The sequence below is a fragment of the Rhodobacter capsulatus genome, assembly GCF_005144475.1.
Classification (GTDB): Bacteria; Pseudomonadota; Alphaproteobacteria; order Rhodobacterales; family Rhodobacteraceae; genus Rhodobacter; species Rhodobacter capsulatus_C.
Genome location: NZ_SWJZ01000008.1, coordinates 165267 through 222654 on the forward strand (window position 1 = coordinate 165267; position 57388 = coordinate 222654).

51 protein-coding genes (2 of these 51 only partly in view) are annotated in these 57388 nt (G+C 65.5%); 24 read left to right on the top strand and 27 right to left on the bottom strand.

Features of this window, described 5'->3' with window-relative positions; genetic code table 11:
• The 8 genes from FBT96_RS02025 to FBT96_RS02060 form a co-directional block, all read left to right on the top strand.
• On the top strand, window positions 1-1177 hold the 3' portion of the coding sequence (locus FBT96_RS02025; RefSeq protein ID WP_136904723.1) for a flagellar hook protein FlgE. The gene continues 182 nt to the left of window position 1, outside the view; the window shows 1177 of its 1359 coding nt (coding positions 183-1359); its start codon lies off the left edge, out of view; its stop codon occupies window positions 1175-1177.
• A gap of 31 nt (window positions 1178-1208) precedes the next feature.
• Entirely contained in the window at window positions 1209-2663 is a 1455-nt protein-coding gene (gene flgK, locus FBT96_RS02030) for a flagellar hook-associated protein FlgK (protein ID WP_136904724.1), read from the top strand.
• Between the two features lies 1 nt (window position 2664).
• Window positions 2665-3678 carry a flagellin gene (locus tag FBT96_RS02035; RefSeq protein WP_169583120.1) on the top strand — a complete coding sequence of 338 codons (1014 nt, stop codon included), beginning with the start codon at window positions 2665-2667 and terminating at the stop codon, window positions 3676-3678.
• Complete coding sequence (locus FBT96_RS02040; RefSeq protein WP_169583122.1) at window positions 3678-4775, top strand: flagellar basal body P-ring protein FlgI; 1098 nt, start codon at window positions 3678-3680, stop codon at window positions 4773-4775. The genes FBT96_RS02035 and FBT96_RS02040 overlap by 1 nt, the downstream gene beginning before the upstream one ends.
• A 127-nt stretch (window positions 4776-4902) precedes the next feature.
• A complete protein-coding gene (locus tag FBT96_RS02045) occupies window positions 4903-5571 on the top strand; it encodes a CerR family C-terminal domain-containing protein (protein WP_136904727.1) in 669 nt (222 codons plus the stop codon).
• A complete protein-coding gene (locus tag FBT96_RS02050) occupies window positions 5568-6515 on the top strand; it encodes an HlyD family secretion protein (RefSeq protein ID WP_136904728.1) in 948 nt (315 codons plus the stop codon). Before FBT96_RS02045 ends, FBT96_RS02050 begins: the two co-directional genes overlap by 4 nt.
• Complete coding sequence (locus FBT96_RS02055; protein ID WP_136904729.1) at window positions 6512-7429, top strand: ABC transporter ATP-binding protein; 918 nt, start codon at window positions 6512-6514, stop codon at window positions 7427-7429. The genes FBT96_RS02050 and FBT96_RS02055 overlap by 4 nt, the downstream gene beginning before the upstream one ends.
• Window positions 7426-8562 carry an ABC transporter permease gene (locus tag FBT96_RS02060; protein WP_136904730.1) on the top strand — a complete coding sequence of 379 codons (1137 nt, stop codon included), beginning with the start codon at window positions 7426-7428 and terminating at the stop codon, window positions 8560-8562. The genes FBT96_RS02055 and FBT96_RS02060 overlap by 4 nt, the downstream gene beginning before the upstream one ends.
• 30 nt (window positions 8563-8592) lie before the next feature.
• Here the strand turns inward: FBT96_RS02060 and xylA are convergent, their stop codons facing one another.
• From xylA to xylF, 5 genes are all read right to left on the bottom strand, one after another.
• Complete coding sequence (xylA, locus tag FBT96_RS02065) at window positions 8593-9894, bottom strand: xylose isomerase (protein ID WP_136904731.1); 1302 nt, start codon at window positions 9892-9894, stop codon at window positions 8593-8595.
• The gene (gene xylB, locus FBT96_RS02070; protein WP_136904732.1) at window positions 9891-11327 is read right to left on the bottom strand and encodes a xylulokinase; all 1437 of its coding nucleotides are present in this window, start codon (window positions 11325-11327) and stop codon (window positions 9891-9893) included. Before xylB ends, xylA begins: the two co-directional genes overlap by 4 nt.
• Window positions 11327-12088, bottom strand: a complete 762-nt coding sequence (locus FBT96_RS02075; RefSeq protein WP_136904733.1) for an ATP-binding cassette domain-containing protein — start codon at window positions 12086-12088, stop codon at window positions 11327-11329. Before FBT96_RS02075 ends, xylB begins: the two co-directional genes overlap by 1 nt.
• Window positions 12085-13374: a sugar ABC transporter permease gene (locus FBT96_RS02080; RefSeq protein ID WP_136904734.1), complete on the bottom strand. Its 1290-nt coding sequence runs from the start codon at window positions 13372-13374 to the stop codon at window positions 12085-12087. The genes FBT96_RS02075 and FBT96_RS02080 overlap by 4 nt, the downstream gene beginning before the upstream one ends.
• An 84-nt stretch (window positions 13375-13458) precedes the next feature.
• On the bottom strand, window positions 13459-14478 hold the full coding sequence (gene xylF / locus FBT96_RS02085) for a D-xylose ABC transporter substrate-binding protein (protein WP_055210314.1): 1020 nt from the start codon (window positions 14476-14478) through the stop codon (window positions 13459-13461).
• Window positions 14479-14697: 219 nt separating this feature from the next.
• Between xylF and FBT96_RS02090 the strand changes: the two genes are divergently transcribed.
• Both FBT96_RS02090 and FBT96_RS02095 read left to right on the top strand, forming a co-directional pair.
• Window positions 14698-15966: an ROK family transcriptional regulator gene (locus FBT96_RS02090; RefSeq protein ID WP_136904735.1), complete on the top strand. Its 1269-nt coding sequence runs from the start codon at window positions 14698-14700 to the stop codon at window positions 15964-15966.
• Window positions 15967-16023: 57 nt separating this feature from the next.
• On the top strand, window positions 16024-16629 hold the full coding sequence (locus FBT96_RS02095; RefSeq protein ID WP_346655931.1) for a CRTAC1 family protein: 606 nt from the start codon (window positions 16024-16026) through the stop codon (window positions 16627-16629).
• Here FBT96_RS02095 and FBT96_RS02100 read toward each other — a convergent pair.
• Together FBT96_RS02100 and mgrA are read right to left on the bottom strand one after the other, a co-directional pair.
• Window positions 16626-17978: a cytochrome-c peroxidase gene (locus FBT96_RS02100; protein WP_136904736.1), complete on the bottom strand. Its 1353-nt coding sequence runs from the start codon at window positions 17976-17978 to the stop codon at window positions 16626-16628. The two genes, FBT96_RS02095 and FBT96_RS02100, sit on opposite strands and share 4 nt — an antisense overlap.
• Window positions 17935-18963, bottom strand: a complete 1029-nt coding sequence (gene mgrA, locus FBT96_RS02105; protein ID WP_136904737.1) for an L-glyceraldehyde 3-phosphate reductase — start codon at window positions 18961-18963, stop codon at window positions 17935-17937. Before mgrA ends, FBT96_RS02100 begins: the two co-directional genes overlap by 44 nt.
• A gap of 97 nt (window positions 18964-19060) precedes the next feature.
• On the opposite strand from mgrA, the gene FBT96_RS02110 reads away from it, so the two are divergent.
• The gene (locus FBT96_RS02110) at window positions 19061-19870 is read left to right on the top strand and encodes a YihY/virulence factor BrkB family protein (RefSeq protein ID WP_283234914.1); all 810 of its coding nucleotides are present in this window, start codon (window positions 19061-19063) and stop codon (window positions 19868-19870) included.
• Here the strand turns inward: FBT96_RS02110 and FBT96_RS02115 are convergent.
• Window positions 19867-21087, bottom strand: coding sequence for an acyl-CoA dehydrogenase (locus FBT96_RS02115; RefSeq protein ID WP_136904739.1), 1221 nt, complete (start codon window positions 21085-21087; stop codon window positions 19867-19869). The two genes, FBT96_RS02110 and FBT96_RS02115, sit on opposite strands and share 4 nt — an antisense overlap.
• A 78-nt stretch (window positions 21088-21165) precedes the next feature.
• Between FBT96_RS02115 and FBT96_RS02120 the strand changes: the two genes are divergently transcribed.
• Window positions 21166-22056 (top strand): LysR family transcriptional regulator, encoded by an 891-nt coding sequence (locus FBT96_RS02120; RefSeq protein WP_136904740.1) that lies wholly within the window; start codon window positions 21166-21168, stop codon window positions 22054-22056.
• Here the strand turns inward: FBT96_RS02120 and FBT96_RS02125 are convergent.
• From FBT96_RS02125 to FBT96_RS02145, 5 genes are all read right to left on the bottom strand, one after another.
• The gene (locus tag FBT96_RS02125; protein ID WP_136904741.1) at window positions 22050-25550 is read right to left on the bottom strand and encodes a translocation/assembly module TamB domain-containing protein; all 3501 of its coding nucleotides are present in this window, start codon (window positions 25548-25550) and stop codon (window positions 22050-22052) included. The two genes, FBT96_RS02120 and FBT96_RS02125, sit on opposite strands and share 7 nt — an antisense overlap.
• Window positions 25550-27346: an autotransporter assembly complex protein TamA gene (locus FBT96_RS02130; RefSeq protein WP_249306197.1), complete on the bottom strand. Its 1797-nt coding sequence runs from the start codon at window positions 27344-27346 to the stop codon at window positions 25550-25552. The genes FBT96_RS02125 and FBT96_RS02130 overlap by 1 nt, the downstream gene beginning before the upstream one ends.
• Window positions 27347-27453: 107 nt before the next feature.
• Complete coding sequence (locus FBT96_RS02135) at window positions 27454-27984, bottom strand: isopentenyl-diphosphate Delta-isomerase (protein WP_136904743.1); 531 nt, start codon at window positions 27982-27984, stop codon at window positions 27454-27456.
• Window positions 27985-28099: 115 nt separating this feature from the next.
• The gene (gene secB, locus FBT96_RS02140) at window positions 28100-28594 is read right to left on the bottom strand and encodes a protein-export chaperone SecB (protein ID WP_136904744.1); all 495 of its coding nucleotides are present in this window, start codon (window positions 28592-28594) and stop codon (window positions 28100-28102) included.
• A gap of 49 nt (window positions 28595-28643) precedes the next feature.
• On the bottom strand, window positions 28644-29135 hold the full coding sequence (locus FBT96_RS02145) for an FxsA family protein (protein ID WP_136904745.1): 492 nt from the start codon (window positions 29133-29135) through the stop codon (window positions 28644-28646).
• A 110-nt stretch (window positions 29136-29245) separates the two neighbouring features.
• Here FBT96_RS02145 and FBT96_RS02150 point away from each other — a divergent pair, with 110 nt between their 5' ends.
• Window positions 29246-29905: a Tim44/TimA family putative adaptor protein gene (locus tag FBT96_RS02150; protein WP_136904746.1), complete on the top strand. Its 660-nt coding sequence runs from the start codon at window positions 29246-29248 to the stop codon at window positions 29903-29905.
• A gap of 6 nt (window positions 29906-29911) precedes the next feature.
• Window positions 29912-30511, top strand: a complete 600-nt coding sequence (locus tag FBT96_RS02155) for a Smr/MutS family protein (RefSeq protein WP_136904747.1) — start codon at window positions 29912-29914, stop codon at window positions 30509-30511.
• Here FBT96_RS02155 and FBT96_RS02160 read toward each other — a convergent pair.
• From FBT96_RS02160 to regB, 11 genes are all read right to left on the bottom strand, one after another.
• Window positions 30508-31605: an alpha/beta hydrolase gene (locus tag FBT96_RS02160; RefSeq protein ID WP_169583126.1), complete on the bottom strand. Its 1098-nt coding sequence runs from the start codon at window positions 31603-31605 to the stop codon at window positions 30508-30510. The genes FBT96_RS02155 and FBT96_RS02160 overlap by 4 nt on opposite strands.
• 45 nt (window positions 31606-31650) lie before the next feature.
• Window positions 31651-32952 carry an ATP-dependent protease ATPase subunit HslU gene (hslU, locus tag FBT96_RS02165; RefSeq protein WP_136904749.1) on the bottom strand — a complete coding sequence of 434 codons (1302 nt, stop codon included), beginning with the start codon at window positions 32950-32952 and terminating at the stop codon, window positions 31651-31653.
• Window positions 32949-33506: an ATP-dependent protease subunit HslV gene (gene hslV, locus FBT96_RS02170; RefSeq protein ID WP_136904750.1), complete on the bottom strand. Its 558-nt coding sequence runs from the start codon at window positions 33504-33506 to the stop codon at window positions 32949-32951. Before hslV ends, hslU begins: the two co-directional genes overlap by 4 nt.
• Before the next feature lie 111 nt (window positions 33507-33617).
• The gene (gene trxA / locus FBT96_RS02175; protein WP_013065783.1) at window positions 33618-33938 is read right to left on the bottom strand and encodes a thioredoxin; all 321 of its coding nucleotides are present in this window, start codon (window positions 33936-33938) and stop codon (window positions 33618-33620) included.
• A gap of 52 nt (window positions 33939-33990) precedes the next feature.
• On the bottom strand, window positions 33991-37356 hold the full coding sequence (gene addA / locus FBT96_RS02180; RefSeq protein ID WP_136904751.1) for a double-strand break repair helicase AddA: 3366 nt from the start codon (window positions 37354-37356) through the stop codon (window positions 33991-33993).
• Complete coding sequence (gene addB, locus FBT96_RS02185) at window positions 37353-40286, bottom strand: double-strand break repair protein AddB (RefSeq protein WP_136904752.1); 2934 nt, start codon at window positions 40284-40286, stop codon at window positions 37353-37355. Before addB ends, addA begins: the two co-directional genes overlap by 4 nt.
• Window positions 40273-40965: a nucleotidyltransferase family protein gene (locus tag FBT96_RS02190; RefSeq protein WP_136904753.1), complete on the bottom strand. Its 693-nt coding sequence runs from the start codon at window positions 40963-40965 to the stop codon at window positions 40273-40275. The genes addB and FBT96_RS02190 overlap by 14 nt, the downstream gene beginning before the upstream one ends.
• Window positions 40941-41942 (bottom strand): aminoglycoside phosphotransferase family protein, encoded by a 1002-nt coding sequence (locus FBT96_RS02195; protein WP_136904754.1) that lies wholly within the window; start codon window positions 41940-41942, stop codon window positions 40941-40943. Before FBT96_RS02195 ends, FBT96_RS02190 begins: the two co-directional genes overlap by 25 nt.
• A gap of 1 nt (window position 41943) precedes the next feature.
• Window positions 41944-42420: a tRNA (adenosine(37)-N6)-threonylcarbamoyltransferase complex ATPase subunit type 1 TsaE gene (gene tsaE / locus FBT96_RS02200; RefSeq protein ID WP_136904755.1), complete on the bottom strand. Its 477-nt coding sequence runs from the start codon at window positions 42418-42420 to the stop codon at window positions 41944-41946.
• Between the two features lie 39 nt (window positions 42421-42459).
• The gene (locus FBT96_RS02205) at window positions 42460-44067 is read right to left on the bottom strand and encodes a PAS-domain containing protein (protein ID WP_136904756.1); all 1608 of its coding nucleotides are present in this window, start codon (window positions 44065-44067) and stop codon (window positions 42460-42462) included.
• Window positions 44068-44151: 84 nt separating this feature from the next.
• Window positions 44152-45537, bottom strand: coding sequence for a sensor histidine kinase RegB (gene regB, locus FBT96_RS02210; protein WP_249306217.1), 1386 nt, complete (start codon window positions 45535-45537; stop codon window positions 44152-44154).
• Between the two features lie 97 nt (window positions 45538-45634).
• On the opposite strand from regB, the gene senC reads away from it, so the two are divergent.
• The 3 genes from senC (at window position 45635) to hvrA (ending at window position 47282) form a co-directional block, all read left to right on the top strand.
• Complete coding sequence (gene senC / locus FBT96_RS02215; protein WP_136904758.1) at window positions 45635-46300, top strand: cbb3 -type cytochrome c oxidase assembly copper chaperone SenC; 666 nt, start codon at window positions 45635-45637, stop codon at window positions 46298-46300.
• A gap of 52 nt (window positions 46301-46352) precedes the next feature.
• Window positions 46353-46907, top strand: coding sequence for an ActR/PrrA/RegA family redox response regulator transcription factor (locus tag FBT96_RS02220; protein ID WP_013065792.1), 555 nt, complete (start codon window positions 46353-46355; stop codon window positions 46905-46907).
• A gap of 66 nt (window positions 46908-46973) precedes the next feature.
• A complete protein-coding gene (hvrA, locus tag FBT96_RS02225; protein ID WP_136904759.1) occupies window positions 46974-47282 on the top strand; it encodes a trans-acting regulatory protein HvrA in 309 nt (102 codons plus the stop codon).
• Here the strand turns inward: hvrA and FBT96_RS02230 are convergent, their stop codons facing one another.
• Both FBT96_RS02230 and FBT96_RS02235 read right to left on the bottom strand, forming a co-directional pair.
• The gene (locus FBT96_RS02230; protein WP_136904760.1) at window positions 47283-48161 is read right to left on the bottom strand and encodes a LysR family transcriptional regulator; all 879 of its coding nucleotides are present in this window, start codon (window positions 48159-48161) and stop codon (window positions 47283-47285) included.
• A 178-nt stretch (window positions 48162-48339) separates the two neighbouring features.
• A complete protein-coding gene (locus FBT96_RS02235) occupies window positions 48340-48930 on the bottom strand; it encodes an HD domain-containing protein (RefSeq protein ID WP_136904761.1) in 591 nt (196 codons plus the stop codon).
• A gap of 124 nt (window positions 48931-49054) precedes the next feature.
• Between FBT96_RS02235 and ahcY the strand changes: the two genes are divergently transcribed.
• A complete protein-coding gene (gene ahcY / locus FBT96_RS02240) occupies window positions 49055-50446 on the top strand; it encodes an adenosylhomocysteinase (RefSeq protein ID WP_055210363.1) in 1392 nt (463 codons plus the stop codon).
• Window positions 50447-50621: 175 nt separating this feature from the next.
• The gene (locus FBT96_RS02245) at window positions 50622-50963 is read left to right on the top strand and encodes a DUF2853 family protein (RefSeq protein ID WP_136904762.1); all 342 of its coding nucleotides are present in this window, start codon (window positions 50622-50624) and stop codon (window positions 50961-50963) included.
• A gap of 1 nt (window position 50964) precedes the next feature.
• On the opposite strand, the gene FBT96_RS02250 is transcribed toward FBT96_RS02245, so the two are convergent.
• On the bottom strand, window positions 50965-51576 hold the full coding sequence (locus tag FBT96_RS02250) for an enoyl-CoA hydratase/isomerase family protein (protein ID WP_136904763.1): 612 nt from the start codon (window positions 51574-51576) through the stop codon (window positions 50965-50967).
• Between the two features lie 107 nt (window positions 51577-51683).
• Between FBT96_RS02250 and FBT96_RS02255 the strand changes: the two genes are divergently transcribed.
• From FBT96_RS02255 to flhA, 5 genes are all read left to right on the top strand, one after another.
• On the top strand, window positions 51684-53192 hold the full coding sequence (locus FBT96_RS02255; RefSeq protein WP_169583128.1) for a DUF2125 domain-containing protein: 1509 nt from the start codon (window positions 51684-51686) through the stop codon (window positions 53190-53192).
• Window positions 53193-53255: 63 nt separating this feature from the next.
• Complete coding sequence (locus tag FBT96_RS02260) at window positions 53256-54602, top strand: TldD/PmbA family protein (RefSeq protein ID WP_136904765.1); 1347 nt, start codon at window positions 53256-53258, stop codon at window positions 54600-54602.
• Entirely contained in the window at window positions 54589-55398 is an 810-nt protein-coding gene (locus tag FBT96_RS02265) for a 3'(2'),5'-bisphosphate nucleotidase CysQ (protein ID WP_136904766.1), read from the top strand. Before FBT96_RS02260 ends, FBT96_RS02265 begins: the two co-directional genes overlap by 14 nt.
• Before the next feature lie 110 nt (window positions 55399-55508).
• Window positions 55509-56255, top strand: coding sequence for a transglycosylase SLT domain-containing protein (locus FBT96_RS02270; protein WP_249306200.1), 747 nt, complete (start codon window positions 55509-55511; stop codon window positions 56253-56255).
• Window positions 56255-57388, top strand: partial view of a flagellar biosynthesis protein FlhA gene (flhA, locus tag FBT96_RS02275; RefSeq protein ID WP_136904768.1) — the 5' portion only. The gene runs 954 nt beyond the window's last position; 1134 of the gene's 2088 nt are visible here — the first part of the coding sequence; it begins with the start codon at window positions 56255-56257; its stop codon lies off the right edge, out of view. Before FBT96_RS02270 ends, flhA begins: the two co-directional genes overlap by 1 nt.

Genomic DNA, 57388 nt, shown 5'->3' on the forward strand with positions numbered 1-57388 from the left:
CGTGCGCGCCTCCTCGGGGCGCCTGATCGACCAGCGCGGCTCGCTGATCGGCACATCGAATGCGATGGACATCGCGATTTCCGGTCGCGGCTTCCTGCCCGTCGCCAACACCTCTGCCCTGGCGAACGGGCTGGGCGACCAACCGCTGACGATGACCTCGACCGGGTCGTTCCACACCGACAAGGATGGCGTGCTGCGCACCGACTCGGGCCTGGTCCTGCTCGGCTGGGCGGCGCTGGCCGACGGCACGATCCCGGTCAATGCGCGCGACACCGTGTCAGGGCTGACCCCGGTGGTGATCAACGCCAACCAGACCGCGGGCGATCCGACGACGACGATGAACTGGGGCATCAACCTGCCCGCAAGCGAAACCGCGGACGATGCGGGCGGCGAAACGCTGACCTCCTCGATCGAATATTTCGGCAACCTCGGCAACTCGAACACGCTGGAGGTCTCCTTCACGCCGACGATCCCGGCGGCGGGCGATCCGAACTCGAACCAGTGGACGATGACGATCCGCGATTCGGCGACCACCACCGATCCTTATGGCCTCGGGGTCGGCGTCGTCGGGCAATATACGCTCGACTTCGACAACACCGGCACGAATGGCGGCACGCTGAGCAACGTCACCACGATCCAGGGCCCGGCCTGGGATTCGACCGAGGGGACGCTGAACTTCACCGATGCCTCGGGCTTCGCGCTGGCCGACGGGCTGCAGGACATCACCATCACCATCGGCAAACAGGGTGACACCAACGGTCTGACCCAGCTCGCCACGGATTTCGCGCCCACCTCGATCAACAAGGACGGTTCGCCGGTGGGGAACCTGACCTCGGTCGAGATCGACGAGAACGGCTTCATCAAGGCGACGTACGACACCGGCTTCATCCGCACCGTCTATCAGGTGCCGCTGGTCGACGTGTCGAACATCAACGGCCTGAACGCGCTGGACAACCAGACCTTCCAGGTCTCGTCCACCTCGGGGTCGTTCTATCTCTGGGACGCCGGTGACGGCCCGACCGGCGCGATCGAGGGCTATGCCCGCGAAGGCTCGGCGGTCGATGTGGCGCAGGAACTGACCAACCTGATCCAGACCCAACGGGCATATTCGTCGAACGCGAAGGTGATCCAGACCGTCGACGAGATGCTGCAGGAGACGACGAACATCAAGCGCTGAGCCTGATGTCCCCTTCAGGAGGAGATGACCCATGAGCATCGCAAGTGCCTTCACTTTTGCCCTTTCGGGGCTGACGGCATCATCCCGGATGGCCGAGGTCGTCTCTTCCAACATCGCCAACGCGATGACGGACGGCTACGCGCGCCGGGAGCTTTCCATCGCGTCGCAAACGCTGGGCGGCACCGGCGGCGGTGTCCGCATCCTCGGCGTCAACCGGATCGTGAACCAGGTGGTGCAGCAGGATCTGATGCTCGCCGATTCGGCCGCCGCAAACACCACCGCCAAGGCGGATTTCTACAGCCGTCTCGAAGCCAAGATCGGTGATCCCGAGACGGCCGGGTCGCTGTCGGCCACGATGTCGGACTTCGAAAGCGCCCTGCTCACCGCGGCCAGCATGCCCGACAGCACGGCACGGCTGACCTCGGCGGTCAAGGCGGCTTCGACGGTGGCCGACAAGCTGAACAGCGTTTCCGACGACCTTCAGGCCGCGCGTCTGACGGCCGACAAGTCGATTGCCAAGCAGGTCCGGACGCTGAACGAAACACTGGTGCAACTGCAAGAGATGAACCGGACGATCACGACGCAGATTTCCATCGGCAATGATGCGGCCGGTCTGATGGACGAACGTCAGTCACTGGTGAACCAGATCTCCGAGATCGTCCCGATCCGGGTCGTGCAGCGCGACAACAACCAGATCGCGCTTTTCACCACCGGCGGCGCCATCCTGCTTGATGGCTCGGCCGCCACGATCGGTTTCGAGGGCGCGGGGGCGATGGCCCCGCATCTGACGCTCGACTCGGGGGCGCTTTCGGGGCTCACCATCAACGGCTATCCGGCGTCGACCAAGGACGACGGCCCGCTGGGCGGCGGCACGCTCGGCGCCGCTTTCGCCGTGCGCGACGAGCTGGCGCCCGAGGCGCAGAGCCAGCTGGACGCCTTTGCCCGCGATCTGATGACCCGGTTCGAGGATCCGGGCGTCGATACCACCCTCTCGGCGGGCGATCCCGGTCTGTTCACCGATGCGGGCAGCGCCTTCGACGCCAGCACCGAAGTCGGGCTGGCCGGGCGGCTGCAGCTGAATGCGATCGTCGATCCCGAGCAGGGCGGATCCTCCTGGCATCTGCGGGACGGGCTGATGGCCGGCGCCCCCGGGGCGGTCAGCGACGGGACGATCCTGAACGCGCTCTCCGCGGCGCTGACCCGCGAATCCGCACCGGCTTCGGGGAATTACGGCTCTGCCCTGCGCAGCTCCTCGGGCCTTGCTGCGGAACTGCTGTCTTTCGCCGCTTCGGGGCGGCAATCGGCCGAGCTGACCCAGGGCTATGCCACCGCCCGTCAGCAGACCTTGACCGAGATGTCGCTCGCCGACGGGGTGGACACCGACTACGAGATGCAGACCCTTCTTGTCGTCGAAAAAGCCTATGCCGCCAATGCGAAGGTCGTTCAGACCATCGATGCCATGCTGCAGGAACTTCTGGATATCTGACATGAAATACATCTCCGTCGGTGACATGTCGCAGACCTATCTGATGCGTCGTCACAATGTGCAGCTGAAGACGACGATGTCGCGGCTCTCGGAAGAGGTCGTCACCGGCATCAGTCAGGATCTGGGCACCAAGGTCGGCGGTGATTTCACCGCTCTGGCCGCCATCGACCGGTCGATGACGCGGGGTGCCGCCTACAAGCAGGTGGCGGCGGAAACCGACCTTCTCGCCGGCACGCAGCAGGATGCGCTTGAGACCATCCAGAGCCATGCCCAGGCGATCGGCTCGACGCTCATCTCGGCTTCTTTCGCCTCTTCGTACAACATGATCGAATCCGGGGCGCAGAATACCGAGGAACGGTTCGAAGCGGTGATCGACGCGCTCAACGTCAATGTCGCCGGGCGCTACGCCTTTTCGGGAACGACCACCGACACGAAACCGGTGGCGTCGGCCGATACGATCATCAGCGGCATCGAGGCGATGGTCAGCGGCATGACGGTCGCGGCCGATATCATCGCCGCCGTCGATGACTGGTTCGATGCTGCCGCGGGCGGGGGCGGGTTCCTGGATCAGGGCTATCTTGGCAGCGCAAACAGCCTGTCGCCGGTGCGGCTCTCGGAAACCGACACCGCGCAGGTGAGCATCACCGCGGCGGATTCCTCGATCCGCGACATGCTGAAGGGCTTCGCCCTCGGCACCCTGATCGCCCGCGATCTGGTGCCCGAAGACCTCGAAACGCGCGCGCTGCTGATCCGCGCCGCGGGGGATCGCATCACCTCGGCCGAAGGCGCGGTGACCACGCTGCGCGCCGACCTGGGCACGGTCGAGGCGATCATTTCGGATGCGCAGACCCGCAATTCGACGCAGGTGACCGCGCTCGAAATCGCGCGCAAGGAACTGATCGGCGTTGACGAATACGAGACGGCGACGGCCCTTGAAGCCACGCAATCGCAGCTGGAAACGCTTTACACGCTGACCTCGCGTCTGACCCAACTCTCCCTGACGGATTACCTCTGATGAAACTCGTCGCCCTTGTGCTGATGCTGCTGGTGCCGTCCTTCTGCGTCGCCGCCCCGATCCGGATCAAGGATCTGGTCGAATTCGATGGCGTGCGCGGCAACGACCTTGTCGGCTACGGGCTTGTGGTCGGTCTGAACGGAACCGGCGACGGGATCCGCAATGCGCCCTTCACCGAAGAAATCATGGCCAATATTCTCGAACGGCTCGGCGTTAACGTTACCGGCGAACAATTCCGGCCGAAGAACGTCGCCGCGGTCATGGTGACGGCCGCGCTGCCGCCCTTTGCCCGGGCGGGGGCGAAGATCGATGTCACGGTGTCGGCGATCGGCGATGCCAAGAGCCTGCTGGGCGGCACGCTGATCATGACCCCCCTGAACGCGGCGGATGGCGAAATCTATGCGGTGGCGCAAGGCGCGGTGATCGCGGGCGGGGTCTCGGCACAGGGCGCCGCGGCCTCGGTCGTGCAAGGGGTTCCGACCTCTGGCACGATCCCCTCCGGCGCCCATGTCGAGCGCGAGATCGGCTTCGAACTCGACAGCCTCTCGGATGTGCGGCTGGCGCTGCGCACGCCCGATTTCACCACCGCGGCGCGGATTGAAAAGGCGATCAACCGCGAATTCGGGTCGCGCATCGCCGCGATGGAGGATTCGGGCACCGTCTCCGTCAGCATCGCCAATGCCAACATGCGCTCGGCCGCGCATGTGCTGGAACGGCTCGAAAACCTGACGGTCGAACCCGAGCAGCGCGCCCGGGTCGTGGTGGATCAACGGTCCGGCACCATCGTCATGGGCGAGGATGTGCGGATTTCGCGCGTCGCGGTCAGTCAGGGGAACCTGACGCTGCGCGTGCAGGAAGCGCCGATCGCCGTGCAACCGAACCCCTTCGCCCGCGGCGAGACCGTCGTCGTGCCGCGAACCGAGGCGTCGATCGAGGAAGGCGCGGGACTCAAGATGGCCGAAGTGGGCGAAACCAGTTCGCTGTCCGACGTCGTGGCCGGGCTCAATGCACTGGGTGTCAGCCCGCGCGACATGATCGACATCCTGAAAAGCATCAATGCGGCCGGGGCTCTGCACGCGGAATTCGTGGTCAACTGAACCGCTTTCCCCCTCTCCCGTCCTGGACGCGCCGGTTGCGGCGCGTCCTTTTGCATGACGGATCCTTTCCGCGCCTTGCCACGGTTTCGCGATTGACCTTTCAAACGTTTGTTTGAATTCTGGCGCCATGCGCGAAGATGCACTCCCACCCGACTCGGGCCTCAAGGCCGGGGGAACCGCCGGGGCACTGGTGGCAACGGCGATCGAGATTTTCGGGCGCAAGGGCTTTGACGCGACCTCGACCCGCGAAATCGCTGCGGCGGCGGGCACCAACATCGCCGCGATTTCCTATCATTTCGGTGGCAAGGCGGGACTGCGCCTGGCCTGTGCCGAGGCTTTTGCGGCCCATGTCGGCGGCCTGATCGACAGCCTGACAGCGCAGGACCCCGTGACGGCCGAGGCGGCCCGGGCGCTGCTGGTGACGTTGATCGACCGTCTTGCCCGCCATCTGATCGGCGCCGCGGAGATGAGACCCTTCGCCGCTTTCGCCCTGCGCGAAATCTCGGACGGCGGACCGGGCACCGACATCCTCTACACGGCGCTGATCGGCCCCGCGCATCGACGCCTGTGCCGGCTCTGCGCCCTGGCGACCGGCGAAGACCCCGAAGCCGAGCCGGTCAAGCTCTTCGTCTTCAGCCTGATCGGTCAGATCCTTTACTTCCGCATCGGCGCCGCCATCGTCACCCGCCGCATGGGCTGGTCCGACATCGGCCCCGACGAGACCGAGAAGATCGTCGCCGTGCTGCAAGCCAATCTCTCGACCCAGATCGCCGCCAGACGGAGGTTCCCGGAATGACGCTGTGCTCGCTGCCCCTGATCGCCGCGCTGTTGAGCGGTTGCGCCACGCCGCTGCCGCTTGCGACCGGCTATGTCGAGGGCGACCATGTGATGATCGCCCCCGTCTCGGTGGCGGAACTGGCCAGCCTGTCAGTCACGCGCGGGCAGCGGGTGCGGGCGGGCGCGCAACTGGCCGAGCAGGAAAGCCGCGATGCGCGGATTGCCGTCGAGCAGGCGACCGCGGCTTTGGCGCAGGCGGAAAGCCAGCTTGAAAACCTGCGCGAGGGCAAACGCCCCGAGGAAATCCGGGTGATCGCGGCGGCGCTGGCCTCGGCCAGGGCGCAGGCGGCCGAGAGGGAACGCACGGCGCTGCGGTTCGCGGCGCTGGAAAACCGCGGCGCGGCGACCCCGGCCCAACGCGAGGATGCACAGACGGCGCTGACCATGGCGCAGGCGAAGGTGGCCGAGATCGAGGCCAATCTGGCCGTGGCCCGCCTGCCCGCCCGCAAGCCCGAAATCGCCGCCGCCGAGGCCGCCGTCCGTGCCGGTCAGGCCGGGCTTGAGCAGGCGAAATGGGTGCTGGAGAAACGCCGACTGACCGCCCCCGTCGACGGGGTGATCTCGGATCTGCTGCGGCGGCCGGGGGAGATTTCGGGGCCAACGGCGCCGGTCCTGACGATGTTGCCCGATCATGCGGTGAAGCTGCGGCTGTATCTGCCCGAAGCGCAGCTGGCGCAGGTGCACGCGGGCACCAGGCTGGAGGTGCAGTGCGACGGCTGCGCCCCGGGTCTGACGGCGACGGTCTCCTATGTTGCCGACGGGCCGGAATTCACCCCGCCGGTGATCTATTCGCCGCAGAACCGCCAGAAGCTGGTCTACCTGCTTGAAGCGCGGCCGGACACGGAGACCGGGTTGAAACCCGGTCAGATCGTTGATGTGACGCTGGCAGGGGCGCGCAGATGACGGCGCCCGCCATTGCCGTGACCGATTTGACGAAACGGTTCGGCAAGCGGACCGTGGTGGATCGGGTCTCGATCCGCGTGCAACCGGGCGAGATCGTCGGCTTTCTGGGCCCGAACGGCTCTGGCAAGACGACGACGATCCGGATGATGTGCGGCTTGCTGACCCCGGATGCGGGGTATGGCCGCGTGCTGGACCACGACATCTTGCGGGAACAAGCCGCGATCAAGCGCGAAGTCGGCTACATGACCCAGCGCTTCAGCTTTTATGAAGACCTGACCATCGCGGAAAACCTGAGCTTCGTTGCGGGCGTCTACGGCCTGCCCGCCGATGCCGTCGCCGGGACGCTCGCCGATCTGGGCCTGACCAGCCGCCGCGCGCAACTGGCCGGATCGCTCTCGGGCGGCTGGAAACAGCGCCTCGCCTTGGCCGCCTGCCTGATGCACCGGCCGAAACTGCTGATGCTCGACGAACCCACCGCGGGCGTCGATCCGAAGGCCCGGCGGGACTTCTGGGATGAAATCCACGCCCGCGCCGCCAATGGCCTGACCGTCCTTGTCTCCACCCATTACATGGACGAGGCCGAGCGCTGCCACCGGATAAACTACATTTCCTACGGCAGGCTGATCTCGCAGGGCACGGTGGCCGAGGTGATCGCGGCGGCGGGCCTTGTCACCGTGATCCTGCGCGGCGGGCGCACCGCAGAAGCACAGGTCCGCCTGACCGGACAGGCGGGCGTCGATCAGGTGGCGCATTGGGGCGCGGACCTGCATGTGATCGGCCGCGACGGCACCGCCCTGCGCCGCGCCGCCTCCGAGGTCGCCAAGGCGACCGGCGGTCAGATCCTTGAGGCCGAAACCAGCCTTGAGGACGTGTTCATCCAGCTGATGGGCGCGTCAAAGGACAACATGTCATGACCCGTTTCCTGTCTTTCCGCCGCCTGTTCACCATCATCCGCAAGGAGGCGGTGCAGATGCGCCGCGACCGCATCACCTTCGCGATGATGCTGGGCGTGCCGCTGATGCAATTGATGCTCTTCGGTTTTGCGATCAACAATGACCCCAAGGGCCTGCCCGCCGCGCTCGTCGCGCCCACGCAGGACCGCTATTCCCGCGCCCTTGTCAGCGCGCTGGAACTGACCGGCTATTACCGCTTCACCCATCCGCAAGCCACCGCGACCGAGGCCGAACGGCTGATCGCCACCGGACAGGTCAGTTTCGTCGTCACCGTGCCCTCGGATTTCGGCCGCAAGGTGATCCGCGGCGAACATCCGCAGATATTGATCGAGGCCGACGCGACCGATCCCGCCGTGGCCTCGGGCGCGATCGGCACCTTGGGGACCGTCGCGGCGCAGGCGCTTTTGCGCGAAAGCGGCACCGAGGCCGAGGCCACGGCCAGCGCGGCGCACAGGCTCGAGGTCGTCGTGCACCGCCGCTACAACCCCGAGGGCGTCACGCAATACAACATCGTCCCCGGGCTTCTGGGGGTGATCTTGCAGATGACGATGGTGATGATGACCGCGATGGCGCTGACCCGGGAAATCGAGCGCGGCACGATGGAAAACCTGCTCTCGATGCCGGTCACGCCGATCGAGGTGATGCTGGGCAAGGTGCTGCCGTTTTTCGTCGTCGGCGCGGTGCAGGTCAGCGTGGTGCTGATCGCGGCGAAAACGATTTTCGGCGTGCCTTTTGTCGGCAGCCTTTGGCTGTTGATGCTCGGCGTGCTGGTCTTCGTGATGGCGCTGGTGGTGCTGGGCTATGTCTTCTCGACGCTGGCCCGCACGCAGATGCAGGCGATGCAGCTGACCTTCTTCTACTTCCTGCCGTCGATCCTGCTCTCGGGCTTCATGTTCCCGTTTCGCGGCATGCCGACCTGGGCGCAATGGATCGGCGAAACGCTTCCCCTCACCCATTTCCTGCGCCTGATCCGAGGGGTGATGCTGAAGGGCGCAACTTTGGCCGACATCGCGCAGCCGCTGCTGACGCTGACCGGCTTTGCCGTCTTCTTCTCGCTTCTGGCGCTGAGCCGGTTCCGCCAGACGCTTGATTGAAAAGGGCCGCTTGCGCGGCCCTTTTGGGGTTCAGACGAACCGGTTCCACAGGTTTTCGAGCCGCTCTTGCCGCCCCGATTTCGGCTGCGGGTTGATGCCTTTCGCCCGCACCAGCGCCTCGATCGAGGCCAGATCCGAGCCGAGCATCGTCTTTGCCTCGGCCGTGTCCCAACCCGCATAACGCGCCTTGCGATTGGCTTCGAGCCCGCCATCTTCCAAAAGCGCCGCCGCCGCCTTCAGCGCCCGGGCGCAAACATCCATCGCCCCGACATGGCCGAGGATCAGATCCTCCGGGTCGATCGACTGACGGCGGATCTTCGCGTCGAAATTGGTGCCGCCGGTGGTGAAGCCGCCCGCTTTCAGCACCTCGTAATAGGCCCGCGCCATCTCGGGAACCGAATCCGGGAACTGGTCGGTGTCCCAGCCCGATTGGTAATCGTTGCGGTTCATGTCAATCGAACCAAGGATGCCAAGCGAAGCCGCCAGCGCCAGTTCATGCTCGAAACTGTGCCCGGCCAGGATCGCGTGACCCTGTTCGATGTTCACCTTGACCTCGTTTTCCAGCCCGAAGCGTTTCAGGAAGCCGTAAACGGTGGCCACATCGTAGTCATATTGATGCTTCGACGGCTCCTGCGGTTTCGGCTCGATCAGGATCGTGCCCTTGAAGCCGATCTTGTGCTTGTAGTCGACGACCATCTGCAGGAAGCGCCCGGCCTGCTCCGCCTCGCGGGTCAGATCGGTGTTCAGAAGCGTTTCATAGCCCTCGCGGCCGCCCCAAAGCACATAGTTGGCGCCGCCAAGCTTGTGCGTGGCATCCATGCAGGTCTTCACCGTCGCGGCAGACCAGGCAAAGACCTCCGGATCGGGGTTCGTCGCCGCGCCCGACATGAAGCGGCGGTGGCTGAACAGATTCGCCGTGCCCCACAGAAGCTTGGTGTTCGAGCCCGCCATCTTCTCGCCGATGTAATCGACGATCACTTCCAGATTGCGGGTGTTTTCCGCGAAATCCCTGCCCTCGGGGCGGATGTCGGCATCGTGGAAGCAGAAGAACGGCGCGCCGAGAATATCGAACATTTCGAAGGCCACATCGGCTTTCAGCTTCGCCAGATCAAGCGTGTCGCCAAACCACGGCCGTTCAAAGGTCTGCCCGCCAAAGGGGTCGCCGCCCGGCCAGGCGAAGCTGTGCCACCAGGCGATGGCAAAGCGCAGATGCTCGGCCATCGTCTTGCCCATCACCACTTCCGTGGGGTTGTAGTGCCGGAAGGCGAATTCGTTCGTCGAAGTCGGGCCCTCGTAGCGGATGGCGGGAATACCCTTGAAGAAGTCGGTCATGTCAGTCCCCGGATTGCGGCCTGCGCCGCGCGGTAGCGGGCATGGCCTTCGTCGAATGCCGATGACAGCGCCGAAACCGGCTCTATCACGGCGGAAATCACCGGTTGCGCGGCCACTTCGGCCCCGGCCCCGGTTGCGGCCATCAAGGCCAGTCGTGCGGCGCCAAAGGCTCCGCCGAAATCCCCCGCCACCGGCAGGGAAACAGGGGTGCCCAGCGCCGTCGCGATCGCCTGACACCAATAGGTGGATTTTGAGCCGCCGCCGACGGCCAGCAGGCTGTCGATGCGGGTGCCGGTCGCCGCCAGGGCATCGCGGCAATCGCGGATCGCAAAGGTCACGCCTTCCAGCACCGCCCGCGTCGCGGCGTCACGATCCGTCGCATGTTCCAGCCCGATGAAGGCGCCACGGATCGCGGCATCGTTCAGCGGCGTGCGCTCACCGCCCAAGTAAGGCAGGAATCGGGTCTTTCCGGGCGGTTGCAACGCACCAAGACCCGCGGTCAGATCCTTGGGCGAGGCCCCGGCAAGGCGCGAAAACCAATTGAGCGCATCGGTGGCGGCGAGGATCACCCCCATCTGATGCCAGGTTCCCGGCAGCGCATGGCAAAAGGTATGCACAGCCGTCGCGGCATCGGGCTGATAGCCGTCATTCGCCGCAAAAAGCACCCCCGAGGTGCCAAGCGAGACAAAGGCCTGCCCGGCCTTCACCACGCCGACGCCGATCCCCGAGGCGGCATTGTCGCCCCCGCCCCCGGCCACGACGACGCCCGCGGGCATCCCGAAGCGTTCGGCCAAATCGGCTCTGATCTTGCCCGAAACCTCGGATCCTTCGACCAGACGCGGCATCTGATCGCGCCGCATGCCCGAGGCTTTCAGCAATTCCTCGGACCAGTCGCGGCGGCCGACATCAAGCCAAGCCGTGCCCGCCGCATCGGACATTTCCGCCACATGCTCGCCGGTCAGCCAGAGCCGCAGATAATCTTTCGGCAAAAGCACCTTCGCGACGCGGGCGAAGATCTCGGGCTCGTGCCGGGCGACCCAGCACAGTTTCGGCGCGGTGAAACCCGGAAAGACGATGTTGCCCGAAAGCGCCCGAAAGATCGGGTTGGCATCCAATTCGGCGGCTTCCACATGGCTGCGGGTGTCGTTCCACAGGATGCAGGGCCGCAGCACGTCATCGGAGGCATCGAGCAGCGTCGCCCCGTGCATCTGCCCGGAAAGCCCGATGCCGCGCAGCTGCCCCAGACCGAAACCCGCCAACGCGGCCAGCACCTTTTCCGCGGCGCCGATCCAGTCGGCGGGCGCCTGTTCCGACCAGCCCTCCTGCGGGCGCGACACCGTCAGGGGCGCCGTCGCCTCGGCCAGGATCTGCTGATCCGCGTCGATCAGGATGCCCTTGAGCCCCGAGGTGCCCAGATCCAATCCCAGATACATCAGCAGGCCACCCCCTCGGGCTTCTTGCCAAGGATGATCATGCCCAGAATGTCCTCGTCGGTGACATCCTTGACGTTCACCGTGCCGACCAGCTGGCCGTTCTTCATCACCGAGGCGCGGTCGCACAGCCGCATGACGTTGTGGATGTCATGCTCGATCAGGAAGATGCCCAGACCCTGCGCCTTCAGCTCCTCGATCAGTTCCGCCACCATCTGGGTTTCATGCGGGCCCAGCGCGGCGGTGGGCTCGTCCATGATCAGGATACGCGCGTTGAAATAGACCGCCCGCGCGATCGCCACCGACTGCCGCTGCCCGCCCGAGAGCGCCTTCACCGGCTCCTTGAACTTGCGGAAGTTCGGATTGAGCCGCCCCATGATCTTGCGGGTCTCGGCCTCCATCTGCGCATCATCGACGAAGCCGAAAGGCGTCACCAATTCGCGGCCCAGAAACAGGTTCGAGGCCGCATCAAGGTTATCGGCCAGCGCCAGCGTCTGATAGATCGTCTCGATGTTATAAGCGCGGGCATCGCGCGGATTGCGGATCTCGGCCTTTTCGCCGTTGATGTAGATGGCGCCCGAGTCCATCTGGTAAGCACCCGACAGGCACTTGATCAGGGTCGATTTGCCCGCGCCATTATGGCCCAGCAGACCGACGACCTCGCCCGGATAAAGGTCGATGGTGACATGATCCACCGCCTTGATGCCACCAAAGGCGATCGAGACGTCGCGCATCTCGACCAGAGGGGTTCCGCGGGTGCTCATACCTTTTCCCCCGTGCGCTTGCGGTATTGAATGTCGATCCAGACGGCCAGAACCAGCACGCCGCCGACGACGATGTTCTGGAACGGCGCATCGACGCCGACCATCGCCATGCCCGATTGCAGCGATTGCATGATCACCGCGCCCAGAACGGCGCCATAGATCGTGCCGATGCCCCCGGCCAGGGCCGTGCCGCCGATGACGGCTGCCGCGATCACGCGCAGCTCATCGAGCGAGCCGATGTCGTTGGTGTGGTTCGCCAGACGCGCCTGTGCCACCATGGCGGAAATCGCGCACAGAACCCCCATCAGGGTGAAGATCTTCACCGTCAGCATCCGGGTGTTGATGCCGGACAGTTCCGCCGCATCCGGGTTGCCGCCAGCGGCGAAGATGTAGCGGCCAAGCCGGGTCTTGCGGGCGATCAGCGTCATCACCACGACGATCACGACCAGCATCAGCACCGAAATCGGCAGGCCGAAGTAATCGATGTAGCCTTCGGGCATCACCTCGCCGCGGGCCTCGAATTCGCGCTTCAGACGGCCGACCGGGATCGCATAGCTGTTCAGGATCGCGACGAAGCCAAGGATCGCCGCGACAGCGGTGGCCATCAACGCGCCCTCGGCCCAGAGCGGCTTCACCGGGAATTCATGCCGGATCTTGGCCTGACGCGCCCGCCAGAGACCCAAAACCGCCAGAACCGAGAAGAAAATCGCCAAGGCCCAGGACAGGGCAGAGCCGACCGTGCCCTCGACGCCACCAAACAGCATGAAGGTCTGATCCAGCGGCCCGACCGTCTGCCCATCGGTCAGATACCAGCCGACGTTGCGCCAGATCAGCAGACCGCCCAGCGTCACGATGAAGGCCGGAATGCGCTGATACCCGATGAGCCAGCCGTTCAGCGCGCCGATCGCGGCGCCGGTCAGAAGGCCCGCGATCACCGTCAGCGGCATCACCAGCGGATGGCCGATGCCGAAGACCTGGGGCAGCAGCTGCACCTGCATCACCCCCATCACCGAGGAGCAGATGGCCAGCACCGCGCCGACCGAAAGGTCGATATGCCGGGTGACGATGACGAAAACCATCCCGGTCGCCATGATCGCCACGGAGACGGTCTGGATCGACAGGTTGAAGATGTTGCGGGGCGTCAGAAAACGGCCGTCGGTGATCACGTTGAAGACAAGGCAGATCACGACGAAGGCGCCGATCATGCCCAGAAGCCGGGTGTCCAGCTCGAGCGACTGCAACAGCGTCCGCTTCTGCCCGCCGTCCTGCGGGGTCGGGGTGTTCATGGGGTATCCGATCGAAAAAGGGCGCCGCGGCGCTCTTTGGAAGGGGGGCGGCCTGCGAGCCGCCCCGGTTCAGATCAGCTCAGATCAGTTGCACGGCGCCGGACCGGCACTCACGCCCTGACACAGCGCGTCCTTGGTGATCCAGCCCGCATCGACGACGGTCGCCAGATTGTCCTTGGTGATCGGCATCGGCGTCAGGAATTTGGCGGTCATCTTGGTCCCCGCGGGCGAGGTCCATTCGGTGGCCCCCGCAACGGATTTCATGTCGGCGCCCCCGGCCAGAGCCACGGCGATTTCGGCCGCGTTCTTGCCCAGCTCGCGCGCGTCCTTCCACACCGAAACCGTCTGCGTGCCCAGCGCCACCCGGTTCAGCGCGGCATGATCGCCATCCTGACCCGAGACCGGCACCACAAGCCCCTGCGCCGACAGCGCCGCCACGGCACCCCCGGCGGTGCCATCGTTCGAAGCCACGACCGCATCGACCTTGTTGTCATTCGCGGTCAGGATCTGTTCCATGTTGCGCTGCGCGTTCGCGGGCAGCCAGCCGTCGGTATAGGCTTCGCCGACGATCTTCACATCGCCCGCATCGATCGCGGCCTGCAGCACCTCTTGCTGACCGCCGCGCAGGAAGTCGGCGTTCGGATCGGTGGGCGAGCCCTTGATCATCACGTAGTTGCCCTTGGGCGCCGCAGCCAGAACTGCCCGCGCCTGCATCCGGCCCACTTCGGCATTGTCGAAGGTCAGGTAAAAGGCCCGCGGATCCTCGATCAGACGGTCATAGGCGATGACCGGAATGCCCTCGTCGGCGGCGGCCTGCACGGCGGGGCCGATCGCCTCGGTGTCCTGCGCCAGCACGATCAGCGCATTCACGCCCTGCGCCATCAGCGATTCGATGTCCGAGAGCTGCTTGGCCGAGGACGATTGCGCATCGGCCGAGACATATTTCGCACCGGCGGCTTCCAGCGCAGCCTTGATCGCGGCCTCGTCGGTCTTCCAGCGCTCCTCCTGGAAGTTCGACCAGGACACGCCCACGGTCATGTCGGCAAAAGCCGTGGTGGCAAGGCCGGCCGTCAGCGCGACGGCGGCGAAAAGGGTTTTATACATGTTCTCCTCCCGAGATGTGGCCCGACGGACCGACCTGACAGATTCGCCGGGATGGCAAGAGGATGAGTCGAATAATTTTAGTTGTCAAAATAAAAATGGGGCGCAAGAATGAAACTGACCAACGAAACGGCGGAAAATAGCTGCATCGCGGCAAGAATGATCGCTGCAACGCGCTGATGTGCCGTCGTTTTGTTAATCCATTGAACGAAAGATGCCGTGATGAAGAAGATCTCCCAGATCGGAAAGGCCTCGTTCGGCTGCGGCCCGCTGATTCAGCCGCTGTCGGAAACCGCCCGCCCGCTGCGCCAGCAGATCTTCGAGCGCGTGCGCGCCGCCGGGCAGATGGCCCGGGTGCAACTGGCGAAAGAGCTGTGCATCAGCCCGGCCTCGGTCACCACGATCACCTCGGAACTGATCGACACCGGGCTGCTTGAGGAAGTGCAGACCCTGCGCGAGGGCGAAGGCGGCCGCGGCCGGCCCGCCGTCGCGCTGCGGGTCAGCCCGAACACCCGGCACGTGGTCGGCATCAAGCTGTCGGACCGCGAACACACCGCGGTTCTGGTCGATTTCGCCGGCAACATGATCGCGGGCGAGACGATCCCGCGCAGCCCCGGGGCGATGGGGATTGATGGCATCCTGGAAGCGGCCGAGCGGCTGCTGCACCGCGTCTGCGCCAAGGGCGGGGTCGATCGCGACGCCATTCTGGCGCTGGGGCTGGGGGTTCCGGGCTTTGTCGACAGCGAAACCGGGGTGGTGCATTGGTCGCCGGTGCTCTCGGATCGCCACGTCGGATTGCAGGCGGCGCTGCGCGAGCGGCTGGGCCTGACGGTCTTCATCGACAACGATGCCAATCTGGTGACCCTTGCGGAACTCTGGTTCGGTGCCGGTCGCAAGCTATCGGATTTCGCCGTGGTGACGATCGAACACGGTCTGGGCATGGGCTTCGTGATCAACCACCGCATCTATCGCGGCGCGCGCGGGATGGGGATGGAGCTGGGCCATACGAAGGTGCAGCTGGATGGCGCGCTGTGCCGCTGCGGCCAACGCGGCTGCCTGGAGGCCTATGTCGCCGATTACGCGCTGGTGCGCGAGGCAAGGACGGCGCTGAACCTGCCTTTGGGCGAAACCCAGCCGGTCGGCGTGATGCTGGAAAGCCTCTTCGATCATGCCAAGGCGGGCAATGCCGCCGCGCGCTCGATCTTTCGCCGGGCGGGGCGCTATCTGGCGGTGGGGCTGTCGAACATCGTCAATCTGTTCGATCCGGCGCTGATCATCCTTTCGGGCGAGCGGATGCGCTACGACTATCTTTATGCGACCGAGACCTTGGCCGAGATGCACGAATTGATGCTCGACACCGGCCGCGACGGGCCGCGGATCGAGACCCACGCCTGGGGGGATCTGCTCTGGGCGCATGGGGCGGCGGCCCTGGCGCTGCATGAGCTGACCGAACAGCTGCTGGGCACCAGCCGGGAGATGGCGGCGCAATGAAACGGGTTCTGCTCTGTCTGATCGCCTTTCCAGCCAGTGCAGAGCCGCTTTTCCTTGATGAGGCCGCGGGCCTGCCGCACCGTCGTCGGCGATGACGGCCGCCCCTCGACCGGCTGGCATCCGGAATTCGGCGATGTGGACAACGATGGCCGCGAGGATCTGTTCCTCTCCAAGGGCAATGTGGACCAGATGCCCGGCCTTGCCTCGCATGATCCGAACAACCTGCTGATGCAGGGGCCGGATGGCACGTTCCACGAAATGACCAACAAGGCCGGGATGGCGACGCGGGAACGGTCTCGGGGCGCGGCCTTGGCGGATCTGAACGGCGACGGACGGCTTGATCTGGTGGTGATGAACCGCCGCGCGCCGATGGAGCTTTGGCGCAATGCGACGGCGCAGAGCGGGAATTGGGCAGAAATAGAGCCTGTTCAGCCCGCGCCGAACCCGAATGCCGTGGGCGCCTGGGTCGAGGTGAAGACCGCTTCGGGCGTCAAGGCGCAGGAAATCACCGTGGGCGGCGGGCATGCCGGGGGCAAGGCCGGTCCGCTGCATTTCGGGCTTGGGTCCGAGACCTCGGCTCAGATGCGGGTGATCTGGCCTGATGGCACGGCGGGGGATTGGCAGCCCGTCACGCTGAACGGGCAGACCGGGATCCGCCGTTAACGATCCACCGGCAAACCGCTTGGCACGGTGTCGGGCACGCCCAACCGCCCCTTCAGCGCGACAGGATCGGACAAAGTGGTCAGAAACGCCACGATCTGCGCGACGTGATCCGGCGTCAGCGCCAAGGGCGCAACCGCCGCGGCCTTGATCGCCGCCACCTCGTCCGGGGTGTCGAGGATCTTCCAATCCGGCTTCGTCTTCGGCAGCACCGGCAGCACGGCCTGCGTCCGGTCATAACCGGCCAGTTGATCGCCGCTGCGGGCGTGATCGGTGACAAAGGCGGCCAGGTCTTTGTGACTGCCCGCATGCCCCCAGGGCCCGGTCTGCGCGACGTTGCGCAGGCTGGGCGTGCGGAAGGCGAAGATGTCGGCGGGGGTATTCGTCACCCGATAACGACCCTCGTCGCGGGAATGACGCTCGAACCGTTCCGCCTTGCCGGGGCCAAGCTGCGGTTCCCCCATCGCATGGAACGCATGATCGGTCAGGAACGGGCCGGAATGGCAGGTCGCACAGCCCGCCACGCCATAGAACAGATCCGCCCCCTTTGCCGCTTCGGGCTGAAACAGAGCCTGTTTTCGCAAGACCGCATCAAAGGAGCTGTCATCGGACCGCCATTCGAAAGCGACAAATTGCGCGATCGCGTTCGAGATGTCGGTGAAGGTGATCGGCCGCCCGGAAGCGATCTCGGGATAGGCTGTCTCGAAGGCCGTCTGATAGGCCGGAATGCCCGCCACCCGCGCCGAGATCCGCGCCCAGGCGCCATCGGGCCCGGTGATGAAGCCTTCTCGCACCGCCTTGGAAATCTCGTTTTCGTTGTAATGCCCGGCCATCTCGTCGGGCGACAGCACCGGAAACATCGTCTGCGCCGAGAGGATCGAGGCGAAGCCGGTCACCATGTCCTCCTCCATCGGCGTGCGCAGGCCCGAGGGCCGGGTCGGATCAACCTCGATCCGTCCGTCGTGAAACAGCACCTTGAACGGCGTGGCCCCCAGATTGAACAGCGCGGGCGCGTTGCGGGGAATGCGCTGTTCGGGCAGATTCGTCTCTGTCACATGCCGATCCGGGCCCAGCCCCACCGCGCCTTCGCCCAGACCCAGGCTCAGCCCGTCGCCGGTGCCGAAACGCGGATGGTGGCAGGTGGCGCAAGAGATGTTGCGATTGCCCGACAGGATCGGATCATAGAACAGATCCCGGCCAAGCCGCACTTCGGCCATGGTGACCCGGCTGTAATCCGCCTCCGTCAGCCGCGCGGGAAGGTCGGCGGCCAGCGCCGCCCCCCCGAAAGCAGCCAGAAAAGAGCCTGTTTCAGCGGTTTTCCGACGAACGTGCCCATAGGTTGATCGCCTCATCCTGTGCGTGGGTGTCGATTTCGGCCAGTTCTTCGGCGGTGAAGGACAGATTGCCCAGGGCACCGACGCAATCCACCACCTGTTCGGGCTTCGATGCCCCGATCAGCGCCGAGGTGATGCCGCCCCGCAGCACCCAGGCGAGCGCCATCTGTGCCAGCGTCTGCCCGCGCCGCTCCGCAATCGCGTTCAGCGCCCGGATCTTGTCCAAGGCCTGCGGCGTCAGCGTGCCGGGATCAAGCGACTTGCCCTGCCCCGCGCGTGCCCCCGACGGAATGCCCTTCAGGTATTTCGCGCTCAGCAATCCCTGCGCCAGCGGCGTGAAGGCGATCGAGCCGACGCCCAGACCCGCAAGCGTGTCCACCAGCCCGTCGCGCTCGATCCAGCGGTTCAGCATGTTGTAGCTCGGCTGATGGATCAGCAAAGGCACGCCAAGCCCGCGCAGGATCGCCGCGGCTTCCCGCGTGCGCTCGGAATTATAGGACGAAATCCCGATATACAGCGCCTTGCCCGAGCGCCAGATCTGCTCCAGCGCGCCCATGGTTTCCTCGAGCGGCGTCTCGGGGTCGAAGCGGTGCGAATAGAAGATGTCGACATACTCAAGCCCCATCCGCTTCAGCGACTGGTCGCAAGACGCGATCAGATATTTCCGGCTGCCCCATTCGCCATAGGGCCCGGGCCACATGTCATAGCCGGCCTTCGAGGAAATGATCAGCTCGTCCCGCAGCCCCGCGAAATCGGTCTTCAGGATCTCGCCGAAAGCTTCCTCGGCGGAACCGGGCGGCGGGCCATAATTGTTCGCCAGATCGAAATGGGTGATGCCGAGATCAAAGGCGGTCCGGCAGATCGCCCGTTTCACCGCATGGGGCGTGTCATGGCCGAAGTTGTGCCAGAGGCCCAGCGAGATCGCGGGCAGTTTCAGCCCAGAGGCCCCGCATTTGCGGTAAATCATTCGGGAATAGCGGTTTTCGGCGGGGGTATAGGTCATCATGTCCTCCAGACTGCGTCAGAAGACCACAGGCCGCGCCGTCACGCAAGTTGTGCCCCGGCGCGCAATCGGCGATGCTGGCCCCAGCGAGGGCGGCATGCGTTTTGTTTTTCGACTGCGGGACCGCTTGTCCCAGACCAACATCTTCCTGATCTCGGCCGGGGTGGCGTTCTATGCCATGCTGGCGGTGTTTCCGGGCCTGACCGCGACGATCTCGATCTGGAGCACGGTCGCCGATCCGGTCGTCATCCGCACCTATCTGGAGGTGGCGCAGAATTTCATCCCGCCCGAGGCCTATGCGATCCTCGATGCGCAGGTCAGCATGCTGCTGGCAGGTCCGCGCGGGGTGATCGGCTGGGGGACGCTCGTGTCCGTGCTGTTCGCGCTGTTTTCGGCGCGGGCGGGGGTGGATGCGCTGGTGCAGGGTCTGAACGTGATCCACGGGTCAGAGTCGCGCGACACCATTTTCGGCTTCCTCTTCGGGTATCTGATGACGGTGGCGCTGGTCGGCGTGATGCTGATGGCGATGGCCACGATCGTCGCCCTGCCGATCCTGGCGAATGTCCTGCCCTTCCATGCGGTGACGGCCGTGCTGCTGTCGGGCCTGCCCTGGATCGCGATGGTGCTTTTGATGCTGACAGTTCTGGGCGTGCTCTACCGCTTTGCCCCCTATCGCCCGCGTCGCCGCGATCCGATCTTTTCGCTCGGCGCCGTGGTGGCGACCGTCGTCTGGGGCGGGGCCTCGATCGGCCTCACCGCCTATCTTGCGAATTTCGGCACCTACAACAAGGTCTATGGCTCGCTGGGGGCGGTCATCGCGCTTCTGATGTGGCTCTATCTTGGCGCTTTTTCGGTCTTGTTCGGCGCTGCCTTGAACGCCGAACTTGCCGAGAAACACCGCGCTTAAAAGAACGCCTGCAGCCCGGTCACCGCCCGGCCAAGGATCAGCGCATGCACATCATGCGTGCCCTCGTAGGTGTTCACCGTTTCCAAGTTGACCATGTGCCGGATCACCTGAAACGATTCCGAGATCCCGTTGCCGCCATGCATGTCGCGCGCATTCCGCGCCGCCTCCAGCGCCTTGCCGCAATTGTTGCGCTTGATCAGCGAGATCATCTCGGGCGCGGCATTGGCCTCGTCCATCAGCCGCCCGACCTGCAAGGCCGCCTGCAGACCCAGCGTGATATCGGTGAGCATATTGGCCAGTTTCAGCTGGTAAAGCTGCGTCTGCGCCAAGGGCCTGTTGAACTGCTTGCGGTCGAGCCCGTATTGCCGCGCCGCATGGAAGCAGAATTCGGCCGCGCCCATCACGCCCCAGGCGATGCCATAGCGCGCCCGGTTGAGACAGCCAAACGGCCCCTTCAGCCCCTCGACGCCGGGCAAAAGCGCCTCTTCGCCAACCTCGACGCCGTCCATCACGATCTCGCCGGTGATCGAGGCCCGCAAGGAAAGCTTGCCCGCGATCTTCGGCGCCGAAAGCCCTTTCAGACCCTTTTCCAGCACAAAACCCTTGATCTTGCCGCCATGCGCCTCGGATTTCGCCCAGACCACGAAGACATCGGCGATCGGCGCGTTCGAGATCCACATCTTGGACCCCGTCAGCACATAACCATTGGCCGTCTTCTTCGCGACGGTCTTCAGGCTGGACGGGTCCGAGCCCGCATCGGGTTCGGTCAGGCCAAAACAGCCGATCCATTCGCCGCTGGCGAGTTTCGGCAGATATTTCCGCCGCTGTTCCTCGGTGCCATAGGCATAGATCGGATACATCACCAGGCTCGACTGCACCGACATCATCGAGCGATAGCCGCTGTCGACCCGCTCGATTTCCCGCGCCACCAGACCATAGGCGACATAAGACGCGCCCAGCCCGCCGTATTCCTCGGGGATGGTCACGCCCAAAAGCCCCATCGCCCCCATCTCGCGGAAGATCGCCGGATCGGTTTCTTCCTCGGCAAAGGCGCGAATCACCCGGGGTTGCAGCTTTTCCTGCGCATAGGCCCGGGCCGCATCGCGCAGCATCCGTTCTTCTTCGGTCAACTGGCCATTCAGGCGCAGCGGGTCATCCCAGTCAAACCGGGCAAGATCGGGGGCATCCTTGGGTTTCAGGGCCATCTGGTCCTCCATGCGTTCGATGCTTTATGCGCGAGGAAAATACGCTAATCTACCGCTATTCCGGCTTATGTCGATGCACGGAGCGCATACATGACCCTGCCCAGACGCTATATTCCCTCGGTCTCGCTGCTTGCCGCCTTCGAGGCGGTCTGTCGTCTGGGCTCGACCGCCGCCGCGGCGCGGGAATTGTCGCTGACGCAGGGCGCGGTCAGCCGTCTGGTGCAGAACCTCGAAGGGCAATTGGGCGTGCAGCTCTTTCGGCGCGAGGGGCGGCGGCTGATGCCGACCGAGGCGGCGCAGGCCTATGCCCGCGACGTGCGCAAGGCGCTAGAGCTCATCGCACGGGCCTCGCTCGGTCTGCGCGCCAATCCGGGCGGGGGTGTCTTGAACCTGGCGATCCTGCCCACTTTCGGCACGCGCTGGCTGGCGCCGCGGCTGGCAAGCTTTCTGGCGGAAAATCCGGGGGTGACGCTGAACCTGGGCACGCGGCTGCGGCCCTTCGATTTCGCGACCGAGACCTTTGACGCCGCGATCCATTTCGGCACCCGGCCCTGGCCCGATGCCGAGCAGATGCTGCTGTTCGAAGAACGCATCCTTGCCGCTTGCTCTGCAGATTTCGCCCGCAGTCACCCGATGCAGACCCCCGCGGATTTGCTCGATCAGTCTCTGTTGCAGCTGGAATCGCGTCCGAATGCCTGGACGGCCTGGTTCGCCCATCACGGGCTGCAGGCGCCCGCCACCCGCGGGATCATGTTCGACCAGTTCGCGCCGATGATGCAGGCCGCCGCGCATGGCGTCGGCATCGCGCTTCTGCCCGAGTTCCTTGCGCTGCCGGAAATCGCCGAGGGACGGCTGATCCGCACCCCGGGCGAACCGGTCTCGGGCGTCGGCGCCTATTATCTGGTCTGGCCCGCGGGGGTCACGCCCTCGCCCGCGCTGGTGGCGTTCCGCGACTGGATCGGCCGCGCCGCAGCTCAGTAATCCTTCTCGAAAAAGACCCCGAGCGAGCTGTCCCCCGCCGAACCGACCGAGGCCTTGGCGGTGATCTGCTTCGTGATGTCAAGGTTCAGCGTCACCTCGGCCTGACCGGAACTGTCCACCGACACGTCGGAATAGACGTTCTTCGCCAGATACTTGCCCGCTTTCACCGTGGCATTGCCGCTGTCATCGGTGCCGACATCGAGATCATCAAGCCCAAAGCCCTGCCGCAGCTTCGACACGATCCCGTCGCCGCCCTTGCCCGCCAGCGTCGCCACCGCCGAGGCCAGCTGCGCCGCCTGCAGCGGCGAAAGCGTCGTCAGCCCCTTGTTGAACAAAAGCCGGGCCAGAACCTCTTCCTCGGGCAGATCGGGCGCCGAGGAGATGGTCAGATTGGGCTCGGTCGCCGCGCCCTCCAGCGTCAGGGAAATGTCCAGATCCTCCTGCGAGGTGGTCGCCTTGAACATCACCCAGGGCACCAGCGCGCCTTGCAACGCCACCTGCCCCTCGGTCAGATCGAAGCGCTTGCCCAGCACGTCCAGCCGACCGCGGATCAGGCTGAACTGACCGACCGGAACGATGTTCGCCGTCGTGCCGGTGACCCGCAGCTGCCCGCCCAGCTCCGCATCCAGCCCGCGACCGCGCACGAAGATCTGTTGCGGCGCGGACACCGAGACATCGAGCGCAATCGACCTGCCGCCGCCCTTCGCCGCCTTGGCAGTCTCGATCAGCCCCGCGCGCAGCCGCGTCTGATGCACGCTGCCGGGTTCGTGCTGATGCGTGATCGCCGGGATCGACCCGGCGCCGCCCAGCCCGCCCGCGGGGATCCGCAGCTCGGTTTCGTCAAGCGTCAGCGCGCCGCCGATCCGCAGCGCGCCGGTCAGCCCGCCATTGATCGCCAGCTTGCCACTGACGCGGGTGTCGTAAAGCTCTGGGTCGCGCAGCCGGGCGCGGTCCAGAACCAGCGCCAGCTTCGCCGGGAAGGGCCCGGTCAGACCCACCGGCCCCGACAGCGAGAGCCCGCCGCCGCCTGCGAAACTGGCCTGACCCGAGAGCTGCGCCGTGCCATTGGCCAGTTTCGCCTGCAGATCCACATCGCTCAGCGCCTGCCCGAGGGTCGGGGCCGCCACGCGCAGGTTCGACCCCATGACCTGCCCGGACAGCGCCGAAAGCCCCGGCGCCCCCTTCACGGCCAGATCGAAGGTCAGCGGCCCCTGCACCGATTGCGGCTCAAGGAAACTGTTCGCCAGCGCCGTCTCGGCCCGGCCCGAAATCGCCAGATCGACAGAGGACGCATCGGCAGCCATCGTGCCCTTGACGGTCGCCTGCGTGCCGCCCGGCCCGGTGCCGCGCAGATCCAGCCCGTAGCGGGCGCCGTGATCGGTCAGACTGCCCGAAATCGCCAGCGGCCCGGGAAATCCGGGCGCCAGCAGCGCGACATTCGAGAGTTTGGTGGACAGATCGAAGACCTTCGGCTGATCCTTGCGCGGTTTGGCCGAGGCCGAAAGCTGCGGCGTCGAGAGGTTCAGATCGGCCAGATGGAAGGTGCCCTCGTCTTGCCGGAGGCTCAGCGCAAAACGGCTCTGTCCCGCCAGAATCCGGTTCAGGGTCGGCTGCGGCAGGGCCATGTTCCGCCCCGTCCCGCTGACCGAGATCCGCCGCGCATTGAGCGGCCCGGTCAGCGTCGCATCGACCGCCACCGCGCCGCCGTAACCGGCGCCAAGACGCCCGAGGTTGGGCGCCTGAAGCCGGGCCGAGAGCGTGCTTTCGCTGCTGCTGATCCTCCCCGAAGCGTGCAGCGACGCCCCCCCGGCATCGGCCGCAAGCTGGCGCAGGGTCAGGCCCGTGTCATCGCGCGCCGCCGAAAGAAGGATCTTCGCCTGCCCCGCCAAAAGCGCATCGGCCTGCGCCTGATCAAGGTGCAGATCGGTCGCGTCAAGATCGACCTCGGCGTCGAAAGCGCCGCTGGAAAGCACATAGCGCCCCTGAAGATCCGCCGAAACAGTGCCGGAAAGGGCGCGGCCCGCCAGCGCGGAGAGGCTTGCCAGCTTGCGGTGATCCGCCTCGAGATGACCCGAAATCGCCAGATCCTCGCCCAGCGCGAAGCGGCCGCGGGCGGTGAAATCGCGGCTGCCCAGGGTCAGACGGGGCACGGTCAGGGGGTGTCCCTTTTGCCAGAAGAACTGCAGCTTGCCCGAGGCAAAGGGGCCCAGCGCCTCGGCCAGTGCCTTGTCTGCGGGGGCGATTCCGGTCGCGATCAAGTTCAACGCCCCGCCCACCGTCTGCGGCCCGATCCGGCCAGACCCGGACAGGCTGAGCCGGTCGAGCAGGTCGGCGCCGCGCGCAAGTCCGGTCAGGTCGGAGACCAGGCTCCAGCCCTCGCCCGTCGCACGGTCGTAGCGCAGCTTCACCTCACCGCCGCGCAGGCTGACGGGGGCGCCGGACAGCGGCAAGACCACGGGTTCACCGGTCTCAAGCCCCAGCTTTGCCGTCAGATCGAAGCGATCGGGCAGGCCGTCGGGGCGCAGATCAAGCCCGCCCGACAGGCTGACCGCCCGCCCGCGCAAATCAAGCTGGCGCAGCCGCAACATCCCGGTGGTGCTGCGTTCGCCCAGAAAATCCAGCCGCGTCTCGGGCCCGAAGAAGCCGCGATAGGCCTCGGGCAGCAGCGCCGCGACATCGCCGCCAAGGCTGGCCGCCACCGTGCGGGCACCATTCTTGCCGCCCAGCGCCACCGTGCCAGTGATCCGCGACACGCCCGCGGTGCCCAGAAGCACATCGGCCTTGAAATCCTCCAGACTGCCCAGCCCGCTCATCGACAGCGTCAGCGACGGCCGCCCCGGCAGGCCGATCAGCCCCGAGGCGATGCCGTCCTGCGCCTCGGTCAGAAGCATGTCCAGAAGCAGCGCCCGGCTGTCTTCGACATAGCTTGCCCGCAGCGCAAAGCGCCCCTTCGGCCCGTCGGTGCGGGTTGCGGTCAGGTCGGTTTCGCCGTCCCCGCCCGACAGCCGCAGCGATCCTTCCAGCTGAAATTCGGCTGCCTGCCCCAGAACGGGCGCGCCAAGACTCAGCTTTTCCGCCTTCACAGAGCCGATTTCGACCGCGACCGGCAGCTTTGGCAGGGAAAACGGCTTCGCCTCGGGCGGGGTTTCCTGCGGCGGTGCCACCGGCAGGCGCGGCAGCTCGATCTCGGAGGCCGAGAGTTCCTCGACCGAGATCTTGCCCAGAAGCAGCGCCGCCCGGTCCCATGTCACGGCGCCATTGCGCAGCGTCAGCCAGACCCCCTGATCATCGGCGATCGTCAGCGTGTCGAAACTGGCCCGCGAGGACAGCGCCCCGCGGAAACCTTCCAGCCGGATCTCGCGCCCGGTGCCGGACAGATTGTCCTCGATCAGCCCGGTCAGATAGGACCGGTCCCGTTCGGTCTGGGCCGGGTCCGCCTCCTGCGCCAGGGCGGGAAGCGGCAGCAGAAGAAGAAAGACAACCAGCCACCGCATCAGAATGCCTGCCCTATGCCAAGATAGAGTTGCGGGCCGTCGCCCGTGGTGCCATCGACCGGGGCGGCGACATCCAGCCGGATCGGGCCGATCGGGGTTCTGTAGCGCAGCCCAAGGCCCGCGCCGGAATGCCAGTCGCCGCCCGCGCCGAAGAAGTCCGAGGCGCTGATGTAGCCCGCGTCATAAAAGGCCACGACGCCGATCTTTTCGGTGACGCCGGCGCGCACCTCGGCCGAAAGCCCGACAAAGCGGGTGCCGCCGGTGTGCAGCGTGCCGCCCTGCAGTTCCTTGACGCCCAGCGCCTGATAAGGTTGCCCGCGCACGGTGCCGCCGCCGCCGGAATAGAACAGGTAATCCCGCGGCGTTTCGGCCAGATCAGAGCCGAAAACGCCGCCGATCTGCGCCCGTCCGGCCAGCACGAAGCGGTCATTGGCGCCAAAGCCGCGATAGGCGCGGAAATCGCCCTGCAGCCGCGCCCCGGATCCGGTGGTGCCGAGCCCGTAAAACGGCATCAGATCCAGCTTCGCATAAGTGCCGCGCGTCGCATCGGCGGGCAGATTGCGGTGTTCCCAGGTCGCGGACATCGGGAAGGTCATCTGCCGATAGATCAGCTCGCCTGCGCCATCCTCGATCTTCGCCCATTCATAGCCGATCCCGGCCTCGGCCGAGAGTTTCGCGCTGAAGATATGGCTGAGCCCGAAGCTGAGCCCGTAGCCGCTCAAGGTGTAATCGTCTTCATGGGCGCGGGCGATTTCGGTTTTCAGAAAGGCGGCGGTGTCCGGCGAGAAAGTGGCGGGCCGGTCCAGCCGGGCGCCGAAACTGTAATCGGTGCCGCCGCTGCCGACCCCCACGCCCGAGACCTCGGCATCCAGGCGCAGCTTTTCGCCGCCGCCCATCAGATTGCGGTGCAGCCAATAGCCCGAGAGCTTGCCGCCATCCGAGGTCGAGACCTCGGCGCCAAAGCCGAGACGGCGCAGTTTCGCCTCGACCACGGTCAGCTCGCCGTCCAAAAGCCGCCCGTCGCGCAGGGTGTCGGCTTCGGTCAGTGTCACCGCGCTGAAGATGCCGGTGCGGCGCAGTCGGTTGCGGACCTCCTCGAGCGCTTCGGGCGAGAAGACCTCGCCCGAGGGAAACCCGGCGATCTTCGCAAGACGGGCGCTGCGCAGCCGCTCGTTGCCGGTCATCTGCAGCGTGCCGAACCAGGTCTGCGGGCCGGGATCCAGCGCGATATCGGCCGCCAGCTCCTGATTGCGGTGATCGGCGGTGATCGTTTGCCGCGCCACCGCGGCCTTGGCATGGCCCGCGTCGCGCCAGGCCGAAACGCCGTTTCCGGCGGCGGCAACGATGGTCGAGGACCGCGCCACCTCGGTCGCGCGAAAGCTGGGCGGCACCCGCGTCGCCGGGGCGAGCGGACCGATCGCGGCGCGGGAAAACCGGAACACCGGACCCGGATCGACCCGGATTTCGACCTTGCCGATGCGCTCGGGCGCATCCATCGGCGCGATATTCGCCGCCTCGCGCCCGTCGATCAGGATCGAGACCGCGCCGCCATAGCGGCCCTCGTCGTAAAGCGCGGCCAGCAGACGGGCGTAATCGGCCCGCGCCGCGCCGAACAGATCCTGCGCGTCGGCCTCCTTGTTGCCTGCCGCCTCGCGCGACAGCGACACCTGGGCCAGCGCCTTCGACAACGCCGCATCGGGCGCCGAGAGCTGCAGCCGGAATTCCGTTTCGGCCGACGCCATGCCGGCGCAGGCAGCGACAAGAACGATCACGCTTGCGGACAGACGCGCAGACACCACAACCCCCCGGTCAATACAGCGTGAATGATGCAGCTTTGCGCGCGGATTGCCAGAGCCAGCTTTGCCGGGCGGTGGGTTTTTGCCGTTTTCCGCAGTCGCGCCCGTCAGCCGCGCAGGATTGATCCGAAAATCCGGTCAAGATGGCTCGACAGATAGATGTTGAGCCATTTCGAGAACCGTTCGGGATGCCGACCGGCCTCGGCCGCCAGATCATAAAGGCCGATCCAGCGCACCTCGGCCACTTCGCGGGGATCGGGCGCGATCCGCATATGCGGTTTGGCATAGGCCAGATAGATGTCGACCACCTCATGTTCGATCATGCCGCCGCCGACATCGGCGCGATATTCCAGCCGGTCGGCATGGGCGGGATAAAGCCCGGTGATCCCCAGCTCCTCGCGCAGCCGCCGCACGGCGCATTCCTCGGGGCGTTCCGTCCAGCCCGGATGGGTGCAGCAGGTGTTCGCCCAAAGCCCCGGAGAATGATATTTCTCCTCAGAGCGGCGCTGGATCAGCACGTTTTCGCCATCCATGACGAAAACAGACACCGCCTTGTGGCGGAGCCCTTTCAAATGCACCTCCAACTTGTCCACCGGAGCCAGTCTGTCACCAACCCAGGCGGGTATAAGCTCACTCATGTGACCGACCCGAAAGCAAAAGCCATCGCATTTTGAATGCGATGGCTTGCAGTGTCAGCGGGTCACCTTGTCCCTGAGGCAGGTTGACGCGCCGAAAATATCAACCTTGGGTTGATCAGTTCACCAGCGCTTCACTTGCCTTTTGCGCCTCGGCGCGGCGGGCAAGCTCGGCCCGATAGAGCGCGACGAAATCGACCGGATCGAGGTTGAACGGCGGGAAGCCGCCATCGCGCGTCACATCCGAGACAATACGCCGCACATAGGGGAAAAGCTGGCGCGGGCATTCGATCAGCAGGAAGGGATGCATCTGATCCTCGGGCACGCCCTCGATGTGGAAGATGCCGCCGTAATCGAGCTCCAGCAGGTAAAGCGCCGAATTCGTCGCCTTGTTGGTCGAGGTGATCTTGAATTTGGTGATCACCTCATACTGGTGCTCGGCCGGGCGCTTGCGGGCGTCGAGGCTGACCTGCACCTGCATTTCCGGCTGCACTTCCGGGCTTTGCAGCCCGTTCAGCGCCACCGCGTTCTCGAACGACATGTCCCGCACGAATTGCGCAAGGATGCTCATTTTCATCTGCGGCTGGGCCGCCTCATTCGTGGCTTCGGTCATGGGTCACTCCAGGATATCTGCGATCTTCTAGCATTCCGGGACCCGTGTCTCAATGGCGTGTCCAGCCCGAATTCCCCTTGATCGACGGGTTTTTCGGGTCGATTTCCTGAAAGTCGCCGTCGATCACCTGCCCCGGATCGGCGCCTGGCCGGGGCGGTTGCGACACCGTGCCGAAGCCCTGGCCGAAGCCCTGCACCACCACGCGTTTCGACAGCCGCGCGATCAGCAGCCTGCGCACCGGCGGCACGAGCAAGAGCAGCCCGAAAACATCGGTCAGCAGCCCGGGCAGAATCAGCAGGCCCCCGGCCACGAGGATCAGCGCCTCCTCGGCCAGCGGCACGGCCGGGTTGCCGATCCCCGCCATCGCCTGCCGCAACCCGGCCTGCGCCCGGTCGCCCTGCGCGCGCAGCACGGCGATGCCCAGCGCCGCCGTGGCCAGAACCAGTCCCAGCGTCGGCCACAGACCCAGCCGTCCGCCGATCTCGACGAAAAGGCCGATCTCGATCAGCGGCCAGGCCATCAGCAGGATAAAAAACCACATTGTTACCTCCGAAGGTGGGACAAGGGCGTCGGTGGACTTGAACAAAGCGCTCCCTTACATAAGTGGGAGAAGCACACGTTCCAATCGTCAACATCGCCGCGGAAAAGCCCATGAGCCCAGCACTGTTCCAGTTGATCGTTCTTGCCGCTATCGCGATCTTCCTGATCTTGAAGCTCAAGAGCGTTCTGGGCACCCGCGACGGCTACGAAGACGAGCCGACGCCGATCGAACCTCCGGGGCCGCGCGGTCCCGACCGGTTCGAGGTGATCGAGGGCGGTCCCGATCATGACATCATCGACCATGTGCCCGAGGGCTCGGATGCCGCGGTGGCGCTGGCGCAGATGAAGCGGATCGAAGCGGCGTTCAATGTCGGCGCCTTCCTGCAGGGGTCGAAAGTGGCCTACGAGATGATCCTGATGGCCTTCGAGCGCGGCGATCTCTCGCCGGTGCGGCGGTTCCTGGCGCCCGAGGTTCTGGACGCCTTCGAGACCGCGGTGGCGGATCGGCAACGGCAGGGCCTGACGGTCGAGGCGAATTTCCTTGGCCTGCGCGAATTGACGCTGACCGATGCCAGCTTTGACGCTGCCTCGCGCGAGGCGGAGGTGACGGTGCGGTTCGGCGGCGAGCTGATCTCGGTGGCGCGCGATGCGCAGGGTGCGGTGGTCGAAGGCGATCCGAAGACCCCGCGCAAGCAGCGCGACAGCTGGACCTTTGCGCGCGTCATGGGCAGTTCCGATCCGAACTGGCAGCTTGTCGCCACGGGCGGCTGAGCCAGGATGCGACGGCGGCGGCTGCTTTCGGCGGAAGATCGCGATCTTTGGGAAAAGGTTGCCGCAACGACGCAGGCGATGCATCGTCACGCGCCGATTTCGGCCGGGACAGAGCCTGATCCGGCGCATGCCCCCCACCACCCGCCGAAGAAGCCCCGCTTCGAGATGAAAGATTTCCGCATCGGCCAGCAGGCCCCCGATCTGGGCTGGCGACTGGATCTGGCGCCGTCGATTTCGGACCAGCTGCACCGCCAGCCGATCGTGATGGACCGCAAGACCCACCGCGAGATGAGTCGCGGCAAGCTGGAGCCTGAGGCGCGGATCGACCTGCACGGCATGACGCTGACCCAGGCGCATCCCGAACTGACGCATTTTCTGCTCTCGGCGCAGGATCGCGGCTGCCGTCTGGCGCTGGTGATCACCGGCAAGGGCAAGCGCGGCGCGGATGACGGGCCGATTCCGCAACGGCAGGGCGTGCTGCGCCATCAGGTGCCGCAATGGCTGCGCCTGCCGCCGCTCGGCGCGGTGGTGATGCAGGTGACCGAGGCGCATCTGAAACACGGTGGCTCCGGCGCCTATTACGTCTATCTGCGGCGGATGCGTTAATTCCCGCCGCCCAGCGCGGTGATCGGCGACAGCACGATCCGCGTCGCCTCCTGCACTGTCAGCACCACCCCGGTTGCCAGATTGCCCTTGCCGGTCTGTTCGCCTTCCAGCATCTTCGCCAGCTGCCCGGTGCGGCCCAGCATGCGGATCAGCGCGGGGTTGTTGGCCACGTTGAAATGGCCGTCCGCCGTCGAAAACGCCCCGGTGTCGATCATCGTCACCTTCAGATCGGCCACCCGGCTGATATCTTGCAACGTGCCCAGCCGGTCACGTTCCCCCGCGATCTTCGACGACAGCCGCAGCGCCTTGTCCTTGCGCGAGGTGAAGATGACGAAGGGCTGCGGCAGGGTCCCGATGGTGCGGGCCTGTTCGCGGAACATGTCGACATCGATGTCGGGCGAGATCAGCAGAACCCCGGCCAGATGCGAAAACGTCTCTGTTTCGCCAGAAAGCGCGATGTCGCGCAGGGTTTCCATCGTCACCGAAGAGCCCATCGAATGCCCGACAAGCAAAATCCGCTTCGCCCCGGCCCGTTCCAGCTCGCGCAGGGTCTGGCGCAGGCCGTCGCGGGCGAAAATCGCGGAATCGCGGTCATAGGCATAGCCCAGCACATGCCCGCGCGAGGGCCAGGCGTAATAGACGAGCGTCCTTGGCAGGTCGAAATCGACACCCATCTGCGCCAGCCGATACAGCCCCTCGGCAAAGGTGTTGTTGAAGCCGTGCACGAAGACCACCGCCTCGCCGCCGCTGGCCTTCAGGCTTTGCCGCAGCTCGGCCTGAAACGCCGCCGGATCGGGGTAGTTTTTCGACCCCGCCAGCAGGAAATCCTTTTGCGGGTCGGTCCTGCGGCCTTCAAGCGGATAGTGCAGCTGGCCGGTGCGGCGGTCGGGCGGCACCGACACGACGAACCGCGCCCGTTGCAGGGTCTCGCTGCGGGTGATGCCGAATTCCGCCCCGGTTTCGGGATCCAGTCCCCGGGTCGATCCGACGAACACCGGCCGGACATGGGCGCTTGGCTCAGGCGTATAGGCAAGCTCTCCGCGCGGGGCGCAGCTGACCAGGGCGACGAGGGCGGCAATGACAAGAACACGCATCTGCATGTCGGGGAGGATAACACATGCCCCCCCGATCGCCAGAGGTCACAAGACGTACCGGCTCAGATCGGCCGATTGCGCCAGACTGCCCAGATGCCGCTCGACGAAAGCCGCATCCACCACCACCTGATCGCCGGAACGATCCGGCGCGGTGAAGGACAGTTCCTCGAACACCCGCTCCATCACCGTGTAAAGCCGCCGCGCGCCGATATTTTCGACCGAGCGGTTCACCTCGGCGGCGATCCGGGCCAAGGCCGCGATGCCGTCGGGGGTGAAGCTCACGGTGACCTCCTCGGTCGCCATCAGCGCGGTGTATTGGCGCGTCAGCGCATTGTCGGTCTCGGTCAGGATGCGGACGAAATCCTCCTCGGTCAGCGGCCGCAATTCGACCCGGATCGGCAGACGCCCCTGCAATTCCGGCAAAAGATCCGAGGGCTTGGCGATATGGAACGCCCCCGAGGCGATGAACAGGATGTGATCGGTCTTCACCGGCCCGTATTTCGTCGAGACCGTCGTGCCCTCGATCAGCGGCAGCAGATCGCGCTGCACGCCTTCGCGGCTGACATCGGCACCGCGGGTTTCAGCCCGGGCGGCGACCTTGTCGATTTCGTCCAGAAACACGATGCCGGACTGGCTGACCGCCTCAAGCGCGGCGGTCTTCACCGCCTCGTCATCCAGAAGCTTGTCGGCTTCCTCGGAAATCAGCACCTCGTAGCTTTCCGAAACACTCATCTTGCGCCGGGTCTTGCGGGCGCCGCCAAAGGCCTTGAACAGATCCTGCAGCCCCTGCATCTGCAGTTCCATGCCGGGATTGCCCGTCATCATCTGCGGCGCCGAAGCAGTCTCGGCCACCTCGATCTCGATCTGCTTGTCGTCCAGCTCGCCATCGCGCAGCTTGCGGCGGAACATCTCGCGCGTCTGTTCGCGGGCATCGGTCCCGGCCAGAACCTCGATCACCCGATCCTCGGCGGCCTTGTGGGCGCGGGCCTTGACCTCCTCGCGCATGCGTTCGCGGGTTTCGACCATCGCAACGTCCACAAGATCGCGGATGATCTGTTCCACGTCGCGACCGACATAGCCCACTTCGGTGAATTTCGTCGCCTCGACCTTGAGGAACGGGGCTTTTGCGAGCTTGGCAAGCCGTCGGCTGATCTCGGTCTTGCCGACGCCGGTCGGCCCGATCATCAGGATGTTCTTCGGGTAAACCTCTTCGCGCATCTCGGCCGACAGGCGGTGCCGCCGCCAGCGGTTGCGCAGGGCCACGGCGACGGCGCGTTTCGCCTCGGCCTGGCCGATGATGAAGCGGTCGAGTTCCGACACGATCTCGCGCGGGGTAAGGCTCGTCATTTCGAGATGCTCTCCACGGTCAGGTTGCCGTTGGTGTAAACGCAGATATCGGCGGCAATCGCCATCGCCTTGCGGGCGATCGCTTCCGCATCAAGGTCGGTGTCCATCAGCGCCCGCGCGGCGGCCAAGGCATAGTTCCCGCCCGAGCCGATCGCCGTCACGTCATGTTCGGGTTCCAGCACATCGCCCGCCCCGGTGATGACGTAAAGATCGGCGCCATCGGTGACGATCAGCATCGCTTCCAGATTGCGCAGGTATTTGTCCATGCGCCAGTCTTTCGCCAGCTCGACACAGGCGCGGGCCAATTGCCCGGGCGCGGCTTCCAGCTTTTTCTCCAGCCGTTCCAGCAGGGTAAAGGCATCCGCCGTCGATCCGGCAAAGCCCGCCACAACCTCGCGCCCGCCCGGGGAAAGCCGTCGCACCTTGCGCGCCGTTCCCTTGATCACGGTCTGACCAAGGCTCACCTGCCCATCGCCCGCCACCACCACGCGCCCGCCCTTGCGCACGCCGATGATCGTCGTGCCATGCCAGCCGGGAAATTTCTCGTCGGTCATCTTGCCCTCCGTTTGCGCAGATATGTGCGGGGAGCGCACGGCTTGCAAGATGACGCAATGCGCGCATGCAAAAGGGCGCCCGAAGGCGCCCCGAAGTCGATGGTGCAGCGATCAGAGCGAGGCTTCGATCCAGGCCTGCAGCGCGGCTTTCGGCGCGGCACCGACCTTGTTCGAAACGACCTGACCGTCCTTGAACAGGAACAGCGCCGGAATGCCGCGCACGCCCAGCGCCGCCGGGCTGTCGGGGTTTTCGTCGACATTGACCTTGACGATCTTCACCTTGCCGGCAAGCTCGGTCGACAGATCTTCCAGCGACGGGCCGATCATCTTGCAGGGGCCACACCATTCCGCCCAGAAATCGACGACGACGGGCAGGTCGGATTGGCGCACTTCGGCGTCAAAGGTGGCATCGGTGACGGCGACGGTAGCCATGGGATTCTCCAGATTGAGGGTTGGGGGAAGCTAGGTCTGGCCCGGCCGCGCGTCAAGATGCTGTGGCGGAAAGCAGGGCTTCCTCCAACAGAGTGTCACCCAACGGCATGACCGCGCCCGTTGCCGTCCAAAGCAGAACGCAGTCGACGGCGCGGCCCGGATAGATCTGCCGCAGCGCGGCGCGATAGGCCGCCATCTGCCGCGTCAGCCCCAGCGGCACCTCGGCCGCGGTTTTCGGCACGACGGCATTCGACTTGTAGTCCAGCACCCGGATGCGGTCGGGCCCGATCTGCAGCCGGTCGATGATCCCGTGCAGCCGCTGCCCGCCCAGTTCCGGCAGCTCGGCGGTCAGCTCCACCTCGGCCAGCGTGTCGGGGCCAAGGAACCCGGCCTGTTCGACCGCCGTCAGCACCTGCCGCGCCCGGGTCAGAAGCGCGTCGATTTCGTCGGGAAAGGCTCTGTCAGGGCCGAAACCAAGCAGCGACTGCGCCAGATCCGGCCAGGTTTCCGACGGCGCTTGCGGCAGATGTTCCAACAGCAGGTGCAACTGCCGCCCGCGCAGCATCGCCGCTTCGGTCGAAAGGTCCGCCGTTTCCCCGGGCAAGGCCTTCGGCCCGCCCAGATCCGAGGCCGACAGCGCCTTGGCCGCTTTCGGCACGGCGGAAACGCGGTCCCGCGCCCAGTCGGGCAGGTCGATCCGCGCCACCTCGGCGGCGGCGACCGGCGTGCCATTTTCGGGCCAGTCGCCATGCGCAAACCGCAAGACCGGGCCCAGCGCCTGCAAGGGTTCGGACAGCGCCGAAACCGTCTCTGTTCCGGCCGCTTTCATCCCCTCGGACACCAGCGCATGCCAGCTTTCGGCGCCCTCCTCCTCGTCGCCCGCGGTGGCGACGATCAACCATTTCTCCGCCCGCGTCATCGCCACATAAAGCAGCCGCAGCCGTTCGTGTCTTTGCCGCTCCAAAGCCTCGGCCTGCGCCTGCGCCAGCACGGGCGGCAGCGTCGCCGCGGCGGATTTCCAGAACGGAACGCCCTCGGCCGCCAGCACCTCGCCGCGCTGCGAATTGCGCAGCTTCGCCGTGTCGGGCAGGATCACGATCGGCGCCTCGAGCCCCTTCGAGCCATGCACCGTCATCACCCGCAGCGCGGTGCCCGCACTGTCGGATTGTCGCTTGATCTCGATCTCGTCGGCGCCGAGCCAGACCAGAAAGCCGGTCAGGCTGGGCACTTCGGTCTGTTCATAGGCCAAAGCCTGCGCGATCAGCGCGTCGATCCCCTCCTCGGCCTCGGCGCCCAGCCGCGCCACCAGCCGCTTGCGGCCCTCGTGCCGGGTCAGAAGCCGCTCGATCAGATCATAGGGGCGCAGGAAATCCGCCCGATCCAGAAGATCGCGCAGCACGGTCAGCGTGGCCTCGTCGCCCGCCTCGCGCAGCGCCGCCCAAAGATAGCCCTTGCGCGGCTGCGCCAGACGGAAAAGCCGGTCCTCGCTCCAGCCAAACAGCGGCGATCGCAGCGCCTCGGCCAGGGACAGATCGTCCTCGGGCGTCGCCAGAAAGGCCAGAACAGAGACGATATCCTTGACCGCCAGCTCTCCGCCAAGCTTGAGCCGATCCGCCCCGGCAACCTCGAGGCCCTGCGCCTTGCAGGCGAGGATGATTTCGTAAAACAGCCCGGACCGGCGTTGCACAAGGATCAGGAAATCCCCGGCGCTGACCGGCCGCGGACCGTCGCGCCCCGGAAGCTGCACCCCGGCATCCACCATCGCGCGGATCTCGGCGGCAATCGCCCGGGCCAGCACGACGGGCGCGGTATCGGCCCCGGGCCGGTCGACGGGATCGTCCCAGGCCTCGGGTTCGGTCTTGTCGGGTTTCGGCACCACGGGCCAAAGATCGACCCGGCCGGGAAGGTTGTCGTGAAACGCCAGATGTTCCGGGGCACCGCCCAGCGCCAGCGCGGGATCGCCGCGGAAGGTCAGATCGACGAGCCGCAGGATCGCCAGCGACGAGCGGAAGGAATGCAGCAGCGCCGCATCCTGAAGCGGACGGGAAATCGCCTCGAACTTGGCGGAAAACAGGCTCTTCATCGCCTCGAAATGGGTGAGGTCGGCGCCCTGAAAGGAATAGATCGACTGCTTGCGATCCCCCACCACAAAGATCGTGCGGCGGCTGTCCCGCGCCCCGTCACCCGAGGTGAATTCGTCGGCCAGCCGCTCGATCACCCGCCATTGCCCGGGTGACGTGTCCTGCGCCTCATCGACCAGGATGTGATCGATGCCGCCATCCAGCCGGAACAGCACCCATTGCGCCACGGAAGGATCGGACAAAAGCGCCCCGGCCCGGTCGATCAGATCGTCGAAATCGAGCCAGCCGCCCTGCGCCTTCTTCAACGCCAAAGCGCGCAGCAGCACCTGGGCGAACTCATGCAACGCCAGCGTCCGGAAAAGCGTCGCAAGGGCATTTTGCTGCTCTTTCGCCCAACGTACCCGCTCGGCCGTCTCAAGGAAGTCCTCGGCAAGATCGGGACCGAAGGCCTCGATCGCACCTTTGGTCAGAAGCTTGGAGGAGACACGGCTGCCATCCTTGACGAGACAAAGATCGGCAAGGCGCGTCAGATCCGTCGGCCCCGGCGCCACGAGATCAAGCTGCGACAGCTGCGCCGCCAGCGTTTTCATCGTCGCCGATTGCGTTTTCAGCAGCGGAATCGCCTCGGCAATCACCCGATCGGTGCCGGGCAGAAAGACCGCATCGGGCAGGGTATCGAGGCGCAGATCCGGGGGAAGCCCCAGCACCTTGCGCAGGTCGGCCTCGGTCACCCGACGTGAAAAAGCGTCTCTGTCATGGCTGATTTCCGCGATCATGCCGGTCAGATCGGCGCCGGTGAAGAGCTGCAGGAAGCGATCGAACACCGGCCGATCCGCGCCTGAGGCGATCTCTTCCAGAACCTCCTCGCGCATCCGCGCGGCGGTGCGGTCGTCGATTTCGGCAAAACCGTGCGAGACCCCGGCTTCCAGCGGAAACCGCCGCAACAGCGCGCCGCAAAAGGCGTGGATGGTCTGGATCTTCAACCCGCCCGGGGTCTCGATCGCCTGCGCGAAAAGCCGCCGCGCCCGGGCCAGGCTTTCCGCATCCAAAGGCCCGCAGTCGCCCAAAGCCGCAAGTTGCGCCCGCAGATCGGCATCGGGCAGCATCGCCCAGTCGCCAAGGCGCTTCAAAAGCCGGTTTTGCATCTCGGCCGCGGCGGCCTTCGTGTAGGTCAGGCACAGAACTTTTTGCGGCTCTGTTCCGGCCAAAAGCAGCCTTGCGACACGATCGGTCAGCACCTTGGTCTTGCCCGATCCGGCATTGGCGGCCAGCCAGGTCGAGGCCGCGGGATCGGCGGCCTGAACCTGCCGTTCGCTGGCGGGGTTGCGCGTGGTCATCCGACATCCTCCGGAACCGGCACATCGGTGATATCCCATTCGCCGAAGCGGGACAGGTGGTCATAATCTCCGAGATCGCGGCTCATCTGCATCGCCCGTCGGGCCGCGAAGCCCTGCGACCGTTCAAGATACCGCGTGATGAGCCCCTGCAACCGGGTCCAGGTCTGTTCGACATCGTCGCGACCAAGGGCCAGCATGCGACACTCGCCGCTGCCGCCCAGATGCACATAGCTCATCCCCGCAACCTGCCGCGGCCCGATCTGGGCAAAGGCGCCGCGTTCGATCATCGCCGCTTCCAGCAGAAGCTGCTTGTCGAAATGCCGGACCTCCGCCTCTTTCGGGGGGGGGCCGGATTTGTAATCGTACACAAGCGCGGTGCCGTCATCGTGCAGATCGATGCGATCCGGCCGCGCCGTCAAGGTGACCCCCGAGACGCCAAGCTCGATCGAGGCCGAGGTCTCGATCACCGCCGGCGTCGCTTCCGCGCGCCGCTGCGCTTCTTGCGCGACCAGCTGCGGCGCGATCCTGAGCAGACGATGCAGCCAGAGCCGTTGCGTCGAAGGCCAGGGGATCATCTCCTGCAACACCGTCTCGGCAAGTTCGGAGAGGTGTTTTTGGCTTTGTTCGAGACTTTTTGCCGGATCAAACCCCTTGACGAACGCCTCGACGACACGATGCAGCGCCTCGCCGCGCAGACGCGGATTCGGACCGGGTTTCAGCGGGTCCAGCGGGCGCAGGCGCAGGATTCGCGCGGCATAGATCGCATAGGGATCGCGGATCAGCGTCTTGATCGCGGTCACGGGAAGCTGGCGCGGACGCGCCTCGGCCGGCGGGCGCGGTGCAGGCCGGGGCGCGGGCGCGATGCGCTCGGGCGGCAGATCAAGCCGGGACGCCATGTCCAGGAACCGCGCGCCGCGCGCCCGCATCTGCGCCAAAGCCTCGGGGCCGTGCGCCGCGGTCAAGCCCCCCGCAAGGTTGAGGAGCCTGTTCAACCAGCGCGAGGGCACGGTTTCCGCCTCGCTGTCGCGACGCGCGCGGGTCAGCACGACTTCGGGCGCCGCAATCGCCTGCTGGAAGTCATGCGCGGAAAGGCCGATCTGCCGTTCGGGCAATAACAGACCCGCATCAAGCCGCATTTTCCGGCTGAGCCAGGGATCGGGCGACGGCGCCTCGGGCCAGCTTTTTTCATTCAGACCGGCGAGAATGACCACCTCGGCCCCATGCGCCCGCGCCTCGAGCGTGCCAAGGAAAGACACAAGCGGGTGCGCCGCAAGGGTCGAGCGCACCTGAACGTCTTGCAAAAGCGTGTCGATCAGATCGGCGAAATTCGCAGCACTGAGGCCAAGCCCGGTTTCGTCCTGCGCGGCAAGATCGGAGAGGGTTCGAAACGCCGCCTGACCGGCCTCGCCCAACCAGAGTTCGCTTGCGGCAACGGTCCCGCCCGGCCCCGCGGCAAAGCCGTCGAGAAGAGCCAAAAGCGTCTCTAACCAGGCTGAAATCGGATGATCTCCACCGGCGGGGACGGCGTCGATCAAGGCCGCCAGCCAATCGCACCATTGCTGCCGCTCGGGATCATCGGTTCCGCCCCAAGCGCGCAAGGTCTGGGCATCCGGAAAGGCGGGGCCCTTGCGACGCAACGCGAGTTCGAATTCGCGCGTCAGCCGCAAATGGGCCCCGCGCAGGGCCGATCCCGTCGCCACCAACGGGTGTTTGAGGATGACAAGCAGGCTTTCCATCGAGATCTTGCGCCCGAGCAGCCGCGCAAGATGCCGGATCAGACGGCCGGGCGCGGTCAGCGGCAGCGGTTGACCGGCGGAATCATCGGGAACAATCGACCAGCGGTCCAAGGCGGCCGCGACGCGACGGGTCAGCATGCGATCGGGGCTGATCAGAGCCGCCTTTTTCCCCCGGAACACCGCTTCCCGCAGAACCAGCGCGATCGCCAGCGACTCCTGGCGCGGATCGACGGCCTCGATCAGCGCCATCTGCGCGCAGGCGGCGGGCAGATCCGAAAAGGCTTGCCCTTCCCGCATCCATTGATCGGTGACCGGCGCGGGGCGCAGCGCCAGCGAGACCAGCGCATTGCGGTCAGGCGCGTCCGGTTGCGTTTCGGTCCAGCGGGCCACCTGCGCCGGCGAAAGCGCCAGCCCGTCCAGCAAGGCACGAAATCGGAATTGCGGGTGATCTTCGATCGGAACCGGGCCGGAACAGAGACTGTTCCACGCCATCTCGGGCATGTCGAAATCGAAGCCGGGCAGGACCAGAACGCCTTGCGGCAGAGAGGCGACCGCCTGCATCAAAAGCCGCGTCGCCCCGCGTGACCCGGTGGAGCCCGCAAGGATGATGCGGTCCAGCGGGGGATTTTCGGCCCAGATCCGCGCCATCGTCTCGACGACACGTCGCTGCCGCCCCTCGGTGTCAAGCTCGGTCTCGAAATAGCGCGACACGATGCGGATGAAAGCCAGGCTTTGGCGCCAATGTTCCGCATGCGAGGCCTGAATGTCGAGACGTTCGAGAACGTCGGGATGCACGCCTTCGCTTTGCATCTCGGCCAGCAGGGCCAGCAGGCTGTCGGTCAGGCTGAAAATGCCGGATCCGGTCTCGAACCCGGGCAGGCCGCGGGCGAGACGGTCCACCAGGCAGGCCAGTTCCAACTTGCGATGCAGCGACGGAACCGGCGCGGGCAGCCCGGGCAGCGGCAGCCGGGCCAGATCCGAAACCAGCTCGATCCGGGGCAGAAAGCGGGTGCCAAGGCCGTCGAATTCCTCGCGGACACGTCGGCTCATCCGCCCGGCGTTGAGGATCAGCCGAACGCGGGCCATCGCTTCGGGCGGTTCATCCCGCATCCGATGGACAAGGCCACGCACCAGGTCGCGCGCAAAATCGACGCCGGGCGGCAGGGCGAAGACATGCGGATCAGCGGGCGGCATCTGACAAAAGCCCCTCGGCAAGCGAAATGCACTCGGGGCGGCCGACGTCACACCAGCCGCCGGGATGCACCATGCCATAGGCGCGCCCCTCGGAGAGGATCCGGTTCCAGAGCAGATTGAGCGAGAAGACCGGATCCGGAATCGTCTCTATTCCAGCCGGAGTCAGGATTTGCGCCCCGGTATAAACATAGCCCGTGCCGCGGCTGATCCGGCCATCGGGCGCCAGCGCGAAATCCCCGGCACCGGTGTAGCCCAGCGCGGTTTCGCGCGGGACAAGCGCCAGAAGGGCGGACATCCGATCGCCGTCCCAGGCCTGCGAAAGCGCGCCGAGCACATTCGGCCCGGTCCAGACCGCATCGGTGTTGAGGGTGAAAACCGGCCCGGGACCAAGAAGCGGCAGCGCCTTGCGCAGCCCGCCGCCGGTTTCCAGCAGAAGATCGGTTTCGTCGGACAACAACACTTCGGTTCCGGCCAGATGCGCGACGATCTGATCGGCGCGATAATGCACATTGGCGACGACGCGACCGATACCGGCCGTCCGCGCCAGATCAAGCGCATGGTCCAGGAGCGGCTTGCCCGCCACCTCGAGCAGCGGTTTCGGCCGGTGCAGGGTCAATTCGCGCATCCGCGTGCCAAGACCGGCCGCGAAAAGCATCAGCGCATCGGGTGTTGACCGCATTGCCGTCTCATCCTTTCCAGCAGCGCCGCATCGGGCGGCAGCAGCGCTTGTGTCACCACCGCGCGCAGCGGCGCAAGGGCTTCGTGGGCCAGATTGCGCTGCAACTGGTCCCAGACCCGCGGGATCAGATCGACGTAACCGGGCTTGCCGAGGCCGAGACAGAGCCGCGCGAAGATGCCAAGGATGCGCAGTGCCCGTTGCGCCCCGATCACGGCGAAGGCCTGCCCGAGGTCCGCCGCATCCAGCCCGCGCCCGGCGGCGTAACGGTGCAATTCGGCGGCAATGATGGCGGGCGAGACGTCGCGGCGGGCGTCCTGCAGGGCCGAGACGAGATCGTAAGCCGGATGGGTGGCAACGGCATCCTGAAAGTCGAGCAGGCCCAGACGCGCGGCGCCGTTGCGACCGGGCAACCAGATCACGTTTTCGGCGTGGAAATCGCGCAGCGACAGAACCGGCGGCAACGGAGAAAGGTCCTCGCACAGGCGGGTGACAAGGGGCGCGATCGCCTCGGCCGCGGCGGGATCGCGCAGCGGATACCAGTCGCGGGCCAGCGACACGAGCGCGCCAAGACCCGTCGCATCAAGGCGGGGAACGAAATCGGGCGGCGGCAGGCGGTGCAGATCGAGCAGGAAATCGGTGATCGCGGCGTAATGCCCGGCCTCGGCTTGGGGATCTTGCCGCAACAGCCGGGCAAGCTGATCGTCGCCGAAATCTTCAAGCAGCATCAGCCCGGTCTCGGTGTCGATGCCGAAAATCCGCGGCGCGGAAAAGCCCTGCGCCAGCAGCCAGGCGTCGATGCGCTGAAACCGCCGCATTTCCTCGCCCGGCGGGGCGATCATCAGAACGGCGGTGCTGCCGGTGCGATGCAGCCTTTCGTAACGGCGGGCCGAGGCATCCCCGGCCAGGGGGCGGCGCGCGGCTTCGGCCCAGCCGAAACGGGTCAGGAAAGCGGAGATTTCGGGCTCGGTCGTGGCCATGTCAGGCCTGCCCGAAAGCCGTCAGACGCGGCACCCAATCGGCCGCGCCGCGCAGGCGAACCCGCCGCGATACACCGGCCTCAACCAACGAAAACTGCAGGAACAGAGCCTTTTCGGGCGCCAGATCGCCCAGACGTTCGGGCCATTCGATCAGACAGATCGCCGTGTCGAAAGCCTCCTCCAGACCAAGTTCGATGGCTTCATCCGGATGGGTCAGGCGATAAAGATCGGCATGCCAGATCTCGGGATCGGCGCCATAAACCTGCACCAGGGTAAAGGTGGGCGAGGGCACGTCTTCGGTCACCCCCAGCCGGGCGCGGATCAGCGCGCGGGCGAAATGGGTCTTGCCCGCGCCGATCGGACCCTCGAGCAACAGCACATCCCCGGCCCGCAACAGCCGGGCCATCGCGATGCCGAAGCCTTCGGTGGCATCGGCATCGGGCAGATCGAGAGACAGAAGAACGGGGGCGTTTTGCATGGCCGCACTCTAGCGGCCCTGCCCCCCGCGGCAAGCCCCTTAACTGGCCAGAACCTTCACCGGACGTTCCTCGTCGAAGATCGCCCGGCTGTGCGGGTCCAGGGTCACGACACCCTTCGGCAGAAAGCTGGCCATCATCGCGCCGCCGGTCATCGGCGCGAAGCGGCAGCCGATCATCATGCCGTCTTCGCGACGCCGCACCGTTCCCTCGATCAGCGACCGCTGGCCGATGCGGTTGTTGAACCCCCGCGCCGACGCCCAAAGGTCCGAGCCGTCGCATTTGCCCTGCCAGAGCCGGACCGCATCCAGAATGGTGGTGCGACGCAGCGACGTGTCAGTTTCCACGCCCCAAAGCCGGTCATAGGCGGCGTTCGAGGCCGTCAGCTCGCCCGAGGGCTGGAACACCGCCACCGCCTCGCTCATCATGTCGAGGATTTCCTGGCCCTGTTCCAGTTCCGCCCGGAAGCGGCGGGTCAGCGACACTTCGGAGGAGATATCCTCGAACAGGAAGGCCACGGCGCCATCGGGATGCGGACGGCCGGTGACGCGATAGGTCTGACCCGAGGGCAGCATCCAGGTTTCGGAATGGAAGCCCGCGGCGGCGGCCTGTTCCAGCTCGGTCATCTTCAGCCGCCAGCTGCGATAATCCTTCGGCTCGGGCATCATCCGCGCCTCGCGCAGACGGTCGAGAAAGGCGTAAAGCGTCGGCCGGTTCGACAGGAAATCGGTGCCAAGCTGGGTCAGATCGATCAGCGCCGGGTTGAACAGCTGCAGCTGCCGCGACCGGTCAAAGATCGCCAGACCGATCGGCAGATCGGCAAAGGTCTTGGTCAGCGTCTGCACGAAGTCGCGCAGCGCCTTTTCCGCCCGCACCGTCGAGTCGGCCGGCAGGGCGAAATGCAGCGCGCCCTTGTCCATCGGGAAGGAATGGCAATCGAACCAGGCCGCCCGTTGATCGCCATCATCCAGGCGCAGCCGCCGCGGTCCGGTGTGCCGGGCGTTTTCATCCATCTGGAACAGCCGCGGCAAGGGCCAAAGCATGGCCTCCTCGGTCTCGGCAAAGGCGCCCGAGCGCAGCACATAGGCGCGGTTCGCCCAGGTGATCGTGCCGGTCTCGTCCTCGCGCCAGATCAGCGTCGGCGCCCGGTCGAGCGTCAGCCGCATCAGGTCCAGCTCGTCTTCCAGCGCGCGTTGCGACAGGCCGTCGACCAGAACGCCACGGCCCTCTGCCTCGGGATCGATGAGGGTGAGTCGCGCGAGGCCATTCACCTCTTCGGCGATCAGCTTGATCTGCGTCCGCCGTCCCTCTTCGGGTTTCGACACCAGCTCGATCCGGCCGCGTTCGGCCAGGGTCAGCATCACGGCCTCGAACCCGTCGAACCGCGGCGCGACAAAGGCAAGGAAGCGCGCCCAATCCGACAGAGCCATCGGCGAGGCCTCCAGCAGCGCCCGCGCCGGGCCGGTCGCGTCAACCAGATCCTGATCGTCAAACAGGAACACCGTCTGTTCCAGCACCGGATGCGTCGCCACCCGTGCATCCGGGCCGGTCTTGCGCGCCGAAACCATGCTCAGCAGCAGCAACGCCAGAAGCGACGATCCGACCGAGGTCGCAACGATCAGCATCGCCTGGAAAATCTCAATCTGCATGACTGCAGCCCTCTCGCCTGTCCCGCAGTCATGATTGATGAATAAAGGTTAATGTGCCGTTAAGTTAACGAGCAATTATGATCATCAGGCGGTGATCGGAACATTCTCGCCCAGCGGCCCGGTTTCGGGGGCGATCAGACGGCCGATGTGCCAGCGCAGCTCCACCACCGCGCCCGAGCGCCGCGGCACCGGGGCATTCTTCTGATAGGGCTCGGAGCCGTTCGCGAATCGCAGCTTCGCCCCGGTGCGCTCCAACAGCGTCTTGGCGATGAACAGACCGAGCCCCATGCCCTCGTATTCCTTGCGCTCGGCCGAGCGGGTCGAGATGAAGGGATCGCCGATGCGGTTGAGAACGCTGGGCGAATAGCCGCGGCCGTCGTCGGTGACGCGCACGATGATGCTGCGATCGGTCCATTCCGCATCGACCCAGACCGTGGTCTGCGCGAAATCGACGGCGTTCTGGATCAGGTTGCGCAGCGCATGCACCAGCTCGGGATAGCGATAGATCGTCGGTTGCCGTTCCGATCCGCCCTCGCCCGGGACGACGTCGAAATAGATCATCTTGCCACGGTCCAGATGCGGCTCGGCGGCCTCGCGCAGCACCGCCAGCAGCGGCGCCGTGCGCAGATGCACATCATCCTTGCCCGCCCGCCCCATCGAGCGCAGGATGTCGCGGCAGCGTTCGGCCTGTTCACGGATCAGCACCGCATCGTCATGCAATTCGGGATCGTCGATCAGCTCCTCGGCCAGTTCGGTCGAGACCAGCTTGATCGTCGCAAGGGGCGTGCCCAGCTCATGCGCCGCCGCCGCCACAACCCCGCCCAGATCGGTCAGTTTCTGCTCGCGCGAGAGCGCCATTTGCGTGGCAAACAGCGCATCTGACATAGAATGGATCTCCTGCGCGATCCGGTGGGCATAGGCGCCAAGGAAGATCACGCCGATCACGATCGCCACCCAGGAGCCGAATTCGATCATCGGCGGCACCCCGATATAGCCGCCGTCGCGGGTCTGCAGCGGCTCGTTGAACACCGCGACAAAGGTGATCATCGCGATCGTCGCCCCGCCCAGAAGCAGCGTCGGGCGCAGCTTCAGCGCCGTCGCGGCAATCGTCACCGGCACCAGGATCAACAGCGCGAAGGGGTTGTTCAGCCCGCCGGTCAGCGACAGCAACAGCGCCAGCTGTGCGGTGTCGAACAGCAGCGTCGCCGTCACCTCGGCCTGCGACAGCCGCCGGGATTCCGGGTAAAGATAGATCGCCGCGATGTTGGCCGCGACCGCGAAACCGATCGTGCCGATGCACATCGGCAGGTTCAACGCGATGTCGTAATAGCCATAAGCCGCAATCAGCGCCGCCAGCTGACCGACCACCGCGGCCCAGCGCAACAGGATCAGCGTCCGCAGCCGGACCCATTCCTGATGGCTCAAACTTGCCGACATGTCGAATTCCGGCCGGTCGACAGCCCTCATCATATCTGCCATCGTCGTCCCCACCGTCTCACCCTTACCGCAACCCCTTGATATTCCCGTTGCGCTGCGCAATCAATCTCCAGCACGTGAAGGAGAGGCGATGAACGTTTCGAGCAAGACCGCCGCGCTGGCTGCCACGGCAGCCGTCGTCGTCGTGGTTGGCATCTCTGCCGCCGTGTCCTTCCTCCCCGCGCAGACGGATCGCCTTGCCGCCTGCCGCACGGGCACCGGCAGCGCCTCGGCGCAGATCGGCGGCCCGTTCACGCTGGTTTCGGAAACCGGCGTCCCCGTGACCGACCGCGACGTGATCACCCGGCCCAGCCTCGTCTACTTCGGCTACACCTATTGCCCGGATGTCTGCCCGATCGACAGCACCCGCAATGCCGCCGCCGTCGATCTGCTGGCCAAACGCGGCCATGAGGTGACGCCGGTGTTCATTTCCGTCGATGCCGCGCGGGATACGCCGCCCGTGCTGACGGAATTCACCGATCTGATGAGCCCGAAAATGATCGGCCTGACCGGAACGCCCGAGCAGATCGACGCGGCGGTGCGGGCCTACCGGGCCTATTACCTGATCCGCAATCCCGGCGATCCGGCGACGCTGGTCGATCACTCGACCCAGACTTATCTGATGGATCCGAAGCTTGGCTTTCTCGATTATTATGATCGCGATGCCACGCCCGAAAGGGTGGCCGAAAGTGTCGGATGCTTCCTTGACGCGCTGCAGACCCCCGGGGATACCCCCGCGGCGGGCAACGGAAATTGACCAGCGCAAAATATAGCTTTAGAACCGAAAAAGAGGGTGAAAGGGGGGAGCCATGGCCGAAGAGGAATTCGCCGAACTCGGAAGCGACAGGTCGCTGCTTCTGGTCGATGACGATAATGCGTTCCTGACCCGCCTTGCGCGCGCGATGGAAAAGCGCGGGTTTCAGACGGAAATTGCCGAAACGGTTTCGGCCGGCAAGGCGATCGTGCAGAACCGGGCACCGGCCTATGCGGTGATCGACCTGCGTCTGGAAGACGGCAACGGTCTGGAAGTGGTGGAAGCCCTGCGCGAACGCCGCCCCGAGGCGCGGATCGTCGTGCTGACCGGCTATGGCGCCATTGCCACCGCCGTTGCGGCGGTGAAAATGGGCGCGACGGATTATCTGTCGAAACCGGCCGATGCGAATGACATCACCAATGCGCTTTTGGCCAAGGGTGAAGCCCTGCCGCCGCCGCCGGAAAATCCGATGAGCGCCGACCGCGTGCGGTGGGAGCATATCCAGCGCGTTTACGAGCTTTGTGACCGCAATGTTTCGGAAACGGCACGTCGTCTGAATATGCACCGTCGCACGCTGCAGCGGATTTTGGCCAAACGCAGCCCGCGATAAACAAATATATCTTGATTGCGCGAACATAATATTCGATATCCATGAAACCACTCACTGGAGGATTTCATGGATATCGACGCGCTTTCTCTCAACGAACTCAAGGCGCTGCGGTCCAAGGTCGACCGTGCCATCGTCACCTACGAAGAACGGAAGAAAAAGGAAGCCTACGCCGAACTCGACGAGATCGCGCGCAAGATGGGCTATCCGCTGGCGGAAATCCTGACCATGGTCGATGCGAAACCGCGCAAGACCGTTGCCGCGAAATATGCCAACCCCGCAAATCCGGCCGAAACCTGGACCGGCCGCGGCCGCAAGCCGAAATGGGTCGAGGCCGCGCTGGCTTCGGGCAAGACGCTGGAAGATCTGACGATCTGATCAGGCTTCGGTCTTCAGCCATTCGATGAAAATCTTGGCCGCCGGGTTCAACCGACCCGGCGGTCTTACGATATAATAGCCCAGGCTTTCCTCGGTCAGCTCGTGGATTTTCACCAGCCAGCCGAGTTTCAGATCCTCGACGATCAGCGCCTCGGTTTCCAGATGCAGGCCGATCCCTTCACGGGCGGCGGCCAGCGCCAATTCCTCGTTCGGAAAATCGACGAATTTCAGCGCCGCCGGAACCAGCCCCATCGATTCCAGCAATTGCATCTGTTCCGGCCAATCGCCCTCGCGCACCCAGGGCAGCATCGCCATTTCCCGCAAGGACAGTTTCTTTCGTCCGCCCAGCAATTCCGGCGCCGCCACCACAACCTGAGGGGCAGCGGTCAGAAACTCGGAAATCACCCCGGGCCATTTGCCGATGCCAAAACGAATGCCGATATTCGCGCCGATTTCCTTCAGATCGACCAGCCGCGCATCGGGCAAAAGCGACAGCGGAATATCGGGATGACGCTTCCAGAACCGCGCCAGCCGCGGCATCAGCCATTCCGAGGCGAAAACCGGCGGCACCGTCACCGAAAGCGCCTTTTCGCTGGTATCGGCGCGCAGCATTTCCGCCGCCGATTGTATCATCGAAAACCCGTCCGCCAGCGCCTTGGCGAAGCGTTCGCCCTCGGGCGTCAGGTGCAGATGCTTGCCGTCCCGCCAGACCAGCGGCACGTCCAGATCGGTCTCCAGCGCGCGGACTTGTTGCGCAATCGCAGCGTGGGTCACATTCAGCTTGCGCGCCGCGGCACTGAACCCGCCCTCGCTTGCCGTTGCGGCAAAGGCGCGCAGCGCCGTCAGCGGCGGCATGCGCCGCCAGTCGATTTCGCTCATCTGTTAGCTCACCTATCACCTGTGGAAAAATTCCTGACTCGCCTTGCGGCCTGCGTCAAGGCATTGAAGAGGGACAGAGAGAAAAGGAGATCCGCGATGTTCCGGATTCTTGAAGAAGTGATGGCCCTTGCCATGGGTGGCTATGCCCCCCGCGCCCGCAACGCTGGCGAATACAAGTTCAACCGCTGAGAGCACTCAGCAAGGCATGGTGACGCGCGGTAAAGGCTGCGCGCACCTCGGGCGGGGGACGCAGGCGGATCGCCAGACCCCGCACAAGGACAGGATCGGGCTTTCCGAAGATCCTGTCCGCCTCGGCCTCTGAAAATCCCGCGATCTGTTCGGCTTCCAGCCGCGCTGAGACTGTATCCGCCGCCTTGATCGCGCGTTTGATCGGGGCAGGCAGCACGCCGGGCAGGCCAAAGCGCAGATGCACCGCCGCGGTCAGCCGGTCATCCAGCTCCACATAGCCCTTGCCGATCGCCGCCTTGACCGGGGTGATCATGTCGCCCAGCACATATTCGGGCGCGTCATGCAGCAAAGCGGCCAGCCGCCAGCGTTCGCCGATCCCGGGATTGGCGCGGGCGAAAAGTTCCTCGACCAGCAGCGAATGTTCCGCCACCGAATAGGCGTAATCGCCCGTCGTCTGGCCGTTCCAGCGCGCGACAAAGGCGAGGCCGTGGGCGATATCCTCGATCTCGATGTCCATCGGCGTCGGGTCGAGCAGATCCAGCCTGCGCCCCGACAGCATCCTCTGCCACGCCCGTTTCATCACGCCCCCCGTTTACCCCCTGCTAGCCAAAGCGAAAGGGACTGTAAACGTCGCAGGTTCGCTTCGTTGCGCCACCGGGCTCAAGATGCTATGCAACCGCCGACTGAAATTCGAGGAGCGCCCGATGGCAGATTACATCGTCAAGGATATCAAGCTGGCCGACTTCGGCCGCAAGGAACTGGATATTGCCGAAACCGAAATGCCGGGCCTGATGGCCTGCCGCGAGGAATTCGGCAAAAGCCAGCCGCTGAAAGGCGCCCGCATCGCCGGTTCGCTGCACATGACGATCCAGACCGCGGTGTTGATCGAAACGCTCAAGGCGCTTGGCGCCGATGTGCGTTGGGCCTCGTGCAACATCTTCTCGACCCAGGACCACGCCGCCGCCGCCATCGCCGCGGGCGGCACGCCGGTCTTTGCCGTCAAGGGCGAGACGCTGGAAGAATACTGGGCCTACACGGACAAGATCTTCCAGTTCCCGGAAGGCACCTGCAACATGATCCTGGATGATGGCGGCGATGCGACGCTCTACATCCTGCTTGGCGCCCGCGTCGAAGCTGGCGAAACCGACCTGATCGCCACGCCGACCTCGGAAGAGGAAGTCTGCCTGTTCAACCAGATCAAGAAGCGCATGGTCGAAACCCCCGGCTGGTTCACCCAGCAGCGCGCGGCGATCAAGGGCGTTTCGGAAGAAACCACGACGGGCGTGCATCGTCTTTACGACCTGCACAAGAAAGGGCAGCTGCCCTTCCCGGCGATCAACGTCAATGACTCGGTCACCAAGTCGAAATTCGACAACAAATACGGCTGCAAGGAATCGCTGGTCGACGGCATCCGCCGCGCCACCGACACGATGATGGCGGGCAAGGTCGCCGTCGTCTGCGGGTATGGCGACGTGGGCAAGGGCTCGGCCGCCTCGCTGCGCGGCGCGGGCGCCCGGGTGAAGGTGACCGAAGTCGATCCGATCTGCGCGCTGCAGGCCGCGATGGACGGCTATGAAGTCGTCGTGCTGGAAGACGTGGTGGCGGATGCCGACATCTTCATCACCACCACCGGCAACAAGGACGTGATCCGCATCGAGCACATGCGCGAGATGAAGGACATGGCGATCGTCGGCAACATCGGCCATTTCGACAACGAAATTCAGGTCGCGGCGCTGAAGAACCACAAATGGACCAACATCAAGGACCAGGTGGACATGATCGAGATGCCCTCGGGCGCGCGGATCATCCTGCTGTCCGAAGGGCGTCTCTTGAACCTTGGCAATGCCACCGGCCACCCCAGCTTCGTGATGTCGGCCAGCTTCACCAACCAGGTTCTGGCGCAGATCGAACTGTGGACCAAGGGCGCCGAGTATCAGCCGGGCGTCTACATCCTGCCGAAATCGCTGGATGAAAAAGTGGCGCGTCTGCATCTGAAGAAGATCGGCGTGAAACTGACCACGCTGCGCCCCGATCAGGCCGACTACATCGGCGTCACCGTCGAAGGGCCGTTCAAGTCGGACCATTACCGCTACTGATCCTGCCTTTCCCGGCAGATTGCGGGGCCTTCGGGCCCCGCTTTGCGTTGCGCCCTGCCGCATCGGCAAAGACATGCCGCCGCCCGATCGGATGCGGGGATTCCCTTTGTTTCAAGGCGCGCGCGCGCCTAGGCTGCAGCCGGGGACGCAGCGCGCCGACACGGGAGAAGCAAAGATGGGCAAACGGGACACCTTGATCGCGAAATACGCCGAGGATCTGCAGGGCAAATGCGGGATCACGCCCGACATGGCGCTGTTGGAGAAAGTCACCATCGGTTGCGGACCGGCGATCTATGACCCCGATGCCGAGATCGTCGCAGCGACGCAGACATCCGAACTCGATCAAATTCGACGCAATTTTCTGATCCGGAAGCTGGGCCTGCCCGACGGCCCCGATCTGGAGGATGCGATCGATGCCGCGATCGAGACCTATGGCCGCTCGGAACCGCGGAAATATCGCGCCGTGATCTATTACATGCTGGTCCGGCATTTCCGCAGGGAAAGCCTGTATCTGTAAGTCAGATCAAGGCCTTGATCGCTGCCACATGGGCGGGTGCGGCGGCACTCGCATCGGCCAGAAGCGCGGTCAGGGTCTCGTCCATCGCCTCGGGCGCGACGATCCGGTCGATCAGCCCCCAGGACAAAGCCTCGGCCGCCTCGATCTTCTGCCCGGCCATCAGGATCATCTTGGCCCGCGCCGGACCGATCAGCGCCGCAAGACGCTTCGGGTCCGAGGGCTGCGGCAGGAACCCAAGCTTCATCACCGGATAAAAGATCTTCGCCTGCGGCACGGCAATCCGCAGATCGCAGGCCAGCGCCATCCCCATCGCGCCCCCGGCCAGGGTGCCGTTCAGCGCCGCGATGGTCAGGCAGGGCAGCGCCGCAACCGCGCCCGACAGCCGTTCCCAGACCGGATCGGTGGCCAGCCCGGCCCGGGCCTCGTCCAGATCGGCGCCCGCCGAAAACACCTTGCCGGTGCCGCGCAGCACAAGCGCATGCGCCCCGGACCGCCCGGCCGCCTCGGCCGCATCGGCAATGTCGGTCAGCATCGCCCGGGTCAGCGAATTCGCCTTTTCCGGCCGGTCGATCGTCACCGTCCAGATGCCGTCAGCCGATTTCACCTCGATCATCTCGCCCTCCGCGCGCCGCTTTGGCCTTTGTTAGCAACCCCATTGCCCCTTGACCATTACGGATGTGCAGCCGAAGGTGGAGCCATTCCTTATCCAAGAGGCCCCTGATGGCACGGCTCACATCCGCTGGCACAACCACGTTCATCGCCCTTCTCATGAGTTCGACCGCCGTCATGGCCGATGTGACGCCGGAGCAGGTCTGGGAAAGCTGGCAAAAGCAGTATTCCGCCTATGGCTTTACCGTCACCCCCGGCGCGGTCGAGCGCGATGGCGACGTTCTGACGATTTCCGATCTGGTCCTGACGAACGAAAGCACCACCACCATCGGCACCGACAGGCAGGTGTCGAAAACCGTGCTGACCGTGCCCGCGATCCTGCTTGAGGATCTGGGCGACGGCACGGTCGAGGGCACGGTCGAGGGCGAGATCACCGGCGACAACGACACCACCGACGCCACCGGCAAGACCGAGACGGCGAAGATCACGATCGACAAGACCGATGCCAGCGTGGTGATTTCCGGCACGCCCGAGGAAATGTCCTATCTGATCGATGCGCCCGAGATCTCCGCCAGCATCGAGGCCCAACCCTCGACCCCGGGCGCGCAGCCGGCGCTTTTGGGAATGACGCTGACCGGGCTTGCCGGGACGCAGACGATGACCTCGGTCGGCGGTCAGGGCACCAAGGCCGATCTGACGGCCGAGGCGATGGCGCTGACGATGACCGGCAGCGATCCCGAGGATGCGACGACGATCGATGCGACGATCGACATGCAGGATCTGGCGATCAAGGGCGACAGCCTGATGCCCGAAGGCGCCGATGCCGCAGAGCTGGGCGATGCGATCGCCAAGGGGATGCGGACCAACAGCGCACTGAGCTATGGCGCGCTGAGCTACACCATGTCCTCGAAAACGAAGACCGGGCCGGTCAGCCTGTCCGGGTCCGCCGAAAGCGGTCAGGCGATCATCGCCTTCTCGCGTGAGGCGGTGCGGTATTCGGCCACCGGCAGCAAGACCAAGATCGATATCCAGACCACCGACTTCCCGCAGCCGATGTCGGCGACCATCGATCAGGGCGAGATCGACTTTGCCATGCCGCTCAGTGCCAAGGCCGAGCCGCAGCCCTTCACCAGCAAGGTCTCGCTGATCGGGCTGGCGGTCTCGGATCAGGTCTGGAAGATGATCGACCCGACGGAGAAGCTTGTGCATGGCGCGGCGACGCTGATCGTCGATCTGACCGGCACCGGCAAGCCGCTGGTCGATCTGTTCTCGCCGGCCGCGGCCGCCTCGCCGGTGCCGCCGGTGCAGATCGACAGCCTGAACGTGAACCAGCTGCAGCTGACCGCGGCGGGCGCCGAGCTGACCGGCGCGGGCGCGCTGACCTTCGACAATGCGACGGCCACGCCGATCCCGCTGGGGTCGATCGATCTGAAGCTTTCGGGCGCGAACAAGCTGATGGACGGGCTTGTCGCCATGGGCGTGATGCCGCAGGATCAGGTGATGTTCGCCAAGATGATGATGGGCATGTATGCCGTGCCCGCGGGCGAGGATCTGTTCACCTCGAAGATCGAGTTCAAGGAAGACGGCCATATTCTGGCCAATGGCCAGCCGATCAAGTAAGACAGTCCTGCCGAACCAGCGAAACCGCCCGGCCTTCCGGGCGGTTTTCCACAAGGAGAGCCCATGCCCCCCGTTCTTGCCGATCTGACCGATGCCCTGCTTTCCGCCGCCCGCAAGGCCGGGGCCGAGGCGGCCGATGCGATCGCGGTCGATGGCCGCGCCGTCTCGATCGATGTCCGCGGCGGGGCGCTGGAACAGGCGGAACGCTCCGAGGGGCTGGAGATTGGCCTGCGCGTGCTGATCGGCGGGCGTCAGGCCTGTGTTTCGGCCTCGGACATTTCCGCCCGCACGATTGCCGACATGGCCGAACGCGCCGTGGCGATGGCCCGCGAGGCCCCCGCAGACCCGCATGCCGGTCTCGCCGATCCGGCGCAGCTGGCGCGGGGCTGGGATGCCATGGCGCTGGAACTGGCCGATCCGGGCACAGAACCCTCGGCCGCGGCGCTGGAAACCGACGCCCGCGAGGCGGAAGCGGCGGCGATGGCGGTGCAAGGGGTCTCGCAGGTGCAATCGGCCTCGGCCTCGTGGTCGAAACGGCTTTTGCACATGGCGGGCACGAACGGATTTTCCGGCGGCTACGCCCGGACCTCGCGCTCGACCTCGGCGGTGGCGATTGCGGGCGAAGGCGCGGCGATGGAACGCGACTGGGCCTCGGAGGCGCGGATTTTCGGGGCGGATCTGCCTTCGGCCGCGTCGATCGGGCTGCAGGCGGGCGAACGCGCCGTGGCCCGTCTTGGCGCGGTGCAGCCGAAAACCGGGGCCTTCCCCGTGCTGCTGGATGAACGCGTCGCGGCCAGCCTGATCGGCCATCTGCTTTCGGCGATCAACGGCACCGCGATTGCGCGCGGGGCATCCTGGCTGCGCGACGGGTTGAATGCAGACGTGCTGCCCAAGGGCCTCAGCCTGATCGAAGACCCGTTCCGCCGCCGCATTTCCGGCTCGCGTCCCTTCGACGCCGAGGGCCTGCCCCCTGCCCGCCGTGCCATCATCGACGACGGCATGCTGACCGGCTGGGTGCTGGATCTGGCCACGGCGCGCAAGCTGGGGCTGCCGAGCACCGGCAATGCGTCCCGTGGAACATCGACGCCGCCCTCGCCCGCGGCGGGCAATGTGGCGCTGACGCAGGGGACGAAATCGCGCGAGGAGCTGATCCGCGACATGGGCACCGGGCTGCTGGTGACCTCGTTCATCGGCGCGACGATCAACCCGACCACGGGCGATTATTCGCGCGGCGCGGCGGGATATTGGGTCGAAAATGGCCAGATTTCGCATGTGGTGAACGAATGCACCGTGGCCGGAAACCTGCGCGAGATGCTGCGCCGGATCATCCCGGCCAATGATGCGCGCGGCCATCTGAGCCATGTCGTGCCGTCGCTTCTGCTTGAGGGACTGACGATTGCCGGGTCCTGATGCCGCCACCGATCTTGATCTGCTGATCCGCGCCGCCGAGGCCGCGGGCGAATTGGCGCTGCAATACTGGAAACATGCGCCGAAGCAATGGGACAAGGAAGGCGATGCCGGTCCGGTCTCCGAAGCCGATCTGGCGGTGAACGACCTGCTCGCGCATCTTTTGCGCAAGGCGCGGCCCGATTACGGCTGGCTCTCCGAGGAAAGCCAGGACGACGCGGCCCGTCTGTCCTGCCGTCGCCTGTTCGTCGTCGATCCGATCGACGGCACCCGGGCCTTCCTGTCGAACGAGCCGGGCTTCGCCCATGCGATCGCCGTCGTCGAAGACGGCGAGGTTCTGGCGGGCGTCGTGCATCTGCCCGTCTTCGAGGAAACCTATGCCGCGGTGCGCGGCGGCCCGGCGCTGCTCAACGGGCAACCGATCCGCAACACCGACCCGGGGGCGATCGAGGGCTCCAGCCTGCTGGCCTCGAAAGTCTGCGACATCGCCACGAACTGGCGCAGCGAAAGACCTGCCTATCGACGGTTTTTCCGCCCCTCGCTGGCCTGGCGGCTGTGTCTGGTCGCCGAAAGCCGCTTTGACGCCAGCCTGACGGTGCGGCCGACCTGGGAATGGGACGTCGCCGCCGCCAGCCTGATCGCCACCTGTGCAGGCGCGCTGGTGACCGACCGGGCGGGGGCGCCGATCCGCTTCAACACCCCCAGCGCGCAGATCGAGGGGCTTCTGGTCGGCGCCCCGGGATTGCACGCGCAGTACCTCTCGCATTTGCGGCCGCTGGCCGAAGAATCCGGGCGCTGATTACCGGATATAAACCTTCTCTCCCTAGGTTCAGCTTTGGCAAGAATTGCTGAACAAGGGGGAACCCCATGCCAAGGCTTTGGCGAATCGTCCTATTTCTCATGCTTGGCATGTCTGTTCCGCTGCGGTCTGCGCAGGCTTCGGACACAGCGCAGGGCATCTCGGCGACCTGTGAACGGGTTGCGGAATACGCGTCGCAACAAAGCGGTGTTCCCGTTTCGGTGCTGAAGGCGATTTCGCTGACCGAAACCGGCAAGAAGATCGACGGCAAGCTGCGTCCCTGGCCCTGGACCGTGAACATGGAGGGGGCGGGCCACTGGTTCGACACGCTCGACGAAGCCCGCGCCTATGTGTTTCAGGAATTCAAGCGCGGCGCCCGCAGCTTCGACATCGGCTGCTTCCAGATCAATTACAAATGGCACAATGAACATTTCTCCTCGATCGACGAGATGTTCGATCCGAAGGCGAATGCGCTTTACGCCGCCAGCTTCCTTTCTGATCTTTACGCCGAAACCGGCTCGTGGAACGCGGCGGCCGGGGCCTATCATTCGCGCACCAAGGAACATGCCGACCGCTATTCCGCCCGCTTCGCCGAGCTGCGCGAGCGTTTCATGGGCGGCGATGGTGAAGGCGACGTTCTGGCGATGAATGCCGCGCCCGAGGCGATGCCCTATGGCGATATCCCCGAGATCCCCGACATCGTTGCCGCGATGAACGCGCCGATGACGCCGCCGAAACCGCCGCGGGTCAATTCCTATCCGCTGCTGCGGCGCACCGGAACCGTCTCGCCGCCGCTGGGGGGCGCCCCGGGTGCCAGCCTCTTCGCCATTTCTCTCGACAAGACCCAGGTGAACTGATGCCGAAGCTGACCCTTGCGGCGATCTTCCAGCCGACCATTCTGCTGGCCATCGCCCTGATGACCGTGATCGTGATGATGATCCTGCCGGTTCCGGCCTGGGTTCTCGACACCGGCCTGGCGGTGTCCTTCGCGCTGGCCATCCTGATCTTCACCGTCACGCTGTTCATCGAACGTCCGCTGGATTTTTCGGCCTTTCCGACGATCCTTCTGGCCTCGCTGATGCTGCGGCTGTCGCTGAACGTCTCCTCGACCAAGCTGATCATCGGCAACGGCCATACCGGCACCGCCGCCGCCGGTCACGTGATCGAGGGATTTGCCAATTTCATCATGGGCGGCTCGGTGATGATCGGGCTTGTCGTCTTCGGCGTGATCATGATCGTGAACTTCATCGTGATCACCAAGGGCGCGGGCCGGATGGCCGAGGTGGGCGCCCGTTTTGCCCTCGATGCGATGCCCGGCAAGCAGCTGGCGATCGACAGCGACATGAACGCCGGTGCGATCGACCATGCCGAGGCCCGGGCACGGCGCGAGAAGGAACAGGCGGAAACGACCTTCTTCGGCTCGCTTGACGGTGCGTCGAAATTCGTCAAGGGCGATGCCATCGCCGGTCTCTTGATCACGCTCTTGAACCTTGTCGTGGGTCTGGCGATCGGCACGATCGTGCATGACATGCCGCTGGATCGCGCCTTGGAAACCTATGCGATCCTCACCGTCGGCGATGGTCTGACCAGCCAGATCCCGGCCGTGATCATCTCGATCGGCTCGGCAATCCTGCTGTCGCGCGGCGGCACCAAGGGCTCGGCCGATTCCGCCGTGTTCGAGCAGCTGTCGCGCTATCCTTCGGCTCTGGCCACGGTGGCGGCGCTGATGGCGGGCTTCGCCATCTTCCCCGGCCTGCCCTTCGTCCCCTTCATGACGGGCGCGCTCATTCTGGGCGGCACCGCCTTCTTCGTAAGCCGGAAGGCGCAGAAACAGGCCGAGCTGGAGGCGATGAAGATCCCCGAAAGCGCCGAGCCGAAGAAACGCAAGTCGATCGGCGACGTGCTGGATGTCGATGATATTCACGTCGAATTCGCCCCGGATCTGGTGGCGATGGCGCTCGACCCCGCCACCGGGCTGGATGCGCGGATC

Coding starts and splice junctions, on each gene's coding strand:
- flgK (WP_136904724.1), top strand. CDS start 1,209: ATGAGCATCGCAAGTGCCTTCACTTTTGCCCTTTCGGGGCTGACGGCA.
- FBT96_RS02035 (WP_169583120.1), top strand. CDS start 2,665: ATGAAATACATCTCCGTCGGTGACATGTCGCAGACCTATCTGATGCGT.
- FBT96_RS02040 (WP_169583122.1), top strand. CDS start 3,678: ATGAAACTCGTCGCCCTTGTGCTGATGCTGCTGGTGCCGTCCTTCTGC.
- FBT96_RS02045 (WP_136904727.1), top strand. CDS start 4,903: ATGCGCGAAGATGCACTCCCACCCGACTCGGGCCTCAAGGCCGGGGGA.
- FBT96_RS02050 (WP_136904728.1), top strand. CDS start 5,568: ATGACGCTGTGCTCGCTGCCCCTGATCGCCGCGCTGTTGAGCGGTTGC.
- FBT96_RS02055 (WP_136904729.1), top strand. CDS start 6,512: ATGACGGCGCCCGCCATTGCCGTGACCGATTTGACGAAACGGTTCGGC.
- FBT96_RS02060 (WP_136904730.1), top strand. CDS start 7,426: ATGACCCGTTTCCTGTCTTTCCGCCGCCTGTTCACCATCATCCGCAAG.
- xylA (WP_136904731.1), bottom strand. CDS start 9,894: ATGACCGACTTCTTCAAGGGTATTCCCGCCATCCGCTACGAGGGCCCG.
- xylB (WP_136904732.1), bottom strand. CDS start 11,327: ATGTATCTGGGATTGGATCTGGGCACCTCGGGGCTCAAGGGCATCCTG.
- FBT96_RS02075 (WP_136904733.1), bottom strand. CDS start 12,088: ATGAGCACCCGCGGAACCCCTCTGGTCGAGATGCGCGACGTCTCGATC.
- FBT96_RS02080 (WP_136904734.1), bottom strand. CDS start 13,374: ATGAACACCCCGACCCCGCAGGACGGCGGGCAGAAGCGGACGCTGTTG.
- xylF (WP_055210314.1), bottom strand. CDS start 14,478: ATGTATAAAACCCTTTTCGCCGCCGTCGCGCTGACGGCCGGCCTTGCC.
- FBT96_RS02090 (WP_136904735.1), top strand. CDS start 14,698: ATGAAGAAGATCTCCCAGATCGGAAAGGCCTCGTTCGGCTGCGGCCCG.
- FBT96_RS02095 (WP_346655931.1), top strand. CDS start 16,024: ATGAGGCCGCGGGCCTGCCGCACCGTCGTCGGCGATGACGGCCGCCCC.
- FBT96_RS02100 (WP_136904736.1), bottom strand. CDS start 17,978: ATGAGGCGATCAACCTATGGGCACGTTCGTCGGAAAACCGCTGAAACA.
- mgrA (WP_136904737.1), bottom strand. CDS start 18,963: ATGACCTATACCCCCGCCGAAAACCGCTATTCCCGAATGATTTACCGC.
- FBT96_RS02110 (WP_283234914.1), top strand. CDS start 19,061: ATGCGTTTTGTTTTTCGACTGCGGGACCGCTTGTCCCAGACCAACATC.
- FBT96_RS02115 (WP_136904739.1), bottom strand. CDS start 21,087: ATGGAGGACCAGATGGCCCTGAAACCCAAGGATGCCCCCGATCTTGCC.
- FBT96_RS02120 (WP_136904740.1), top strand. CDS start 21,166: ATGACCCTGCCCAGACGCTATATTCCCTCGGTCTCGCTGCTTGCCGCC.
- FBT96_RS02125 (WP_136904741.1), bottom strand. CDS start 25,550: ATGCGGTGGCTGGTTGTCTTTCTTCTTCTGCTGCCGCTTCCCGCCCTG.
- FBT96_RS02135 (WP_136904743.1), bottom strand. CDS start 27,984: ATGAGTGAGCTTATACCCGCCTGGGTTGGTGACAGACTGGCTCCGGTG.
- secB (WP_136904744.1), bottom strand. CDS start 28,594: ATGACCGAAGCCACGAATGAGGCGGCCCAGCCGCAGATGAAAATGAGC.
- FBT96_RS02145 (WP_136904745.1), bottom strand. CDS start 29,135: ATGTGGTTTTTTATCCTGCTGATGGCCTGGCCGCTGATCGAGATCGGC.
- FBT96_RS02150 (WP_136904746.1), top strand. CDS start 29,246: ATGAGCCCAGCACTGTTCCAGTTGATCGTTCTTGCCGCTATCGCGATC.
- FBT96_RS02155 (WP_136904747.1), top strand. CDS start 29,912: ATGCGACGGCGGCGGCTGCTTTCGGCGGAAGATCGCGATCTTTGGGAA.
- FBT96_RS02160 (WP_169583126.1), bottom strand. CDS start 31,605: ATGCGTGTTCTTGTCATTGCCGCCCTCGTCGCCCTGGTCAGCTGCGCC.
- hslU (WP_136904749.1), bottom strand. CDS start 32,952: ATGACGAGCCTTACCCCGCGCGAGATCGTGTCGGAACTCGACCGCTTC.
- hslV (WP_136904750.1), bottom strand. CDS start 33,506: ATGACCGACGAGAAATTTCCCGGCTGGCATGGCACGACGATCATCGGC.
- trxA (WP_013065783.1), bottom strand. CDS start 33,938: ATGGCTACCGTCGCCGTCACCGATGCCACCTTTGACGCCGAAGTGCGC.
- addA (WP_136904751.1), bottom strand. CDS start 37,356: ATGACCACGCGCAACCCCGCCAGCGAACGGCAGGTTCAGGCCGCCGAT.
- addB (WP_136904752.1), bottom strand. CDS start 40,286: ATGCCGCCCGCTGATCCGCATGTCTTCGCCCTGCCGCCCGGCGTCGAT.
- FBT96_RS02190 (WP_136904753.1), bottom strand. CDS start 40,965: ATGCGGTCAACACCCGATGCGCTGATGCTTTTCGCGGCCGGTCTTGGC.
- FBT96_RS02195 (WP_136904754.1), bottom strand. CDS start 41,942: ATGGCCACGACCGAGCCCGAAATCTCCGCTTTCCTGACCCGTTTCGGC.
- tsaE (WP_136904755.1), bottom strand. CDS start 42,420: ATGCAAAACGCCCCCGTTCTTCTGTCTCTCGATCTGCCCGATGCCGAT.
- FBT96_RS02205 (WP_136904756.1), bottom strand. CDS start 44,067: ATGCAGATTGAGATTTTCCAGGCGATGCTGATCGTTGCGACCTCGGTC.
- regB (WP_249306217.1), bottom strand. CDS start 45,537: ATGATGAGGGCTGTCGACCGGCCGGAATTCGACATGTCGGCAAGTTTG.
- senC (WP_136904758.1), top strand. CDS start 45,635: ATGAACGTTTCGAGCAAGACCGCCGCGCTGGCTGCCACGGCAGCCGTC.
- FBT96_RS02220 (WP_013065792.1), top strand. CDS start 46,353: ATGGCCGAAGAGGAATTCGCCGAACTCGGAAGCGACAGGTCGCTGCTT.
- hvrA (WP_136904759.1), top strand. CDS start 46,974: ATGGATATCGACGCGCTTTCTCTCAACGAACTCAAGGCGCTGCGGTCC.
- FBT96_RS02230 (WP_136904760.1), bottom strand. CDS start 48,161: ATGAGCGAAATCGACTGGCGGCGCATGCCGCCGCTGACGGCGCTGCGC.
- FBT96_RS02235 (WP_136904761.1), bottom strand. CDS start 48,930: ATGAAACGGGCGTGGCAGAGGATGCTGTCGGGGCGCAGGCTGGATCTG.
- ahcY (WP_055210363.1), top strand. CDS start 49,055: ATGGCAGATTACATCGTCAAGGATATCAAGCTGGCCGACTTCGGCCGC.
- FBT96_RS02245 (WP_136904762.1), top strand. CDS start 50,622: ATGGGCAAACGGGACACCTTGATCGCGAAATACGCCGAGGATCTGCAG.
- FBT96_RS02250 (WP_136904763.1), bottom strand. CDS start 51,576: ATGATCGAGGTGAAATCGGCTGACGGCATCTGGACGGTGACGATCGAC.
- FBT96_RS02255 (WP_169583128.1), top strand. CDS start 51,684: ATGGCACGGCTCACATCCGCTGGCACAACCACGTTCATCGCCCTTCTC.
- FBT96_RS02260 (WP_136904765.1), top strand. CDS start 53,256: ATGCCCCCCGTTCTTGCCGATCTGACCGATGCCCTGCTTTCCGCCGCC.
- FBT96_RS02270 (WP_249306200.1), top strand. CDS start 55,509: ATGTCTGTTCCGCTGCGGTCTGCGCAGGCTTCGGACACAGCGCAGGGC.